The sequence below is a fragment of the Ktedonobacter sp. SOSP1-85 genome (assembly GCF_016587415.1).
In the GTDB taxonomy this organism is placed as follows: Bacteria; Chloroflexota; Ktedonobacteria; order Ktedonobacterales; family Ktedonobacteraceae; genus Ktedonobacter.
In genome coordinates this window covers 1665006-1722676 of record NZ_BNJI01000003.1, presented here as the reverse complement: position 1 = coordinate 1722676, position 57671 = coordinate 1665006, and the positions used below count along the sequence as shown (strand labels likewise).

Genomic DNA, 57671 nt, shown 5'->3' with positions numbered 1-57671 from the left:
ATGGAGACGCCAGGCAAAGCCAGTTGGCGCGCCTCCTCTAGGAGCAAGGCTAGCTGGCGCGTGCCATACCCTCGCCCTCGGTAAGCAGGATGAATATTGTAGCCGACATGCCCATTAAGCTTCTCGTAAGGCTCCTCCAGGTGCGGGCGGAAGCGGATCTCGCCGATGATCTGCACGCCATCCTTGAGCAGAAAATAGGTCTGTTGCCTGGGTAGGCCAGCGAGCAAGTCGATGCCCTGGGCCTCATCCTCCAGTTCACGTACAAAGGCGGCAAAGTCTTCGCGTGCCAGCCACATATTGTTATAGTTATACTCCTCGCCGCTGGCAAAATGAGCATCGATCATCGCCAGGTAGGCCTGCGCATACTTGACATCCGGCTTCACTAGCTCTAATTGCTCTTCGGGCTGAGCCACACAGGTTCCCTCCTTTATTACTCCCTCTCAAGCGCCTGGCGTAGCTCCTCGGGGAGAGGCTGGGCGCGCTCGCTCTTTGGATTCATACACACAATCGCGATCTCCCCCTCGGCCACAACATCGCCTACCTGTAGCTCCGAGGCGACCTCTTGCAGCACGCGCGCGGTAAAGGCCACTTTCCACGAGCTACGTCCCACGTGTGCCACTCGCGCCTCTACGCTCAGGAGGTCATCATAGCGCACCGCCCCACGAAAATCGCAGGCCACATGGACCCGAGGGAAGGCCACGCCCCATAGCGCAGTCGCATAGGGGAAACCAATTGCGCGCATCAACTCATGTTCAGCGACCTCAAAATAGCGCAGCATGGCCGTAAAATGGATGCGCCTCGAACTATCAACATCGGGAAAGGGCACGCGAACCTGGACGCTCACTCGTGGCATAATAACTCTCTCCTCTAGCCCCCAAACAGAGCAAATAAGCAACCATAGGCAAAGTATAAGCACATCATAGCATATTTGCGGTGGCCCGCTACTGGCGTACGCGGCTACTGTAAGACTATGTAAGTAGCCGCGTACACCAGGAGCGAGCCTCTAGATGCTACAATAGAGAGAAAAGCGCGGAGGAGACATATGAGCACAGACGGCATAGATATCCTGATTCGCGGGGCTAAGGTCGTTGATGGCACGGGGAATCCGTGGTTCTATGGTGATGTGGCAATCACTGGGGAGCGCATTCAAGAGATCGCGCCTCCCGGCCATATTTCGCCCGCGAGGGCGCGTGAGGTCGTCAACGCGGAGGGGCTGGTGGTCAGTCCTGGCTTTATCGATATCCTGAGCCACTCGCATGTGCCGCTTATGCGCGATCCACGCGACCTCTCCAAGATCACGCAAGGAGTCACGTTAGAGGTAATGGGCGAAGGCTGGTCCCCGGCGCCCGTGGGAGGCCAGATTACGGATAGCTTCGTCGATCTCTCGCCGCAGGAGCGTGAATTGGTACGCGAATGGATCGAACCGGCAAAGGGCTGGACGCGCTTTCGCCACTGGCTTGAGGCGATGGTTGAGCGCGGCGTCTCCCCCAATGTGGGATCATTCCTGGGCGGCGGCACGCTGCGCGAGTATGTCATGGGCCTGCGCATGGGCGATCCTACGCAGGATGAGCTGGAGCGTATGCGCCGCGTGATGGCTGAGGCTATGGAGGATGGGGCCTTTGGCGTCTCCTACGCCCTGATCTATCCCCCCGATACGTATACCTCGACCGAGGAGTTGATCGAGGTCGCAAAGGTCGCCGGGCTATACGGTGGGATCTATGTCACGCACCTGCGCTCCGAGGGCGAGCAACTACTAGAGGCCATCGAGGAGGCCATTACCATTGGGCGGGAGGCCAACGTGCCCGTCGAGATCTATCACCTCAAGGCCAGTGGCAGCCACAACTGGCAGAAGATGCAACTCGCCATTGAAAGTATCCAGCGCGCACGCGAGGCTGGCATCGATGTGACGGCGGATATGTATCCCTATCCCGGCTCGGGAACCGGTCTGAGTTCGGTGCTTCCACCCTGGCTGGCCGAGGGTGGCTCGATGTACCAGCGGCTCAGCGATCCCGCTGTACGCGAGCAGGTGCGCGCCGAGGTGCTTGCCCCCTCGGGCGAGTGGGAGGCCCTGGCACACGGCATAGGTCCCGAGGGCGTCATGCCCATCGGCTTCGAGCGGCCCGAGAACCAGCAATATGTGGGGAAACGCCTCTCAGAGATCGCCGAGATGCGCGGTCAGCACTGGATCGATGCCGTGATCGATCTCTTGATCTCAGAGCAGCAGCGTATCTTCACCATCTACTTTAGTATGGACGAGGCCAATGTGGCACTCGGCCTGCGCCAGCCCTGGGTGAAGATCTCCACGGACGCGGGCGGCGTCGATCCCGCCTGGGCGAGACCGCACGGTCCCACGCATCCACGCGCCTACGGTACCTATCCCCGCGTCCTGGCCAAATATGTGCGCGAGGAGCGGCACCTGACCCTGGAAGAAGCCATTCGCAAGATGAGCGGGTCCGTCGCCGCTCGCCTGGGCTTAAGAGATCGAGGACTGCTCCTCCCCGGCTACTACGCCGATGTGGTCCTCTTTGATTCCCAGACCATCGCCGACCGCGCTACCTTCGAGGATGCCCACCAGCTCTCCACCGGCGTGCGCGACGTCTGGGTCAACGGCACACGCGTCATCCGCGACAGCCAGCACACCGGAGCGACCCCCGGCCACTTCGTGAGAGGTAGCGGGGCCAAATAGGGGATGTGGAGTGTGCTGGCTGCCGCAGGCAGCCAGCACACTCCACATCCCCTATCTTATTGCAACTCCTTGAGCTGGGGACGGGTCTAATCCAGTTTAAAAGGGCAATATTGGTCCATCTGAGGCTGCAAACGCTGGTATACCTGCTGCAACGCTTGATCAACCGTCGACGTTCCTAACAGGATCGAAGACTGTGCCGCATCCATTGCATCCAAGTATTGAGCTCCTATCGGAAGCGGTGGGCGGCTCTCAGAAAGGAGATGGCTTGTTACTTTTGTGTAGATAGCTTGCCCCTCTGGACCCGTCATAAATTTCATGAACTTCCATCCGGCGCCTGTGTTATGCGCGCCCTGTGGCATCACCAGCGAGAAGCCTCCCGACCAGGTAAAGGGGGCGTCTCCTTTATGTAGCACCGGCAAGTAAGTGATGCCATAATTCAGCTTGGGAGCGTACTGCTGAATGCTTGATAGTGTCCAGTTGCCATCAATCGACATACCCAGGTGACCGGTAAACAGTGGCGTCTGGCTGGGGGGTGCATTGGGTGGCTGATAGGTAGCTAAAAACGTATCAACCTTGTTATAATCCAACTCTCTGGACCATTGCTGAAAATACTTGAACGCCGTTTCGAAACCTGGCTCGGTTGGTGTCACCTGGCAAGTCTTATCGTTGAAGAACTTGGCCGAGAAATCCAGGCCCCAGGTAGCGTGGAACCCCTGACCCGACCAGGGGATCAGGCCTAGTTCGGTATAGTTTCCCTTCGCGTCCGTTTTATTCATCTTCTTGCTGATGAACGAGTGGGCTGTGGTGCACCTGGTCGAGGCATCAAGGGGCGAGGGCGAGTTACACGCCACCGGGTCCTCCGCGGGGGCCTAAGCGGGCGCGAGGGCATCATGGGGTGAGGACCGTCCCGCCATTGCGCCAGTCACCGGACAACTATGGACGAAAAGCGCGACATGTATCGGGGACAATGGCCATCGGGGTTGCCCAGGCCAACGTCGAGTTGTGCTGGGCAACGACCTCGTGGGCAAGAGGCAAGACGTAGCTGAAGTCAAGACCACCGCCTTGGTCACCGCGCGGGCTACCGAAGGTGCAGCCCTCGGTGCGCTCGTTATGGCTGACGACGAGTTCGACCTTGACGACGATGAGGGGGGAACAGCTTGGCTCTGCAGCGCCAAATCCGCTTTGCACCTGGTGATGCCCTCTGCACTTTGGAGGAACTCTCCAAGGCTCTGCTGTTCCGGCAGGTTTTCGCACAGAGCGCCATAACCGGAACCGGCCCCGTGCATATGAGCCGACCGGAAAACAACGCTAAGGATTTTCAGTTCACAGTTTTAAGCTCGAAAAAGTCTTAACATTGTTTTTCGTTCCGCTAATACTCGATCCCCCAGTATGGCTAGAAGTGTATCAATGCAATGATCTCCGCTGTAGATCAGGAGGGAGTGACGAACCTTTGTCAACAAATGGCCCATTTTTGTACGAATCCTTGTACCATCCCACATAGACCCTCTTTCAACGAATAATTCCCAAATAAATCAAAAGGATAGTATATAATATTCGCATGTTTCTATCGAAAAATACACTTGAGGAGAGTATAATCATCATGGGCTTAAATATCCACCTGCACACCTTTCCGACCTTAGAAACAGAACGCCTGATCTTACGGCAACTTGCAGCAACGGATGCGCAGGATTCCTTCCTCTTTCTGTCCGATGAAGAGACTATGCGCTACTACGATCCAGCTCCGATGACACAGCTAGAACAAGCGGAAAAGAGTATTGAACGTCATCGAAGGCGCTTTGCTCAACATGAAGCACTACGCTGGGGCATCATATTGAAGGGAGAGAACAGGGTCATCGGCAACTGTGGATATTCATGGGATGCCGATAATCGAAATGCAGCCCTGAGCTATATTCTCTCAAAACACTACTGGAATAAAGGGATCATGACAGAGGCCTTGACCGCGATTATTCAGTTCGGCTTCGAACACATCCATTTGCATCGCATTGAAGCTCAGGTTGCGTATCCCAATCTCGCCTCCACACGCCTGCTCGAAAAGCTCGGCTTTCAGGAAGAGGGACGCCTCCGCGATCGTCAATATGCGAACAACCAGTTCGTTGACGAAAGAATATTTGGGCTCATCAATACCAACAACGTGGACGGATAAAATCCCCCTTGATAGCCTGGACAATGAACCAAAAGTATGAACCATACTGCTGGTAGTAATTATCATTTTCCCTCTTAGGGGCGACAAGACCTCTCTTATCACCGCGAATTTACAAAAACGGCGCACTGCAAATGGCTTCAGAGGCGCTTCCTCCTCCGATCAATGGTTGTACTGCTCAACCTTCGGGGCAAATGCCAACCCTTGAGGCCAAAACCTGCTCACTCTTCACATCATTTACCAATTGTCAGTAAGCCCAGGATACGTGTAAAGATCGCTCATAGTGAGTGATAGATTTATACATGTAGTAGCGATAGGTAGGGCCTCATGGCCTTTCCCCCGCTCCAAACGCAGCGTGCGACTTTCACCGCACTGCGCTTTCCAGTTGGGTCCAAGTACTCACGGAGAGCAGATTCATGGAAACCCATGGGGAGGTGCACCAAGAGGTCTAGCCTCTCGTCATCTGCATTCCTCCCTTCATCTGTTTATTCCGTTTTTCGAAGACTTACCCTGGCGGACCTTCACCTTATCCTTCCCATTACAGGAAGGCATTTGGCTACTACGCCGCCTCCGTCCGCTCTCCCGCCCGCTGGCATTCTCGCGGCTCTTACGAGCACTGGCGGTGTGAGCGTTCCCTGATGCGCCCATCGAGAAGTGATAGCAATCCGTAGCTGCCTGCTTTACGCCGGGCGGACTATGAAGTAGCACTCATCGGACTAGGAATCCGATGGGCCAGCCGCCATGCCATTTTGGCTAGGGGGTATCAGCCATTTCCCCCTGGCGGCGCGTAACGACACTTACGCAGGTTCCTTCACGGGGCAATGCCCCATTCGTCAGCATAGATCGCAGGGGTAGCCCGATGGCTCTTTTGGCTAGACCCATCCGGTACATTGTCAGCGGGCTTCCCACCCCCAACAGTGCCACTGCTGGACGCAGGCCGCTTACCCCTCGTACCACTACTCAAGTACGGCTCTTTAAGCAACTCCTCGATAAGCAAACAGGCGCACTCCTGGGCCTACCTCATATGGTTTCATCTTCTCCGGTTGGAGCCTACCCGCGAGCTACCCGTCTCTTGTACTTGCTCACTGCCAGGTCATACGCCTCGGCCAGAAGCTGCCGCACTTTCGTTTCAAACGTCTCCTCACTCGGGTTAAGCACGCACACCCATAACATTCGGCCATACACAGGGTGAGGCATTATTTGATCCAGGGCAGTGAAGTCGTAGTCGCTAGAGTTTTCGCCGCTGATCGCCGCGCTGTCTCTGCCGGAAGGATACGAGGGTTCGCCAAAGAGCGAGCGAAACGTCTGCTTGCTAATGCCGATATTCAAGCGAAAGACCGACGGGCGGTTGAGGTTAGAGAACTGGTCATTAATATCGCTGGTCACAAGTGTCACAAACGGAAACCTGTGATCCGGCGGTACGTTACTATCTGGGTTGTAGAAGAAGAAGCTGTCGCCCGAAGCGACCACCACATCTACGCCCTCAAATGTCCCAATGATATACTGGCTGATCTCAGATTCATTCATGAGTATTGGTCCTTTCCTGACTACGTTGCTTTGATCACATCTCTACTGTACAACACTCATGCCCAATTGGAGACTCAGACAACGCATAGCGTTTGCGATGGATACCGACAGTGACATATTCAAGCTCCAGCTGCTAGATCACATAGTAGAGAGCAGAAGGAAAATCTGAAGAAGCCTCTAAAGCAACTTGAAGGTTTTACATGACTGTTGGTGTCGCTCCTAAACAGCTACCATCGATTGTAGTCACCTGGAGTGATAAACAATTGCTTTGAAATTCACTCTCTTCATAAGTATCCTGATCCTTCCCTTCTAGAGAAAAAAGCGTGCTCCAGTGCTTGATGTCAAGAACTGACCCTCTTATACCATATAAAAACCACCTCTTTTAATCTATACTTCTATTTCTTAGCCCTGCTCTTTCTGTAGATAATGAAAGGAACTGGAATGTCACTTTCTCCTCCCCAGCGACTTCTGATTGGCTCTGCTTTTCTGGGATTATTTTTGTTTGGTTTCCAATCAGGAGCATGGGGAATCATCCTGCCTGATCTCATGGTCTTTTACCATTTAACTCCGGCAACCGTCGGACCATTTTTTGTAGCAAGCGCTCTGGGATATGTGTGCGCCGTGTTGAGTAGTGGTCAGATGATCGAAAAATGGAGTATCTACCATGTGATGATCCTCGGAGCGCTGATCTTGCTTCTGAATACCTTCATCCTGGGGATGATGCCTCCTTTACTAATAGCAATTGGAGCCTATGGGCTCATTGGCCTGGGAACTGGGCTTCTGGATACCAGTTTTACCACTATGATGGCTCAATTTCCCCGCAGTGCTACCTGGCTCAACCTGAGTCAGGCGGGTTTTGGGATTGGAGGGCTCATAGGTCCTCTGACTGCGGGTATCCTGCTGACCACTCACTGGAGATGGAACAGTATCTTTTTCCTTCTTGGTGGGTTGTGTTTGCCGCTTTTGCTGCTCTGCGGTTTGGCAAGACACCTCCCCAGGATAGCTGCCAATACCTCGCATGTAGTAAGTGATGCTCGAAGCATCCAGAAGCAAGGGCACATGTTGTGGTTGGCGACACTCGCGAGCCCACAGGTGTGGCTCATTGGAGTGTTTATCGCATCCCAGGCAGGCCTGCACGGTGTTTTGAGTAGTTGGTTATACAGTTTTGCACTTAACGAGCGACATCTCACCCCGTCTTTTGCAAGCATACTGATGAGTGGTTTCTGGATCAGCCTGCTCTTTGCACGCCTCTTCTTGCATGCCCTTGCCGAACGTTTCCATCTCAGCAGGACCAATCTGATCTTTGCTTGTCTTGGTGGTATTACCCTGGGATTAGTGTTGTTCTGGCTTCTTCCAGGAGGAACAGGCGTGGTGGTTTTCAGCCTGCTCGTTGGCTTGAGTGAGGGTCCCATCTATCCAACGGTAATTTCTCTGGTTCCTCATCTGGTGGAAAAGCCTCTTCTCGTAAGATCATTAAGCTTGATGATGACGATGAATATTGTTGGCGTCTCGCTTCTTCCTTTATCGGCAGGCGCACTAATTCAGCAGATTGGCTTCTGGACAGTTCCTCTGTATCTGCTTGGTCTCACAGGAATCATGCTCAGCATCTGGTGGAGGCTTGGTCGGCATGATGCGCGTGGGGAGGCAGTTAAGATATCATCGGCAGAGAATCGAGTGCACTAGAGAACAAACCCACCTCGATCTGACAGGGAGACAGTTCTTACAGGCTGATGACCGGAGAAAGAAGAGGGAAGGTAATGCGCAGAAACGACGTCAACCGGTTGGCACCATCAATGCGTGCCGCTTCATAGAGTGTCTGCGGAATACTACTATTCAGCCCGGCAAAGAAGATCAGGGCCGTATTTCCCGCTCCTAGTGGGCAGTCCAGATCGAAATTGGTAGGGAAGAGATACTAGGCGAGCAGCGGCAGGGAAGGCGCGTCCATCTCGCTTTTTGGGCGAAAAGAACACACAGAAAGTAGGAATGTATGAATAGAAGCATTGAGCCAATAAAACTGGATCTCAAAACAGATTTGAAACACCTCTATACCCCTCCTGTACAGGAGGTCGTGATCGTAGAGGTTCCTGCAATGCAGTTTCTGATGCTGGATGGGAAAGGTGATCCCAATACGGCACAGGAGTACAAAGATGCAATTGAGGCACTCTATACGGTTGCCTATACCACCAAGTTCTTGCTCAAGAAAGAAGCGGCCATTGACTATGCAGTGATGCCGCTTGAGGGACTCTGGTGGGCTGATGGTGGCAGGGATGCTCCACGTGAAGACTGGCAATGGACGATGATGATGATGCAGCCAGATTGTGTGACTGAGGAATGGTTTGCTGAAGCATGCAGACAGGCACAGCGAAAGAAGAATCTGCGCGCGCTGGAGAAGATACGTCTGGAGCACTTCTCCGAGGGAACAGCGGCCCAGATCATGCATATTGGTCCATTTGCAGATGAAGGGCCAACGATCGAGAAGCTTCACCGTTTTCTGGAGGAACAGGGATATACCTTTCGTGGGAAACATCACGAGATCTATCTAAACGATCTGCGGAGAGTTGCCCCAAACAAGATGCGCACGGTGATCCGCCAACCTTTTGGATAAGAACCATTCCAGAACGGTGATGGATATTCCAGACAAAGAATGGTCAATCTCGATGATTGGTGACGTGAGGATAAAGATGATGCAGTTTGAGACGCAAGAATAGCCACCAGAGCTGCTGGCGAGCCGCTGAAATTCGGGATTGAAAGCCTGCCTCCGACAAGGGAGCGCCTTGCCGAGCTCCTTCAGCCTTGTGGACTCTCACTTGTTGAGCAACACACTCTTGGGAAAAAGACGGGTAAGGAGCGCGCATGGGGAGGCTTCGCCATTGCAATCGTGAACTGAACAACGGGTGAGAACAGCAGATCCTGGCTCGATTTGTGAGTTAGCGCTATTGTGGAACGTATCTCTATAGAAGTTGGCGATTTCGCATGTTTTTAGAGAGAGGACGACTTTTAATGCAGCAAGCTGCTAGCTCACTGATCTATCGTAAACTCAATCTTCAGGATGATCTGATTGCCCTGGTCAAGCTGCTCCAGGAAGTTGAGCAGGCTGACCAGACTGGCGAGCAGGTAAGCGAGGACTTCTTGCGCGAACAGCTCACCTGGTCTGGTCAAGATCCAGCACTCAACAATTGGGTCGTCGCTCTTCCAGATAGTACCTCCCTGGTTGGATATGGATTGCTGCAAAAGACACCCAATGACCCTAATGCTGATCTCTCCATTTACGTTCATCCCTTATGGAGGCGACAAGGTATCGGAAGCCAACTTCTGGCGTATCTACTTGAACGGGCTAACGAACTTGATTCGCAGGCATTCCGTGCCTATGTTCCCGTTCAGAATGAAGGTGCCAACCTCTTTGTTCAAGCCCAGAAGTTTGAGCCTGTTTCAACCTATGTACGCCTGAGCCTGGCGGATATACAGCCCTTTGCAACTCCAGTACTCCCTCAGGGCTTTACCATACGCAGCTACGACCAGGTCAGACGCGTAGACCTCTATGTGGAAGCGCTCAATCGCAGTTATGAAGGCTATTGGGGCCATCTACAATGTACGCAAGAGGACGTGGCCCGGTTCCTCCCCCACCTCAATCCCGCCGGCATATTTCTGCTCTTCGCGCCTGATGGCTCCATCGCTGGCACCTGTCGTGCCACATTGAGCGAACAAGAAGGAGAAGTCCGAACCGCGCTTATTGACGCCCCTGGCATTGTTACGCAGTACCGTGAGGGCAACCTGGCGCTTCAGCTCCTCCTGACTGTCATAGGCTGGCTCTTACCCCAACAGTCAACAGTACTCGAACTCGAAGCCTGGGGAGAAGCTCCTGAGACGCTCGCGGACTATCGAAAGCTGGGATTTAGCACAGTAAAAGAAGAGATCTCCTATCGACGCAATCTGGCGTAGCTCCCTTCTTTTTGGTGTTACTCCTGACAAGAAAAAGTTTCTCTTTTCAACTGTAAAAGCGTCTGCGGTGGCTATGTTTCCATCTCTTATTTCTCGTTATGCTATATGTGAGATACGCATGGGGTGAACGAGAGGAATAGCGCGCAGCGTGGGAATGATACCAGCGATGATGGCCAGGTAAAGGCACTGCCTTTGAGCAAGTAGGCCTCCACAAGTGATGCCAGGTAGAATATCGATGAATATCAGCTAGATCGGAATTGGTCAGATCAATACTCAGCAGATTCTGGCGCTCCAGATTGAGGAGCTGTCTCGCTCCTGGCTCACGGCACAGGCGCTCAATATTTTCTCGCAGCCAGGGGTTGCTCTTTTTTCTGTCATACATAGATAAATCCCTTCTTCATGTAACAGATATGCCAGTCACTCCCCAACGTGCTTATCCTGCTCATCGTGCCAGAGGGCACGCATCTCGTCGGAGTGCACTAGCAAGTGGTCCAGGGTTCCCTGGGCTTCAAGCTGGCCGTCTTTGAGCACAAGGATGTGATCGGCGCGGCGCAGGACTGCCTGGCGATGGGTGACGACCAGGTAGGTCTGCTCGCGCCGGGCGAAGAGCCTCTGCCAGAGCAGGCTCTCGGTCTCCACGTCCAGGGCGCTGGAGAGATCGTCCAGGACGAGTAGTTCAGCCGGGCGCGCCAGCATACGCGCGGCGGCGGTGCGCTGGACCTGACCACCAGAGAGCTTCATACCGCGCGTGCCGATCTCCGTCTGCACGCCCTGGGAAAAATCCGCGACATCACGGTCTAACACGGCTTGAGAGAGCGCTGTCTGGATGTCTGCCTGTCCCTCGACCTGGCCAAGCAGGATGTTGGCCTGCAAGGTGTCGCTAAAGAGATGAGGGATCTGAGGCGTATAGGCCGAGCGTGGCGGGACAAAGAAGGCCGCCGCGTCGGCTACGGGCTTCCCGTTCCACTGGATCTCGCCTCGCTCTCTGGGCAACTGGCCCAGCAGCGTGCGTACCAGGGTCGTCTTGCCCGAGCCAACGCGCCCAACAATGGCGGTGAGCGTTCCACACCCCAGACTCAGGTCGATGCCCTCGATTCCCGCACCTCCTGGATAGTGATAGGTCAGATCGTTAGCTGTGATATGCTCCAACCTCTCCTGAAGAGAGCTTACGACCATCTCATTAATCGGCAATGGTTCTTTCTTGAGCGAGACGGGATGAGGTTCGACCAGTTTGCGCTCCTGCCCTTGAGCCTGCATCAAAGCCAGTAAGCGCCCAAAGGAGATCCTGACCTGCGCGAGGCTTCCCAGGCTCGCTCCAATCCCAGAGATGATGCCCGCGATATAGTCGATATAGAAGATAAAGAGGGCAATATCACCGATGCTCAGGTGTGCGACATGGGCATTGAGAGCGGCGAGAAAGAGAACCAGGCCCGTTCCCAGGCCGACCGCGTTGCCAAGTACGGCGTTGATGCTATCGTTTTGCAGGCGCTCACGCAGCATTTTCACCAGTCGTTGATCACTCAATTGGCGAAAGTGCTCGACGACGGGCTGCTCGGCGCCCGCGACCTGGATGGCCTGCGTAGCGCCCAGAATCTCACCGATCAAGCCCGTGACTTTGCCGGTGGCGCTACGGCTGGCCTCGCGATACTTCTCCATACTCTTCATCAAAGCCTGGGCGATGACGATGACAAGCGCGAGCGGCACAAGTACCAGCAGCGTGATTAACGCATTGATGCGCAGGAGAATAACGATGGCCACAATGGCGAAGAGCCAGCCTCCAAGCAGGCCCACACCCGGCGCATCGGCCACAATCTCCGTGTCATCGCGCAGAGTATTGAGCGCCTCCCCTGGCGTCACATTGACGGCCCGCGCACCGGGTAGTTGAAAAATCTGCGCGATGACGTTGCAGCACAGCAGGCCACGCACCGGGTAATGCACCTTCAAGGTATTATCAAAGCCGATAAATTGAATACCCATCTGAACCAGGATAAGCCCAAAGAGGGTCACCAGGAGCAGCCCCAGGGCAGCATCAAAGTGTGGCTTCTGATAGAGCGTATCGAAGAGCTGCTGGAGCAGCAAGCCAAACACCACCATTGTGCCATGATTGATAAAGGAGCCAATGACCATCCTGACTTTGTAAAAAAGGCGGTAACGAGTCAAAGCCCCGAGCAATTGATATGTCTTCATGCGTATATGGCTCCATCAACGTGTTGTAGCAAGCGTACAAAGTGTGAGTCTGGATTCCGCACCAGGTCGGCCCGTGACCCCATCTCTAGGACCTCACCATTCTCGATCACGAGGATATCATCGACGCGCTGAAGCATCTCCAGGCGGTGCGCAACAACAATACCCGTCCGGTTGGCAAAAAGCTTCGCCATGCCCTGCTCCATAAGCTTCTGCGTCAGAGGGTCCAGGCGCGAAGAGGCCTCGTCGAGCACTACCAGGTCTGGATTGGTTAAGAACACCCGCGCGAAGGCCAGCAATTGCGCCTCGCCAGCGGAGAGGCCAGCGCCACTCGCGCCTAGCATGGTCTCCAATCCCTGGGAAAGCGAGGCATACCAGGGCAGAAGACCGATCTCCTCCAAAACCGAGAGGATATGCTCATCCGTGATGTCGCGCCTGAAAAACGTCAGGTTGTCGCGAACCGTGGCGTTAAAGAGCTGCACATCCTGCGTAATCAGGCTGACACGCTGGCGCAGCTCGCCCAGGCGCATATCCCTGAGCGGCACATTGTTGAGTCGTATCATGCCGGACTGCGGATCATACATCCGAAAGAGCAGGCGCGTGACCGTCGTTTTTCCGCCGCCGGTGCGCCCCACAATGCCCAGGACATGCCCGGCTGGCAGGTGGAAGGTCATGTCCTTGAGCACTGGCTCATCCGGGCTATAACCAAAGGCGATATGCTCAAAGGTCACCGAGGGCGCTCCAGCGGCTGGCTTTGTGCCGGGTCCATCCTGGATAGCCTGGCGCGTCGCGAACAGCCCCTCGATACGGCGGATGCAGGATTCGGATTTGTTGAGATCCTGGAGCTGCCATTGCACCTGGTCCAGGGGCTGCATCAGCAGAGAGCTATAGACAAAAATCAGGTAGACTGTGCCGGGCGAGGCCAGTCCGATACTCCAGAGATAGGCGCCCAGGACCAGCCCCAAGACCCTTCCCAGAGCAAAGAGCGCCTGTGAGATAATCCAGGGCGAGGCTCCCGACCAGCCAGCATGGCAGGTCGTAGCATACCAGCGATAGAAACGGTTATAGAAGTTTCGCCATACATAGTTCATGCCACCATTGGCACGAATATCTTCCGTTGCCGCCAGAGACTCACCCAGGAAGCCAAAGAACTCCGCACTGGCCTGCCGGGCTACGACCCAGCGCTCGACCGATGGGCGGCGCATCCAGGTCAGCGCCACCACAACTAGCAGACAGTATCCTCCCATGCTAACGCCCAGGCGCCAATCAATTGAGATCAGCACGACCAGCAGCCCTAGCAGGAGCAGAAGGTGAAAGAACATATGCACCACAAACTTCGAGAAGAAGTTCGAGAGATCGTTGACATCTCCATCTATGCGCTCAAGCAACTCGCCCTGGGTATGCTGCTTATGAAAAGCCTGGTCGAGAGTTAAGACATGGAACAGCAGATCGGCGCGGAGCTGGTTGGTCGCCGTCCAGGCCACCTTTTCACACAGGTACTCCGAGACGACTGAGGCCCCCTGGTTAAGAAACGAGACAAGCAGGTACAGCAACGCGAGCCAGGCAAGCCCCTGCCCAAGCCCCTGCTGTAACGTCGCGTTGATAAAGTCGCCCAGCAGCTTTGGGTTATAAAGTTGTAAGCCAATACTGATGAGCAGTAGTACTGACATAAGCAAGGCTTTCCCCCACTGGGGCTTGAGATAGCGTGCGAACAGACTAAAATAGCGCTTGAAGGGTTGAAGGCTCACGAATGCTTCCTTTCAGGCTTATTGCGGACAAACCTCTCGTACTCGGCTGGCAGGGCAATGCCAAAGTGATCACATAGCAGCGAAACATCGTGATAGTCATCCTCATCCAGTTCGTAGCCGGAATGAAACTTCACCAGCCACTCAGGCGAGATACATTTCACGGGGTAGCCCTGGATGGACCCACTGCCAGTCAAGGAAGCCAACGGGTACTCCAGACCAAAGACATGTTTTCCGTGAGCATCAAACGTGTAGGAGTGAAAATCTACCTCGTGTCCCTCATCATCGCCCATCACAAAGTTGCAATCCCGCGTATCATCACGAGGGACATCTTTATAACCGCGTGCCTCAAGCAGCGCGCGAAGCTTCGGGACATCCTCGTGCTGGAGAGCTATATCTAAGTCCGCGTGTGGGCGCGTTTGTCTCCCCAGCAACGCATCGACACCCCAGCCACCATCAACAAAGATCTCAATACCATTCTGCTCACAAAGCCGCATCAGTTCAACAACGGCCTCTGCGCTCATTTGCGGCTGGGGGGCTTGTAACTGACCTGCAAGTGATGACATACGACTTCTCCTTTTCTGCACCTTTCAAATGAATATGTATAAATTACACATTAGAAGGCATACTGGTGAGCGGGCAGGCGCAGGCGTGGAAAGAACGCGCGGAGAAGCCTCTAGAGTCAAGTTGGTAACAAGGGTGGAGAGAAAAGGGTTGAAAAGGAGATAGACCTCGCACCGTTGTCTCACCAGGACTACACATGCACACAGACAAGTACCTTAACATACTGCGTCAAATCTCTATTAACTGCCCTTTTTCACAGAAAAGGACAGCGCTATTTGATGCAGAGAGTGGTTACCTGTTTTTTCACCAGCAGCGTGGATGAGTGTACATTAGTAGTGGTCAGGCATACGTGCTTTTGGCCTCCATGAGGAAATTTATGTATATTGAGCGTAACGTATGTTTGCTATTTTGTCAAGTTTTCACGTTTATTTTTTAAGGCATTTCAAAATTCATCCATTCTGGCTCACTGGCTCGCCAGTAGTAAGAGGGAGAGGTTGTGTGGCCCGGACCTTTTGCTTGGGCCACACAACCTCTCCCTCTTAACAAATTTAGTGCTCTGAACAGTCCTGTGAGAAGAACAGTTACCGCATCTGGGTGCTACCGGGAACGGTAGAGCTGATCGGGCCAACGCTACCGCCACCTCCATAACCACCAGTTCCAGTGCTACCTGTGCTGCCAGGCCAACCACCAGTTCCAGTGCTACCTGTGCTGCCAGGCCAACCACCAGTTCCGGTGCTACCTGTGCTGCCAGGCCAACCACCGGTTCCAGTGCTACCTGTGCTCGGGTAGCGGGGGTAGCTCGGGTAACGCGGATATACGACTACCTGGCTTGGATAGGTCGGGTAGCGCGGATAGATTACCACGTTGCTCGGGTAAGTTGGGTAGCGCGGATATACGACTACCTGGCTTGGATAGGTCGGATAGCGGGGGTAGATTACCACATTGCTTGGGTAAGTTGGATAACGCGGGTAGATTACCACGTTGCTCGGGTAAGTTGGATAGTGTGGATACACTACTACCTGGGTTGGATAGTGTGGATACATCACTACCTGGCTCGGGTAGGTTGGATAGCCTGGAGAGACGACAACGCTGCCAGGATTATAAGGGGGACGAGTACCAGTAATGACACCCCCCTGGCTGCTGATAACAGGTCCAGTCGCGTCAATAACAGATCCGGTATTCCCACTAGAAGGGACTCCGTAATGATCGCCCCAGGGCTGGGGTAGAATAGCCTTGCTTGACCTGACACTGGCTGCCGATGCTGGATGCGCTGTGCCAATCACCAGCAACAGCGCCAACAGGCTGCCGAATGCCGCGAGGCCAACGGCTTTCAAACAAACCGAGAATTTCATTGAGTTTCCCCCTATAGCTTAAATGCCCTAAGGATATTTGAAGTCATTTAAGCTAAGCAAAAACAAAGGATGAACTTCAAATGGTTAAACCCTGCAAGTTGTCCTGTCAAGGTATATTGTTTTTATAAAACAAGAGACAAACTCAAGAAATATGTATGCCTGTAGATCTTAATACTTCTGTATAGCACTTGAATCCGGTAGCAGGCCGGTGTATTGGGCTCGAGGGCGGATGAGCTGGCCGTCGGCGTATTGTTCCAGGGCATGGGCGATCCAGCCAACGCTGCGGCCCAGGGCAAAGAGCGCCAGCGCCGAATCAGGGGGCAGCTCTAGTGTTTGCGCCATGGTAACGAGGGCGAAATCAAGGGTTGGGAGCTTCCCTGTTAGCTGGCTCATGGTTTCTATGATAGCCAGGGAGCATTGCAAGCTCGACGCATCGGGGTACATCTGTTTTAACAGGTCGAGCAGGAAGATGGCACGTGGGTCGCCGGAGGGGTAGAGCTTATGTCCAAAGGCTGGGATTTGTTCCCCACGCTTCAAGCGGGCGGTTATGACTGTGTTCGCCTGTTGGGGTGCCTCGACCTCTTGCAGAAAGCGCTCAACCAGCCATGTTACTCCACCATGGCGAAAGCCCTGGAGTGTGGCGAGCCCGGCAATTACGACCTGGTAGAGGGAGGATTGAGCGGAAGCGACGACGTGCGCGACAAAGGATGAGGCGTTTAACTCGTGGTCCGCGCACAGAATCAGGGCCGCGTTGAAGAGGCGCGTGGTCCGCTCATCTTCAGGACACCAGCGGCGTTGCAGCATGGTAGCAAGCGCAAGGTTGTTTTGGGGAGCCTGCGTCAGGACAGAGGCCATGAGGTAGAGGATGCGCGCGCCAATCTGCGTACTCTGTTCGAGAGAGGGATCGAGATCATAGGCCGCTATATCGTCGGCGGACGCCAGGGTTAAAGCGATGGAGAGGCGTTGTAGCGCCTGCGTTGATTGCGCTAGCTGATGGAGTTGCTGGAGATAGGTCGCTACGGGTAGCGTATTTTCAAGCAGAAACCTCTCTCCTGGTCCGGACTCACCATGCCAGAGCAGGGATGCCACCCGCTCAATGCTCTCACTCAGCGCCAATTGCACAACATTTTCTCCACGATAATAGACGCCATTTTCGCTAATCAGCGTTAGCGCGGATTTCAATACAGGCATTCCCCAGTGCATCGCGCCCGTGGCGGCACTGCTAGGGTCCTGCCGATAGCTCTTCTTCTCCTGTAAGCGCTGCACATCCTCTACCCGGTAGAGCCGCGCACGCTGTTTCCCACTACCCGGCTCCGAGCGCAAAAGTCCCCGACTCACATAGGCATAAATAGTCTCTACACGCACCTGGAGCATCTCTGCCGCTTCCTGAGCAGTCACATAATATGGAGTCTGCGTCATATACTCCCTCCTTTATATATTGATTTTATTATCAATCTTGACGGCATTGATGTCAATCATATACAGTGGTGAATAGTCATTCATAAACGTAATCTACACCAAAAAATTTACAGCAAAGGAGCTGTTTCTGTATGCCAATAATTCCCGAGCCTCTTCAGCCTGAATACTTTGAGGAGAGCTTTCCACGCCATACATTCCCAGCTTACGCCTGGACCACGCGGCCCGCGACGCTTCCCGAGGCGGTCTGGACCACCGAAACCACGCATCGTGATGGGCAGCAGGGCGGCCTTCCGCTGACCACGGAGCAGAGCCTGCACATTTACGATATCTTCTGTCGCTTTAGCGGCGCCTCGGGCGCGATCCGCCAGGCCGAGTTCTTTGTCTACCGCGCCTCAGATCGTCAGGCATTGGAGGGAGCGCTAGAACGGTTCCAGGGAGGAGCGCCAGTTGAACCAACAACCTGGATTCGCGCCACCACCAAAGACGTGGCCTTAATCAGCAGCCTGGGCATTCGCGAGACCGGTATGCTTGCCTCTGCCTCCGACTACCACACCTTCCACAAGTTTAAACCTGGAGGGAGAAACCAGGCGGCCCAGACCTACCTGGAAGCGGTCAAGACTACATTAGACGCCGGTATACGCCCACGCCTGCACCTGGAGGATGCAACACGAGCCTCGATGGACTTTATCAAACCCTTTATCGAAGCAGTACTGGAGATCAGCCAGGCGTATGCCCCACATCTACGTCCCAAGTTTCGCCTCTGTGATACCATGGGCCTGGGCTTGCCCTATGAGGACGTCGCTCTGCCCCGCAGTATTCCCCGCCTCTTTCAGGAGATACGCACATTTGGACTCCAGCCCACCGACCTGGAGTTTCATCCCCATAACGATACCGGCCTGGTCGTGGCTAACTGCCTGGCGGCCATTCGCGCGGGCTGCGGCGTCATTAATGGCACCCTACTGGGGAAGGGCGAGCGCACTGGCAACGCGCCGCTTGAGATGCTTCTCCTCCACCTGAGCGGCATGGGATACTTTCAGGAACAAGCGCCCGACTTCAAGATACTCAATGAGCTGGTTGAGCTCTATGACCAGATGAACGAGCCAGTTCCACCTAAATATCCCCTCTATGGACGTGACGCGCATAGGACACGCGCTGGCGTCCATGCTGATGGCCTGAACAAGTTCTGGTGGATGTACGCCCCCTTCAATGTTCCCGAGTTGCTTGGGAGACCACTTGAGGTCTCACTTACCAAGGAGAGTGGGCTCGCGGGCCTGATCTTTATGCTGCGCCAGCACTTAGGGATAGATGTCGCCAAAGACGATGAGCGCCTACAACAGCTCCATGCCCTGCTAGCACAAGAATTCGACCAGGGGCGACAGACAAGCATAGAATGGGAAGAACTGGCCCCGCTGGCCACACGCTACTTCCGCTGATAAACAATAACGCTACTGGCACTTGTTCAGCAGTAGGCACGTACGCCAGTAGCGTTATTGTGCTACACTAAACACTGGCTATGCACTCCACGCAGTTAGAGGGTAAAGAGGAAGGAGCCCATCTCTATGCCAGCCAGGATATATACACAGCATCTTGGAAGTATCGCTAATAAGCAGTTACAGGAAGCTCTGACGCGCTTCCAGCTCGGTACCGTGCTCCAGGCCGAGCCTGTTCCCTTTGGAAACTTTGGCCAGAACATCTTTCTGACGACTACTCAGGGCGAGTTTGTCCTGCGTGGCAAGCCCTTGTGGCCGGAGCAATTCGTTCGGGAGCGCTGGTTTATGCAGCAACTGCACGAACACACCACTGTCCCCGTTCCCTGGCCCTACCGGCATGATCCTGACACAGATATTTTCGGCTGGAGCTATATCCTCATGCCGCGTATGCCAGGACTCGCCCTCATCGATCCAGTTGTCAGGCGTCAACTGAGCGATCAACAGCGCCAGCAGATCGCCGCCGCCCTTGGCGTAACCCTGGCCCAGATGTATGCCCTCACCTGGCCCACTCCAGGCGAACACGACGCCACGCACGATACCATCGTGCCTTTTCATCCCTCCTATGCGGGATATATCACAGGAGAGATCTATCGCCTACTTTCCCTATCCCGGCAAGCAACCACTCTCACTACAGAGGCCGATAGCTTCTGGGTAGAGACTCTGGTGGAACAGGGCAAACGCGCGCTTGCTGAGCCGTTTCAGGCACGCTTTGTTATGGGAGATTATAAAGAGGGGAATGTCGTCGTAGAAGAGCGGGACGCCGAATGGCACGTCAGTGGCGTCTTTGATGTGCATGGCCACTTTGGCGATGCGGAAGAGGATCTCGCACGCCCCATTGCCGACTACATGACGCAAGAGAGGGTGGACCTGGCGCATATCTTCCTGAGGACCTATCTCCAGCTCCAACCGCCGCGTCCTGGCTTTGAAGCTCGCTTCCCGCTCTACATGCTCAAAGAGCGCCTCGCTATCTGGGAGTGGGCACACCGCACAGACATGGTCTGGTGGCAGAGAGACCTTACGCTCCGCAAGTGGATCGAACCTTTTCTTTCTATAGCAGGAACATGAAGCCATGTGTGGCCCGACGCTGCTAAAGCACGCGTCTACATATCATGAACGGGACATCTCGTACCATGATATGTAGACGCGTGCTTTAGCAGCGTCGGGCTATCTGCGCCGCCATGGGCGCTTACTCTGCGGACCAGAGGCCGATGCGGTTGCTCTCGCTATCAGTGATCTGAGCCATGTAGCCGGGGCTCATCTCGCCGAGTGGCATCTTGGGGATGAGCACGCTACCGCCTGCTTCCTCTACCTTCGCCAGTGTGTCGTTTAAATCGCCATGGACCACAAGGTACACACATACACCCTGACCCTCGCCGGGTTTATAGTTCGGGTGCTGGACCAGCGCGCCGCTGACGTCGCCTGGCTCCATCGGCAAAAAGGCATAGGGCATGTCTCCGCCCAGATTCTCCTGTCGCAGCTCCTCTTTAATTCCCAGGATCGTACGGTAAAAAGTTTTCGCGCGTTCAATATCGCTTGTGGGGATTTCGAACCAGGTAACAAGATTGGCCATATGGTATTATCCTTTCTTCAATGCGCCTTATTTCACCTGAAAAAGTAGAAGCGACACATTTATAGAACGTATATACCATATGGCGCGTGCAAAAACTTCTCGAATCTTGCGCATTATTCTCGAATCTTGCGCATTATAGGTACGAACCTATAGGCCACATATTACCTGTCCGCTTGCTTAAGCACGACGATAATATGCCACGCTGCTCCAGATAACAACCAGCATTACAGCCGCGATAATCGTACTAATGATAGGCACGCCCTCAAAAGTGGGTTCACCTGTGATGTGGAAGTGGAAGAAGCCTACGATAAGGAAGATGGCGAAGAGACCAATCATGATCGCGCCAAGGATGCCCGCCGGGGCTCTGCGACCAGCAATGAACTCACCAAGGATACCAATGATGGCCGCAATGATAATCCAGATGATAAATTGGGTGAACGAGACCTCCATGATATACCTCCTGTTGCATAAAAAAACATACTCTTCAGGAGATACGCATGTCACCGCTCATCAGACTCACTTGCTTGTTATATAGGTCAGACATAAGAAAAAGTGCCCCAAAAAAGCTGAAAGCCAGGCTCTGTCTTTTATCTCAGAGCCGGCTTCTTCGCTCCAATTTACAGTAGCACTACCAGCCGCGATGATGATGGTGGTGGTGATGATGATGAAGGCGAGGGCCATAAAATCCGTCCATATAACGCCTGCGGAAGCCCCATGGGCGCCAGAAGAAGAGCTCACGGCGATAGAGACGAGGGCGCCCCGGATACAGCACGCGCCCAAAGAATAGGCCAACAATCGCCAGTATGACCCTCAGCAAGACTATAAAAATGACCAGGCCTAAAATCAAGATCAGTAACAGAAACATATGTCTTCCTCCCGTAACGGGAACCTGTTGGTATCGCTTATATCGTTACAGTGTATATAGTTCCGTCGCGACTAGCGAATCCTGACAGGAGCCAGGATTTTCTCGCGAGCGGGTTTGTGAGGGAATGACTTCCTCACCGGATGGACTACCGGCAGATGGACCCTGCACTCCCCATCCTCTACTCCCTTGCGCTCGAAAGCTCCAGGAGCTACTTTGCGGATAATATTCCCTGCGCCATTGACATCAGCATGGATGACTCGCCCATCGGCTGCTCGATACAGTCCCCGCTCAATGCGCTTGCCGCTAAACTGGTAGGCCACCTGCTCGCCTTTGCGATACACGGGCAGGGGGTCGAGATCAAGCAAGCTGGCTTTGCTCGTGTACGACTCTTCGGTGAGGATCACGCGAATGCCGACCAGTTCCGCTTTATACTGCAGCATCTCAATGAAGCGCGCATGCGGGATCTGCACAAAGTGCTGATTGGTGCGCTTCCCTAAGCGGATCTCTTGTTTTTGCAACGGATTCTTGCCGATGATCAACGTCCCGATCCCCTCAGCGACCAAAAGATCAATCAGGAAGCGGCTGGCCGTATGCAGGTCGTGCTCGATCCGCCGGTTGCGTCGAGTCGTCAACTGTTCCACGCGCCGACTTCGGCCAGGACGTCCGAGGGATTTCTGGAGCACTGCTCGTTGTTTGTTATAATACTGGTTACAGGACTTGATGCCGCGCCCGTTAACAATCACCGGTACAAAGCCTGGTTTGTTTGAAGTTAGCGTGGCCAGATTATCCATACCCGGATCGAGTCCGGCGAGCAGATCAGGATCAACCGCCGTGACGGTGGGTTCGTGGTCAGAGATGACTTCGACCACGACATAGCCCACTTTGGGAACCACGCGCACCTGCGCGATGGCTTTGGGGTCTTGCCGGGTTTTCACCTGGATGCCCAGTTGCGAGGGCTGGATGATCCCCCGATCCAGGGTCCGTTTGCCTCGGCTCACCGCTTGCATGGTATAGACGAGCAGGTTACGCCCCTTCGCCTTGGGCAAGTACGTTGGGAGGTGAGGACGCCCCACGAACGTTGCCGGGGTCTCTCGATACACCAGAAGCGCCGCCCAGAAACTCGACCAGGCGGTGCAGACCTGCTTGAGCACCTGTTGCGCGGCTTTGGCAGGCAACGCCCGGTATGCCTCGTGCTCTTGCATCCGCTTATCCAGCGCAGGATAGGAGAGGCTGGTGTTGGTCAAAAAGAAGGTTTGACGCAACTCATAGAGGGCGGCATTGTAGAGATTCTTGGAGGCAAAACAGGCTGCATCCACGCAGGCAAAGCGCGGATCGGTCTGCGCAATCACATGCTTTTCAACCAGGTGCATCTTGCGCCTCCAATTCCTGGACAATGCGCTCGGTCTTTCGTTTCGCTCGACGCTGCCCATAGAGTCTGGCACAGAAGCTATAAATGATGCTCGTCAGGTCGGTGAGCAGATCTTCGGTCCCATTTTCGGCCTGATTGACGACCTCGATTTCCCGCCCGCAAGCGGTGAGGAGCGTCTCAATATAGCGAAAGCCAAAGCGCGTCCCCCGGTCTTTGTGTTCAATGACAATCCGCCCGACGTTGGGATCAGCCAGGAGCGCCAGAAACTTGGGCCGATTGTCGTTGACCCCCGAACCAATTTCTTTGACCACCTTGCTCACCTGATAGCCACGAGCCGCACAGTACGCCACGAGCCGCTCCGCCTGACTGTCCAGGTTCGCCTTGTTCTCGGCTGAGGAGACGCGGGTGTACACCACCGTCGCAGCTTGCACCGGGCTGGCGGATCTTGCAGGTTCATCGATCAGGATCGTGTGCGCTCCCACGCGTCGACCCTGAATCTTGCCGTCTCGGAACCAGCGCCAGGCCGTCTCATAGCGGACCCCTTGTTGTTTTGCGTAATCACTGAGTTTCATAGGAAAAGTGTACCAGGATTCTCAGTGATTGTCAAGGATTCACTATAACTTCAATGATCGGTTTCAATACGCTTTCTCAAGCCGATAGTTAGATATACGCAAGCATCAGATAAAAATCAAACCGTCAAGCGGGTGAAGTCCAGGTTAGCCTGGGCCTACAATTCATCAGTTCGCTACGCGGGCTTTCAGGTAAGGGATGTGTGGAAAATGGCTATAGTCATTTTCCACCAGAAGCAAAAAGAAGCTGAACATCGGCATCCCTCTCTGCAGGTGTACTCTCGGCGATGGCACAGAGAAAAGGTTCGCGTTTCGTTGAAAGTCTAACACATGTTATCACAGGGCACGAGCTCGCTCGAATACATGTGTAGAAATTGCTCAGATCCCCCACTCTGAGCTGCAGTTGCTTGTTCTGCTGCAGTGTAGCTGCCAGCATTTTGACTCCTCATTCACGTGCGATGCCTCACGGCGCTTTTGCTGTGCTCTTTTCTATGGTTGAAGCTCTTCTATAATGGAAGTGTGAGCAGCATCTCAGGGGTGCAAATAGAGAAGGCTCACGCAACATGTAGACGTGTAAGTATTAAAGGAAAAGAGAAGGAGAGTTTATCAATGTTAAAGCACATGCGAAAAGTCAGCCTGTACATGGCTGTTCTCGCTCTCGTATTTGTAACCTGTCTGGTCTGTCAGCGACAAAGCGTTTCCCATGCCAGATCTCTTGCCGTCTTGGATGGATCACCTTCTCAGGAGAGCGTGGGTGGGTCATCCTCGCAGGAGGATACAACAGGCTCATCCTCGCAGGAGGATACAACAGGCTCATCCTCGCAGGAGGATACAACAGGCTCATCCTCGCAGCAGAGTACGGCTGGCTCATCTTCTCAGGAGAACACGACTGGCTCATCTTCCCAGGAGAACACGACTGGCTCATCTTCCCAGAAGAACACGGCTGGCTCATCTTCCCAGAAGAACACGGCTGGCTCATCTTCCCAGAAGAACACGGCTGGCTCATCTTCCCAGAAGAACACGGCTGGCTCATCTTCCCAGCAGAACACGGCTGGCTCATCCTTGCAGCAGATTGTGAATGAGTTATTCGGGCAGTAGAGCGTACCAACTCAACGCATACCTTAGCGCGTTGGTGAGCAAATCTTTGGCTCACCGTTAAAAGAAATTCTATGGCTCTCCTGCAATGTATGTGATACATTTTGCAATAACATGAGCATGCAAAAGTTGGTCTGGCTCCACAAGTACATTCTGAAAAGAGCATACTCTTGAGAAGCTCATATTCCACACAAATTGCGGGAGAGCCATAGAATTTTACTTCATAAGTAAGATTTACATAAAAAGCACCTGGATCTGAAGTGTTCCAGGTGCTTTTTATGTTACAATCAAGCATAAAAGCTCTACTTTAAAGAGGCATGAGAAGGTACAGTTTAGTTATCAAGCATACAAGCACGCATACTGCTTCCCAAGCATGAGAATTTTGTCTATCGCAACTCTTCGCCGCATGGGTTATTATAAATGGTAAGAACACAGACAGGACTCAATGACGTATGCGAATAGTCAGGGCTATTCATGAGATAGAATATGCGCGCTCGCAGTGGAGCGGCCCGGTTGGCCTCGTGCCTACGATGGGCTACCTCCACGAGGGACATCTCTCCCTCTTTCAAACGGCGCGCACCGAGAACGCGACCGTTGTCGCTAGCATCTTTGTCAATCCCACGCAGTTTGGTCCCAACGAGGACCTGGAGCGCTATCCTCGTAATCTGGAGCGAGACCTGCATATGCTTGAGGCGGCAGGCGTGGACGTGGTCTTTACGCCTACTGCGAGCGAGATGTATCCCCCGGGCTTCACAACCTATGTCGAGCCACAGGGTTCCCTGGTTGAACAGGGCGAGGGCGCCTCGCGTCCCAATCACTTTCGCGGTGTAGCCACGGTGGTGCTCAAATTATTTCAACTCATACAACCTCAGCGGGCCTACTTCGGTCAGAAGGACGCGCAACAGGTCGCGGTCATCACACGCATGGTACGCGACCTCAATCTGCCCGTCACGCTGCGCATCCGCCCGACCGTACGTGAAGCCGATGGACTGGCCATGAGTAGCCGTAACAGCTATCTCGATCCAGCCACCCGCGCCGCGGCCCCCATACTTTACCAGGCTTTACAGGCCGGTCGACAGGCCTTTGAGGCTCAGCCCACGAGCAACCCTGCTGCTGTGATGCAGGCCATGGCCGAGATTGTGGCGCAAGAACCCCAGGCGCGCCTGGACTACACTGAGGTACGCGACGCGGAGACCTTCCTACCACTCGAACGGCTGCAAGCCCCCGCGCTCCTCCTACTCGCCGTCCGCCTGGGATCAGTGCGCCTGATCGATAACTTCGCCCTGCACACCGATGGCACCTGGGACACGGGCATCTTGAGCTCTCAGCACACGTAGAAGAAGAATAAAAAGAGAGAACAATCTTGAGTGAAAAAATAACAGCACCTGCCATTCTCGCTCGCAAGAACGGACAGAAACTCACCATGGTGACTGCCTATGACGCAACCTCAGCCCAGATCGCGGATAGCGCGGCGGTCGATATGCTGCTCGTTGGCGACTCCCTGGGTATGGTCGTCCTGGGCTATGAGGACACCCTGGCCGTCACCGTCGATATCATCCTGCACCATGCCTCCGCCGTCACACGCACCAACCCAAACGCGTTGGTCGTCGTCGATATGCCATGGCTGAGCTACCACGTCTCCGTCGAGGAAAGCGTACGCAATGCTGGTCGCCTGGTACGCGAGGGCAAGGCTGGAGCGGTCAAGCTGGAGGGCGGACGCAAGCGCCTACCCGTGGTCAAGGCCATTCTAGACGCCGAGATACCCGTCATGGGGCACCTAGGCCTGACGCCCCAATCCGTACACACCATGGGCGGCTACAAGGTGCAGGGCAAAAGCATCCAGGCCGCGCGCGACCTGATCGCGGACGCCAAAGCCCTGGCGCAGACGGGAGTCTTTGCCATCGTCCTTGAAGGCATTCCCGATAGCCTGGCCCAGATCGTCACTCAGGAGGTGGCCGTACCTACGATTGGCATTGGCGCGGGTCCACACTGCGATGGCCAGGTCCTGGTCTTCCACGACCTGCTCGGGCTACACAAACAGCCTGTGGCCAAATTTGTACGCAAATACGCCAACCTGGCTGATAGCGCCATAGAGGCCATCCAGCGCTACAGCGCCGATGTGCGCGAGGGGAGCTTCCCCGCTGAAAAAGAGACCTACCACATGGAGAAAAGCGTCCTGGAGGCCCTCCTGAAGGAACGCGAACAGAATATAGAAGATTAAAAAAACGGGTAAGGGGTGTGGGGCCTGCTGGCACGAGAAGTCACGTAAAAAAAGGATAGAACAAAACATCATGGCACATATATCGTACGAGGGCGATGTCGACCCTACTGCACTACAAGGGAAGCGGATCGCCATCATTGGGTATGGCAGCCAGGGACATGCCCATGCCCTCAACCTGCGCGACAGCGGCTATAAAGTAGTAGTTGGCCTCCCCGAGGCGAGCAAGAGCCGCGCGCGGGCTATCGCTCATGGCTGGCAGCCTGTTCTGCCCGGCGAGGCCGCTCGACAAGCGGATATTATTATGCTGCTGGTCCCCGATCAGCACCAGCGCGCGGTCTATGAGCAGGATATTCAGCCCCACCTGGCCGATGGCAAGATGCTCATGGTGGCACACGGCTTTAGCCTGCATTACGGGCAGATCGTCCCGCCCGCCAATATCGATGTGGCCATGGTCGCACCCAACGGGCCGGGTCCTATGCTGCGCCGCATGTATAGCGAGGGCAAGGGTATCCCCGCGCTCTGGACGGTTCAGCAGGACGTGACCGGGCAGGCCCAGGCGCTCACACTGGCCTACGCGCATGGCCTGGGCTGTACCCGCGTCGGCGTCATCCAGACGAGCATCGGCGAGGAGACCGAGACCGACCTATTCGCAGAGCAGGTCGTTCTCTGTGGCGGCCTCACCTCACTCATCCGCACCGCCTTCGAGACCCTGATCGAGGCTGGCTACCAGCCGGAGATCGCCTATACCTGTTGCCTGCAAGAGGTCAAGCTTATCGCAGACCTGATCTACCAGGGCGGCATTAACCAGATGCATAAGGCCATCAGCGACACCGCCGAGTATGGCGACTACGTCACCGGCCCGCGCATCATCGATCAGCACACCCGCGAGCAGATGCGCGGCACCCTCAAAGACATCCAGGATGGTACCTTTGCCCGCGACTGGATTCTGGAGAACCAGGCCGGGCTTCCCAGCCTCTCGGCCATGCGGTGCAAGGACGCCGAGCACCCCATCGAGGAGGTCGGGCGCAGAATGCGCAAGATGCTCTAGGGCTCAAGCACCTCAAAGGTGACATCACGCAACCAGACCTGGCCTGGACCATGCAAGGCTAGACAGTTTGGCTAGCCTCCCCTCGCTCGTTTCCAGGCTTATCCCTAGTCTTTAACTTCTGGCATTCTCGCTCGTTTCAGGATCCTCCAGGCGGAAGACACCGCGATCTTCAACATAGGAGAATAACTCGGCGTAACGCCCCCAATTAATAATCGTTTCGAGCTGGGACCAGGCCTCATCGTCGCTGAAGTGTTCGCGAAGCTGGTCCATATATACCTCTTCCGAGACGGTATGATCGGGATCTTTTTGCAGGTCTCGCACGATGTGTCGCAGCATGGTGACACGCGCCAGGGCCTGCTCACGAAAGATATGCTTCTCCTCCAGCACACCAGCCTCGGCAAAACGCTGGCCCGTGGATGTGAGAATCAGATCGCCTTCGCGAGTATCAGCCAGGTCTAGCAGGTCAGCGGCCTCGACCATGGGGAGCAAGTCATCGACCTCCAGGTGCAGATCACGCCCCAGCTGATAGAGGTCCTCGCGTCCACCGCTGGCGTTGACAAGCTCGATTAAACCAGTGATATCGCCAATATCGACGTGAGGCAGCGTCTGATACGGGCGAGGCGGCTTAGGCGGTTGCAGAACGCCGGTCTGCGTCTTCTGTTGCTCAGGAGGCAGGAGAGACTCCACGGAGGTATGCGGGCTGGTCATGATGCGATAAATCAAATCAACCATCTGCGTGTAAGCCTCCTCTTTGCTCTCACGTTGCGCGATGGGCAACCCCTGCAATTCGGCACGAATATGCCCGGGGTCCGCCCCTAGCACCAGGATGCGGTCGGCCATGCTCACCGCATCCTCAATATTGTGCGTTACCATCACAATGGCCTTCGTTGGCATCTTCCGTGCTTGCCAGAGGTTCATCAGCTCTTTACGAAGATTGGCGGCGGTGAGCACATCCAACGCGCTGAAGGGTTCATCCATGAAGAGCAACTCTGGTTCCACCACCAGGGCGCGGGCAAAGCCAACACGCTGGCGCATACCACCCGAGAGTTCTTTGGGGTAGGCATCCTCAAAGCCATCCAGGCCAATCAGGTCAATGGCAGAGAGGGCGCGCTTGAGGCGCTGTGTGCGTGGCACCTCCTGCGCCTGCAAGCCCAGCTCTACATTCTGTAGAACCGTAAACCAGGGAAAGAGGGCAAAAGACTGGAATACAATTGCCAGGTGGGGATTAGGTCCATACTGTGGAGTGCCCTTGAACAAGACCTCGCCAGAGGTCGGCGCCAACAGTCCGGCTAGAATACGCAGGAGCGTCGACTTACCTGAGCCGGAGGGTCCCAGCAGGGCAATAAACTCGCCAGCACGGATTTGCAGGTCCACATCGTCCAGGACGACAGGAAGGCGGACGCCGCGCTGAGGCTTCTTCTCTTCATAAACTTTGCTCACATGCTGCACTTCCAGCAAAACTTCGCCTGTAGTAATAGTTGTGGACATGATATATACCTCCTCCTGCTTATCCAAGGGTATAGCGACGCTCAGCAAGCGCGTAGAGACGTTTCCAGAGTAGACGATTAATGACGACGACAAAGGCGGCCATGAGCAGTGTCGCCGCCAGAAGGAGGGCGAAATTATTGGCATTGGCCGCTGCTGCAATCTCCGCTCCTAGCCCGACCGTCTGGACAGTATGGGCATTAAACTGAACATATTCCGAGATGATGCTTGCGTTCCACGCGCCACCGCTGGCCGTCAGCAGACCCGTCACCAGGTAGGGGAAGATGCCAGGAAGAATCAGCACACGCCAGCGCCGCCAGCCTGTAACCTGGTAGGTGGTCGCGGCCTCCTTCAGGTCATTAGGAATAGCCATCGCGCCCGCGATGACGTTAAAGAGCACATACCACTGGGTACCCAGGAGCATCAGCACAATCGCCGCCAGCGAGAGGCCACCCGGAAGGCTGACTAGCAAGGGCAACAAAATTGGGAAGAAGGCCGTCGCTGGAATAGAGGCCACCACCTGCACCACCGGCTGAAGCCGCTTCGACCAGCGAGGAGAGAGGCCAATTGCCACCCCCAGGGGGAGCGTCCAGGCCACGCCAATCAACAGGGCGGCCAGGGTGCGCAGCCAGGTGGCTCCAGCAGCGATGAATAAGCGCCCCCAACCGGCGAATGAGATATGCGCGAGCAGGATAACCATATTCCAGAGTCCCCATCCCACAACACCCAGGAGACACAGAAGCCAGAAACCATTCAACAGGCGTCCAGCATCCAGGCCTCTCTTTCTTGTTAACATCCTCTCTTGCTGTACAGATGGAAGCGGTTGCAAGCGATTGAGCAGGCGTGCCAGGAGGTCGCCAAGAGGGCGAAAAACCCTGGCCTGTATGCCAGCTACCAGCGCTGAACGGCGCAGTAACGAAAGCACAGGTGACGTTGGTGGATCGGCCTCACCACCTAGTTCGAGCTTAAATTTATCGGCCCAGGCCACCAGGGGGCGCCAGAAGAAAAAATCAAGCAATATGATCAACACAATTAGCGTCCCAAGTCCGAGGAAGAGAGCTACAATATTGCCCTCTCTGGCCGCAGCCTGGAGATATGATCCCAGTCCAGGTAATTGAAAGGAATGATCGCCCAGGACGAACTGCTCGGATGCCATGAGAAAGAACCAGCCACCGGCCCAGGACATCATACTATTCCATATAAGGCCGATCATGGAGCTGGGAACCTCCAGCTTTAGGAAGCGCTGCCATGGACGTAGATTGGCTATCGCGGAAAACTCTTGCAGATCCTTGGGCAGTGTACGAGCAGAGTGATAAAAGCTAAAAGTCATATTCCAGGCCTGCCCGGTAAAGATAAGCAGTACGCTTGCCAGTTCCAGGCCGATATTGCTATGCGGGAAGGCAGCCACCAGCGCAAGCACGACGGCGGGCAGAAACGAGAGTACGGGAATACTCTGTAAGATATCCAGCAAGGGAACCATCACCAGGCCAGCACGCGGGCGCGTGGCCGCAAAATGACCATAGGCCAGGGTAAAGATAAGCGACAGGATGTACGCGAGCATCATACGCAGCACCGAGTAGCCGGCGTAGATTGGCAACATATTGGGAGCCAGTGAGATAGAGACTTTGGGTGTAAGCGGCGCCACCCAGCGCGACGCAGCCACCACTAGTAAGGCGATGAGCCCGAGCACCACACACACGATAAGTACATCTACACCGCCCAGGCGCCTGGGAGCCTCCTCTTCTTCACGTCGTGGCGTGGGCGGCAATCCTCCCATAGAGCTGCTGGTGCTACTTTGGATTTGCTCACGCACACGAGCATCGTCAGGAACATAGACTTGTGCCATGCAGAAGACCTCCGCTGTTCTATTATCTCTTCCCCTATTATCGGTGTATGGGCTGAGTACAAATCTTGATAAGCAAGCAATATGCACAAAAAAGCGCGCACACGTCCCTGACTGCCATCTATCAAGCAGTCAGCACAATTTCTGGCGCGCAAAGACGCCAGACCATACTATTTCTTCATGGTCGTGTCGCGAGCATGAACTTATCAGGAGTAGAAAGAAGTAGCACGTGCTACTCTAGTTGCGGAGAAGGTGAGGATCGCAAGAGGATAAATCACGCTTCTCGCCTCCGGTCATGTGAACGGAAAAGCGAGCCGTGAAATGAGGCCAGGGGAAGCAGGAATAATAAAAACTGCGCTCAGATCAATTCAACAGCACTTTTCCGGCCGAAAAAGGGTCGTACAACCTCCACAAGCTGGGAGGGCGACTACTACCCTCGTCCATTCGGTTCCTCCTTGGGGTGACAGATTTTTGTCTTTCTTGACAGATGGCAGGCTACCTGCCGCGTTGCATCTAAAGCGTAAACGACCTACCGTTCACAGTATAGTAATGGGGTAGTTGTAAAGTCAAGCATCCTGGATCAAAAAACGCTCAATAAAAGCTCTCTCAAGCGCAATCTTTCCTGAAGTACCACTACTACTTCTGTATTTCGACGTGTTCAGCAGGTACTACATCCCACATCGCTATGGCTGGAATGAGTAGATGTGGTATAGGTTGAGTTCTTGTAAACTCTGGCGTGTATAATGCTTCAGTTGCATAGCGAGCAGGCACATGATATACTAAGAAAAAAGTTTTAAAAGCATTTTTCATAAGGAGCACCGGGAAGTCTGGTCGGTAAGCGATACCTTAGTGCATCTTTTTTCATAGGATGTACGCAGGATAGCAAGCTGTAAGGCTGGACCCGGTGTTTTTGCTGTGCTCAGCAACAAAGTTATCTGCAAAAGGAGGACCTAGCATGAAAGCTCTTCGATTCTGGGTGCCACTGGTATGCATTCTCTTTGGACTCTATGCTCTCATTTGGAGTCTCTTAGCCTCCTCCACACTAACACCCATACGCATAAGCGCAGTATTCTTCGGAATCCTTTTTCTCCTGCTTGCCTTCATCTACCTGCGTATAATCCTGCCTACAGAGCAGAAGGATTCAAAGACACAGCGTACTGTAGAGTAATAGATTTATACGCCTATTGGTCACGCAAACTCAGGTTCTCACATATTACTAGCTCAGACAAGATGTCTGGGCTAGTATAATACTGAGCAAATGAATTGGAATTTAAAAGGATGGTTATTTTATGTTGAAACAGAGCCAGGTTGATCAACTTCAAGCCCAGACCGCTGAGATGCTTGCCCAACAGGGTATCCTTCTCACACCTGAAGAGCATAAGGCAATCGAAATTGCGGACTTTGGACTGGGCGAAATTGAACGCACAGGACTCGAACTCATCACCTACATCAACACTGATCGCTACTGCGCCAAAGAGCTTGTGCTCTTACCATACCAGACCTGCCCTGAGCACAAACATCCATTTATAAACGCAACCCCAGGAAAGATGGAGACCTTTCGCTGTCGCTGGGGTCGAGTCTGGCTCTATGTTGAAGGCGAGCCGACAGCCACAATTCAGGCACACATCCCCACAGGGAGCGAGGACTACTATACCGTTTTCCATGAGATCGAGCTTCATCCCGGCGAACAATACACAATTCCCCCCGACACCTTGCACTGGTTCCAGTCTGGCACCGAGGGAGCCATCGTCTCAGAGTTTTCGAGCACCAGCCGCGATGAATATGATATCTTCACCGATCCTCGCATCCGTCGCCAGCCCGAGATCGCAGAGGCCTAGCAGTGCTTCAATTATTCATTGAACATTCACTGTATAGGGCGTGGGCGCGAGGGACAGGAAGGCCTTCTAATTCTCTTCTGGCTCTTGTCTAAGCTCGCTGCGCGAGCCTTCAGGGGTAAAGGGTGTGCATGAAAAACGGCTTTACCGTTTTTCATGCACACCCTTTACCCCTAAGCGCCGCAGGCGCGAAGGGACAGGGTCTATCCTTGACGACAAAGAGAAAATATAGTACATTCATTTCAATGAAACACAACAGGAAAACCTGATGCTGCTAAAATAAGGCTTGATGCTGTCAGAAAGGGGCTACATCGGTGCCCAATTCAGTCACGGTAAAAGATATCGCACGCAAAGCAGAGGTCTCCGTAGGCACGGTGTCGCGCGTCTTTCATAATCACGCCAATGTGACGGAGGAGATGCGGCAACGCGTGCTACGCGCAGCCAGGGTCTTGGATACTCCAAACAGGTTATGCAGGATACCCGGCGCGAGGGCCATCAAGCCATCAAAGAAATTGGCTTTCTCTATTGCTCCAGCGTCGATACAGGCTCGGCAATCAGCAATCCCTTCTGGTCGCCCATCCTGCATGGAGTAGAGGCCGAGGCGCGCAAAACGAATAGCAAGGTAACCTATCGTGATGTAGGACACCTTGTGCCAACGCCCCAACTACTGCGCACCACCTTGCAAGAGATGCAGCTAGGAAGCGCTTTGCTCGTAGGTCCTGCCGAGGCCGAGACCATTCGACTCATCAAAGAGATGAACATCCCCCTTGTGCTGGTCGACAATTTTGTGCGCGGCCTCAAAATCGATACGGTCCTATGCGACAACTTCGAGGGCGCCAGGATGGCGGTGGAGCATCTTCTCCAGCAGGGGCATCGACAAATCGCATTCATTGGCGGGTCTGCCGCACCCGGGCCACGACCAATCCAGACAATTTATACCATCGAGCGGCGAGCCGCAGGCTATCGGACGGCCCTGCTAGACGCTGGCATCCCCGTTGATTACAGCCTGACCGCAGCGTGTACGCTCTCAACTGAGGGCGGTTATGAGGCATGTAAAGCCTTGCTCCAGGCAGGAACACCATTCACGGCCCTCTTTTGCGCAAACGACGAAACGGCTATCGGCGCGATGAAGGCCCTGCGTGAAGCAGGACGCTCTATTCCCGAAGATATCTCTATCATTGGCTTTGATAATATCGCTATGGTCGAGCACCTCACACCAGCCCTGACCACCGTTCACGTCGATAAGGAGGCGCTGGGAAGCATCGCAGTCAAACGCCTGCTCATGCAAGCGGCCGATCCCGATATGGTCAGCTCGGCCAGCATCATCAACGTAGAACTGGTCAAACGCGCCTCGGTCGCTCCCCGCCGCGCGTAATATAGCAACCTTACAATTGGCATTATTTTGTAATAGAAAGCTCCACTATGTTCCAACCACTCCCAACGAGTCAAAGTATGCTTGTATTTCATGACGCGACTTATCCAGGCGGCTGCTCGCCTGAAGAGCTGGCACGCCTGGTGCCAGGGGATTTCCAGGTGGCGAATGCCCAGGAGTTGCCCACAGCGCTGGCCCAGGAGTGCGCACTCCTGGTATCCTTTCATGGCGCTTATTTCCCTGAGCAGGCCTGGCCAGCCATTCTGCGCTTCCTCCAGCAGGGTGGCAACCTCGCCATTTTTGGCGGCATGCCCTTCACGCGACCCGTAGATAGCGAGGGGAGCGTCCTCCCCGAGCAACAGGCCTACATGGAGCAGCTCTACCTGGGGCCCTTCTACTCGCTACACCTGCCCACTACCAGCCTGCGCCTGGCCCCCTCGGAGGAGGCCGCCTTCCTGCGTGAGCAGCCCTGGCAACTCTCAGATGCGCAGGCCGGAAACTTCTGGTCCTTTTACCCCATGCTGACGCAGGCCAACGACCAGCCAGCCGACCTGGGATCGTCAGGCCCCATAGACACCCAGTTGACACCACTCCTCTTCCTGCGTAACGCCGACGAAGCGGAGGCCCAACCACTCGCCACACCGCTTATGATACTCGACCAACGCGCGGGGCATTTTAAGGGTGGGCGCTGGTTGATCTCTCCCTGGCAGCCTGCCACGAAAGAGGACTGGCTCGCCAATGCGGACGCACTCCAGAAAAGCCTGCTCCTGGCAGCCGAGGGCATGCATACGCTGGAGGCACGCCCACAATTCGCCTGCTATCAGCCTGGCGAGGCACCCACGGTCCTGGTCTCCACACGCTCACACCACACCTTGCAGGCTCGCGTTACCATTTCAACGTCTGGCGGCGAAATCCTGGAGACCCGAGAGCTAACGTTCCCTGGAGGGGTAGCGGGCGAGCAACGCATCCAGTTGCCAACCCTAAAAACACCTGGCCTCTACGAGATCGAGTTTTCGACATATGGCGCCCAGGTAACAGCCATCCGGCGCAAGAACGGCTTCTGGCTCTGGAATGAGGCCCTGGTCGAGAGCACACAAAATAAACGCTTAACGGCGGGCCGCGATTACCTCTATCAGCAGGGGGAGCGCTTCCACATCTTTGGCACCACCTATATGGATAGCCAGGTGCAGCGCAAATTCCTGACCTTGCCCAACCCGGCGCGCTGGGAGCGCGACTTCGCTGCCATGAAGCGTGCTGGAATTAACCTAATCCGCACCGGCATCTGGACAGCGTGGCGTGATTTCATGTTTGTAGCAGGCATCCCGAATGAGGCCGCGCTCCGGGCGCTGGACGCCTTCGTCATGACGGCTGCCAGGCACGATATCCAGGTCATTTTCAACTTCTTCGCCTTCTCACCCCCACTCTTCGAGGGCGAGAATCCCTGGCTCGATCCGCGCTCTATCGAGGGGCAGCAGGAGTTCGTCGCGGCCTTCGCGCGGCGCTACGCAGCGGTCCAGAGCGTCTCCTGGGACCTGATCAATGAACCCAGCTTTGGCGACCCCAAACGTATCTTCAGCGAGCGCCCCATCCCCAACTATGACCGCTTTGAAGTAGCCGCGTTCCAGCAGTGGCTCGCGCAGCGCTACAGCCTGGCCGAGCTACGCGCGCGCTGGCGTGAGACGACGGCGAACCTGGAGCGCTGGGAGCAGGTAAGCCTGCCACAGGCCAGGGATTACGAAACCACTCCGCGCTACACCGCGAACCGGCATATGCTCAAAGTCATGGACTATACCCTCTTCTCCCAGGAGATATTTACGCGTTGGGTCGAGCACATGAATACCGCGATCCGCGACGCGGGCAGCCAGACCCTGATAGGTGTCGGCCAGGATGAGGCCGGAGCGCGTATCTCTCCGCAGTTTTACGCCCCCGTCGTCGATTACACGACCACACATCCCTGGTGGAACATCGACGACATGCTCTGCGATATGCTACTGGACAAGACAGTGGGAAAACCCAATCTCCAGCAGGAGGTTGGCGTCATGTTCGTGCGCGATGTGGACGGGCGTCCCTGGCGCAGCGAGCAGGAGCAGGCCAACTTGCTGGAGCGCAAATTTATCATGACCTTGATCGCGCGCAGTGCAGGCCTGATCCAGTGGCTCTGGCACATTAACGCCTATATGGCGAATGAGAACGAGAACAGCATCGGCCTGGTACGCGCCGATGGAAGCGCCAAACCCGAACTGGGCGTCATGTTAGAATTTGGGCGCCTGATGCAGAGCATTCAGCCGCACCTGGTGAAAGAGGGTCCCCTGCCAGAAGTGTGGGTTGTTATCCCCTACTCGCAATGGTTCGTACGGCCCGATCTGGCCATAGAAGCCATCCGACAGAGCATTCGCGTCCTGGGCTATGACTTCGGCATCGTGCCGCAGATGGTCGGGGAACACCAGCTCGTAGAGCTGGCACAGACAGAACAGCGACCCCACGTTATCTTCGCGCCAGGCATTCAGGCATTTGACACCGACGCCTGGCAGGCGCTCCAGAGCTTTGTAGAGCAAGGAAGCACCCTCTTTGTGAGTGGCGTCGTGACGCGCGATATGCATAACCGGCAGTATGTACCGGCCATGTTCACTGAAGAGGTTCAGGGAAGTGATCCCAGGCCAGTCAGTCACTATGAATACCTGGAGGGCGAAGGCCTGGAGCGCTGCCAGCTTAGCTTTGAGCGCGAGAAGCTGTCCTATATTCGCAAGGCCCACAACCGGCTCAAGGTCTCTCACCTGGGCAAGGGCAGGATCACCTGGTCAGGCGTACCGCTGGAGCATTCAGCCAGTCGCGACGTGCTACGCCAGGTCTACCAGCTCGTGCTTGATATGGAGAGCAAGAGCATCCAGCAGGATAGCCCGGTGCTGGCCATCAAGCAGTCGCTGGCCCAGGGTGAACTCGCCCTCTGTGTCTCCGAAAGCGCCCAGCCTGAGCGCCTGGAGGTCCAGCCAGGGCTCTGGATAGAGGTTCTCCCCAACCGGGCCGGAGCCGTTCTCATCCAGGGCCAGGAAGTGACCTGCTTCGGCGGCGTCCAGCGCTACACAAAAACAAATTGATGTGAGAAACAAAGTAGCCGCCTAGGCAGGGAGCGGGTCCGCTCCCTGCCTAGGCGGCTACTTTGTTTCTCACATTAACCTTTGACACTACCGCCGGTGAGGCCGGTGATGAGGTAGCGTTGCGCCCAGAGGAAGACAATGAGCACAGGAATGGTCACCAGGACGGCCGCAGCGGTCAGCAGGTGCCAGTCCGCGCCGAAGCTGTGGACGTAGTCCTTGATGCCCACGGGCAGGGTGACGTTATGGGCATCGTTCAGGAAGGTGAAGGCCAGCACGAACTCATTCCAGGCAGCCATAAAGTTGAAGAAACCAACTACGGCCACGCCAGGAATAGTCAGGGGCAGGACGATGCGCCAGAAGGTCTGGAACGAGCTCAAGCCGTCGACATAGGCCGCCTCGTCCAGCTCTTTGGGTACGGTATCAAAGAAGTTCTTCAGCATCCAGACGCTGAACGGGAGGGCCGTGGTCGCATAGGCGATTACCAGGCCGTAGTGGTTATCGATCAGGTTAAACTGCACATACAAGTTATAGAGAGGCACGAGCAGGAGCACGCCCGGGAACATCTGTGTAATCAAGAAGGAGACCAGGATGGTCTGCTTGCCCAGGAAGTTCCAGCGTGAGACGGCATAGGCCGCCGGGGCCGCGAAAAGGACGCCCACAATTGTCGTCAGAATGGCGATCTTGAAGCTGTTAAAGGTCCAGGTAAAAAAGATGCCACTATTATCAGTCAAAACATGTACGTAGTTGTCCAGCGTGGGGTGAGACGGGAAGAGCTGGAAACTGGCTGTAAAGATGTCCTGCGGCTGCTTGAGCGAGGTCGCTATGATCACAATCAGGGGGAAGACGCAGAGAATGACCACAATAATCATGATCAGGTGCGCCCCCAGTGATTCAAGCGTGCGACCGATGCGCTTTCCACTGCGTCTCTTCTGCGCAACCTTCTGACTACTCAGAGAAGGTTGACTCACTCTATCAGTAATTTCTGCCATGGGTCTTTCCTTTTGCCTGCCTAGTAGACAGTCTCATTAGCACGCAACAGTCGCGAATAGAAGAAAGTGAAGATGAGCAGGATCACTAGGATGATGACACCATAGGCACCACCAACGCCAAAGAGCTGCTTCCCCTGAATAGCCTGGACCCAGGCGTATGTTACCAGTGTCTGCGTGCGATTGAAAGGGCCACCCTGTGTAATCAGATAGATAATGCTAAAGGCATTAAACGTCCAGATGACATCTAGCAACGTCACCAGGAAGGCGATTGGACGCAGCATAGGAAGCGTAATAAAGCGCAGCGCCTGCCAACGAGTGGCTCCATCAATGGCGGATGCCTCGTACATCTCAGTTGGAATACTCTGAAGTCCGCCTAGAAGCGTAACGGTCGTGAAGGGGATGCCAAGCCAGACGTTGACGATAATGACCGAGACAAGCGCCCAGTTGGGATCTGAGGCCCAGGGAATGATGGGCAGATGCATGCTTTGCAGGGCCACATCGATAAAACCATACTGCTGGTTAAAGAGGAAGAGCCAGCCAAAGGCGGATACATACTGTGGCATGGCCCAGGGTACCATCAACAGGACGCGATAGATGGCGCGGAAGCGCATTTTGCGATTCAGAATGAGAGCCAAACCCAGGCTGATAACAAAGTGCAACACGATATTGGCGACAATCCAGATCACGGTTTGTAAGAGGATATGCGCTCCATCGCTGCCAGGCATAAACCAGCTCTGGATGATATCGATATAGTTTTGAAAGCCAACAAATTTGTATGTCGCCGGGAGGGTGGTGCTACCCAGGTGGAGTGCGATGTTATCCTGATTAGCATTGGTAAAGCTTAGCACAACACCATAAATCAGGGGGTAGTAGACGATAGCTGCCATACTGATGAGTATGGGCAGAAGCCAGAGATAGGCGCGACCAGCAATCTTGAACTGCTGCTTCCTCTCGCGTTTGACCTGCTGGGCAGATAAATTTGAACCAGATGGTTCGGTAATTACTGCCATGATACACGTGTCTCCTCTCAACCATCGCGTGGAGAAAAATTTTCTGTGATGGGTATACCGTGGCGGCCGTAGGCCGCCACGGTATACCCATCACAGAAAAACCATCAGCTTAGTTTGAAGCCAGAAGCTTCTGCCAGCTAGCTGCCACGCCATTGAGGGCATCGGCAGGAGCCTTCGCGCCAGCCAGGATGGCCTGAACGGCAGGATCGAAGTCTTTGAATAGCTGTCCACCCTGAGGAATCACAGGGCGGCTGACTGCTACCTGGCGAACAGCGTAGTAGCCAGAGATGACTGGATCAGACTTGACCGCGCTGTCAGCGTAGGCCGACTGGCGTGTGGGCAGCGTATGGTTGGCTTTGGCAATCGCGATCTGGCTGCTGGTTGAGCTCATGAAAGAGATAAACTTGTAGGATTCTTCAGGATGCTTGGTGCCAGCGTAGATCACATAGGTGTGGCCACCCGTTGGAGAGCCAGTCACACCCGTGGGGCCCGCGGGGATCGCGGCGATACCCAGGTTGCTGTGGTTGGAGGTAAAGGCGGAACCAGTAAGGATGTTCGAAACCTCCCAGGGACCCTGGAAGATCATGGCTGTCTGACCATCTTTGAAATCGGTGGTCATGTTGTTGTAGCCATTGTTGAAGTCGACCTTGGCTGGCATGACTTTGTCCTGGTTCTGCAATTTGGTCAGGAAGTTCATACCGTCAATCGAACCCTGGCCGTTAACCTGGATCTTGCTGTTGTTGTCGATCATGCCGCCACCGAATGACCAGAAGAAGGGCAGGGCGAAGTAGGAGGCACCGGAGGTCTCAAAGCCATACTTGGCGGCCTTCGACTGCTGGATCTTCAGGGCGTCGGCCTCGAAGTCCTTCATCGTGGTAGGGGGGGTGGTAATCCCGGCTTTGGCAAGGACATCTTTATTGTAGAGCATGGCCAGGAAGTCGGTCACCTGGGGCAGGCCATAGAGCTTGCCATTATATTTGTCGTAGTTGAGTGCCGAAGGCAGATAGTCGGCCAGATCGCTCTGCGAGACCATCGAATCGATCGGGAGCAGGTAGCGTGAGGAGGCAAACTGGGTCGCCCAACCCACATCGGAACGCAGGACGTCGGGAGCAGTACCCGCCTGAGCCGCCGTCGCGAACTTGGCCTGAGCATCGGCGAATGGAACGAGCTGAGCGTTGATCTTGATATTGGGGTTCTGGCTCTCGAACTGTTTGATCAGGTCAAGAATCACAGGGGCTTCAGCCGTTCCCTCGGTGTACCAGTAATTCAGAGTGACAGGCCCCGTCGATGGGGAAGAAGAAGAATCTGCACCGCCACAAGCCGACAGGAGCATCGCGCACAGGATCGTGAGCGGGAGCAAGAGTGATAGGACACGCTTCAATGACATGACCTCGAACCTCCATAAAATAGAGAGATTATGCTATTTTAATATTGGGATTTAGATAAAATTCGTATGGAGCCAGGCCAGAAGCGGCTTGGCCTATTTTATGACAAGGTGGTATAAAACGGCTCTACAAGCCAATTCTTACCGATTTTATCTAAACTCCAATTAATAATTAACCAGGGAATAGGTGAACATCCTCATTCTCGGATTTCATATTAAAAGGGCATTAATTGCTCATATTAAAAGGGCATTAATTGCTCATATAGACTATGAGCCACTGCTCCTGAGTAGCAAACATAGAGCATATGCGTTATAAAAAAAATAAACATAGATCTATGCATGGCATACCACATGAGCGAGGACGAATAGAAAACGAATAGAATAGGCATAGGTGCCAGAAATTTTCCACGCAACACTGCGTGATGAATAGTGTGGATATCGGTACTGCTGGCGTAGAGCCTGCCTGGTGCGCTTTTCAGGTGTATCAGGGCAGAGATGAAGCTTTGATCTGCTCCAGGTAGAGCTCGATATTCTCGCTGAATGCACGCAGGCAATCACGCACATGAGTTAGCTGCTCAAGATCGACAATGTTCAATTGTTTGCAGATATGAGCTTCATGCAGCCCATGTAACTGATCTCGCAGTTGACGGCCTTGTGCTGTCAGTGTGATCAGGATTACACGCCGATCGCCAGGATCAGTCTTGCGCTCAACAAGCTGCTGACTCTCTAGCCGATCAACAATGCCGGTCACGTTACTTTTATCCGTAAACAAAACGCGACTTAGCTCTACCATCGAACAACCCCGCTGCTCATCCAGGTGTTGCAATGCCCAGTACTGACGTGTGTTCACCCCATATGAAGCGAAGAATTGACGATCGCTGTCATCCAGGAGAACAGATGTCTTCATGAGTAGACGATATACATGTTGCTCAACAGCAACATGCTTGCTCTCCATACTGATTGTGGCAAAGAGCCCTCATCCCTTACAAGAAATGAGAGGACTTGCCGCCCTCCTTTGCTTCTCTGGCAAGCCAAAAATGCCTCGCCCGGAACCTCCATACGCGCATTTCGCCTGCCTGCTCGAATTAGTATACTTTTAAACAGTTCACTTGTCAACTGTCTTGTAGGCAATTTTCAGCGCCTCTCAAAAGTAAAAGGGAAAGGACATATGGCGTGGGCGTTCGCCCACGCCATACGTCCTTTCCCTTTTACTTTCTTATATAAGTCTTTGTTTGAGAGACAGTACTTAGAGAAGATGGGGTAAGACATAGAGCATTTTCAATGCATGAAAGCGCTTCAAAAGGGCATTGAGTGCAGAAGACGTGGCTGAAGTGGTACGAAAGCATGATGAGGTAATATTCTCCTAGTCCATCCTTTTGCCTGCTGGCAGGGTGGAGGCAGACTACCCGTTTCACCTTGAGAAGGGGCACAAACTGTATTCCCTTCTGTGTACTGTGACCAGGTGGCGACTATCTTTCACCATCCTGGTAGAGTAGGGGAGCCAGGGCCGCTAGCGCGCGCCAGAGCTTCTAGAGCGAGGTTCAGCCTTGAAGAACACATTTCTTCGACTATCGCCCCGGCGTTGGGCGATCCTCGTCCTGGCTACGATTACGATGATCGTGCCAGCGTTTCTCTTACATTCTACTGCCGTTCAGGCGGCGCCGCCCAGTGGACGCTCAGTCATATCTGGGCACCTGGTTCCCGCCTTACAACACCACTCGCCTCTACACACCTCGTCTGCAAACCGGCAACTCCAGCTCTCTATCGCGCTCAATCTGCGCAATAAAAGCGCGCTGGAGGCCCTGGTACGCGCTCAGAGCGATCCGCATTCCTCACTGTACCACCAGTATCTGACGCCCCAGCAATTCACCGCGCAGTTTAGCCCCACTGAAGCTAGTGTCAGGTCAGTCGTTAGCTACCTGCACAGCCAAGGCTTACAGGTCAGTTCGGTTGCTTCAAATCGTCTCTTAATCGATGCATCTGGATCTCTCTCTGCTGTTGAACGCGCCTTCAACATCACAATCGCCGATTACGCACTCAATGGGAGCACCGTCTACGCTCCTACCAGCGAACCGTCTGTCCCGGCCAATCTCTCTGGCCTGGTGCTCAACATCAGCGGCCTGGACAATGTGGCGCATTATCATCCCGCAAAGCACATGGCACCTGCCGCAGGCCCTGGCGGCGGCTATACGCCGACCGATCTGCGTACTGCCTACGACATGAACTCGCTGATCAGCAGCGCCAATGGCAGCGGGCAGACCGTCGCTATCTTTGAGCTGGATGGGTATAACGCCTCGGACGTCAACACCTATCTCAGCCAGTACAGCCTGGGATCGGCGAAGTACTCCAATGTCCTGGTGGATGGGGCCACCAATACAGCGGGTGCTGGCGCCATCGAGGTTGAACTGGATATGGAGGTTGTCTCGGCCATCGCGCCAGGAGCGACACAGAAAATTTACATCGGACCCAACTCGACAACCGGTGTCAACGATACCTATAACAAGATCGTTACCGATAATGTCGCCAAGGTCACCAGCACCAGTTGGGGTCTCTGTGAGGCCTCTTCGGGCACCTCTGAGTTGAGCGCCCTGGATAATATTTTCCTTCAGGGTTCTTCGCAGGGGCAATCCTTCTTCGCGGCCTCGGGCGACTCGGGCGCCTACGACTGCAACAATACCAGCCTGGCGGTAGACTCACCTGCCGATGATCCTCACGTGGTCGGCGTTGGTGGTACCAACCTGCAACTGGGAAGTGGCAGCAGCTACGGTAGTGAGTCTGCCTGGTCCAATCCCAATGATACCCAGCGCAGCCCCAAAGGCTCGGGCGGTGGCGGCGGCTATAGCACCTACTTCTCCAAACCCTCGTATCAGAGCGGCACAGGTGTGGATAGCAATAGTATGCGCCACGTCCCCGATGTATCGGCCGATGCCGATCCTGCGTCCGGCTACTCCGTCTACTGTACCGTGAGCGCATCCGGCTGCTCCTCCGGCTCGGCAGGCTGGATCGCAGTTGGCGGCACCAGCGCGGCGGCTCCCCTATGGGCTGGCGTGGCCGCGGACGTTAACTCCTACCTGGCAGGTCAGGGCAAGAGCACGCTTGGCAACGTTAACGCTGAGCTCTATACCCTCTTCAATACCAGCCAGACCTATACGGCCTATCACGATGTGACCAGCGGCAACAACCTCTTCTACAATGCAGGCACGGGCTATGACCTGGCAACCGGCATTGGCACCCCAGATGTCTGGAACTTCGCGCGCGACGCGGCTGGTACCACTGGCGGCACCAATGACTTCTCTATCAGTGCCAGCCCCACCAGTCTCTCAATCGCCCAGGGTGGCAATGGTACCTCTACGATTAGTACAGCAGTCACAACTGGATCGGCGGGCACAGTGAGCCTCTCCGCGAGCGTCTCGCCTGCTGGCCCAACTGCGTCGCTGAGCCCCACCTCGGTCACCGCGGGCGGTTCCTCGACCTTAACAGTCAGCGTAGGCTCGTCGGTTGCGGCGGGTACGTATACCGTTACGGTCACGGGTACCGAGGGAAGTGCTACGCATACTGCCTCCGTTACGGTCACGGTCACGACCTCGGGCGGTGGCGGTAGCATCACCAACGGCGGCTTTGAGAGCGGGTCACTCTCGGGTTGGACTACGGCAGGCACTACCTCGACCAGCACTACCGCTCACGCAGGCAGCTACTCTGGTGAGGCAGGTAGCACTTCGCCAACCAATGGCGATAGCAGCATCAGCCAGACCTTCACTGTTCCCAGTGGCAGCGGCACGCTCTCCTTCTGGTACCGCGTCACCTGCCCTGATACCGTGACCTATGACTGGGCCACAGCCACCCTCAAGGACAACACGAGTAACACCACCAGCACTATTCTGGCCAAAACCTGCACTAACAACTCCACCTGGGTCCAGGTCTCGGCTGGAGTAACCGCTAGTCACTCGTACACATTGACTCTGACCAGCCATGATGACAACTACGCTGGCGATGCCACATATACCCTCTTTGATGATGTGGCGCTCTCCGCGGCAGCCACCAATCCGGTGACGAATCCTGGTTTTGAGACCGGGTCCTTCTCGGGCTGGACCACTGCGGGTACGGCCTCGATCAGCACTACCGCTCACGCAGGCAGCTACTCTGGTGAGGCGGGCAGCTCTTCAGCTACCAACGGCGATAGCAGCATCAGCCAGACCTTTACTGTTCCCAGTGGCAGCGGCACGCTCTCCTTCTGGTACCGCGTCACCTGCCCTGATACCGTGACCTATGACTGGGCCACGGCCACCCTTAAGGACAACACGAGTAACACCACCAGCACCATTCTGGCCAAAACCTGCACTAACAACGCCACCTGGGTCCAGGTCTCAGCCACGGTCACGGCGGGTCACTCGTATACCCTTACCCTAACCAGCCATGATGACAACTACGCTGGCGATGCCACTTACACCCTCTTCGATGATGTAAACGTTCACTAGTAGCCGCGTACACCAGTAGCGGTCCCAACCCGAAGGGATGGTCTCAAAGATGAGGCCATCCCTTCTTGTTTGTGCTTCAGAGGCATACCCACGCCCATACAGGGGAGACAAGGTGGTACTGCACAAGCCTGTTGGGATACAATACAGAGAGAACCAATTGAACAGACGTAGGAGAAAAGAGGAAAATGTTTATGCCCACGACGGATGTGCTCATCATTGGAGCCGGTATCGCCGGCCTGGGAGCCGCGCTCAAATTACAACGCCAGGGCTACCAGGTGACGATTCTGGAGGCACGCAACCACGCCGGGGGCCGTATTGCCACCGTGGAGCATCAGCAGCCTTCCTCTCATATAAACGGCGCAAGATCGAGCGCCTGGAGCGAACTGGGGGCCGAGTTCGTGCATGGCATGGAGCCACATCTACTCTCCCTCTTCAATGAGGCTGGACTCCTCCTCAATGAGGAGAGCGGCACCCTCTCTTTTATCCACTCGGGGCAGATATTCGACACGCACGAGGATGTGAAGGGAAGCGCGACCATCCTCGCGGCCCTATACGCCTACGTAGGGCCAGATTGCTCGGCGCAGGATTTTCTGCAACGGCATTTTGCCTCCAAGCACTGGCAACAAGCCCGTGCCCAGGTTGTCTCCTATATTGAAGGCTTTAACGCCGCCCGCCTGGAGGATGTCAGCGTCCACTGGCTCCAGCAGTGTCAGCACGCGGCCGACTCTATCAACGAAGAGCGCCAGTTTCGCCCCCTCTTCGGCTATAGTCGCCTGGTAGACTGGCTGGTACAACAGCTTGGAAGCGAGAATATCGTCTATGAACAGGAGGTGCAGCGGCTTAGCTGGTCTCCTGGCACCGTCGCGGTGCAGACGCGTAATGCTCAAGGCGAGAGAGAGAACTGGCAGGGGCACGCCACGATAGTCACGGTACCACTGGGAGTCTGGCAGGCTCCGGCAGGCGCACGCGGAGCTATCGCCTATGATCCGGACCTACCAGGCAAGTGGAAGGTGGCACAGGACCTGCGTATGGGGACCGCAATGCGCGTCGTCTTCCATTTCGATGATTTCTTCTGGGAACAGGAGGGAGAGCAACAGCAGACAGCGCTACCCGGCCTGGGCTTTCTGCGTAGCGATGACCCAAACTTTCCCGTATGGTGGACTCAGGCACCCCTGCGCGCGCCGACGCTGACGGCCTGGGTTGGTGGCACCCAGGCCCTGCCCCTGGTGGAGGCCGACGAAGCCTCGCTCGTTGAGCAGGCGCTTCAGGCCCTCTCACGCACAATTGGCCGTTCCGTCGAGACATTACAGTCTCACATTCTCTCTACCGCGACCCACAACTGGAGCCGCGATCCCTACTCACGTGGAGCTTACAGTTATGTCCCCGTCGGCGCCGTAGATGCTCCCGCCCGCCTGGCTGAGCCGCTTGAAAATACGCTCTTCTTCGCCGGCGAGGCCACCGATACGCTTGGCTTTACCGGAACAGTCCATAGCGCCCTCCTCACAGGCTACCGCGCCGCCAGCGAAGTCACTGCTGCCCTTCGGCCATCCTCCTCCCATTAATCCGCTCAGCACCTGCGGTGCTTCGTGCAGGGTAAAGGGGTGTGGTGGCGGATGGGCAAAGTCCATCCGCCACCACACCCCTTTACCAAGATAATCTCATCATTTTGCTTCCCACCTTTATGAGTTATCTTAAATCCTTCACAATACTCTCGTACTCAAGAGCGATGCGCGCGGCTTCGTCCAGATCACCACGGGCACGGGCATCCCAGTAGGTGACTTTAAACGAGAGGTAGCGTTGACGTATTTGCAGCCGCGCAATCTGCTTCCCCAATTCTTCGGCGTGTGCCTGAAACAGTTCTCGCTTTTCGACTGCCGTCTCGTCGCCCTGCTCGCGAAGTGTCAGATAGGTACGCATCTCTTCTATGCTCATGCCAACGGCACGCAAATTTGCCAGTGACTCTATAATCTGCACAGTGTCAGCACTATAGCGTCGATGACCACTGCTTGTATCACGCCCGACATCAGGCACAAGCCCTATCTCTTCGTAGTATCTGAGGGTTGGAATGCTCAACCCACTTCTTTGAGCCACTTCATGAATGGTGTATGTTTCTTGATGCCGAATAGATGATGTCTTATTCATATCCGTAGTATAAAAACCTCAAGTGCTTTAGGTCAAGAGCTTTCAGTGTTTCTCTTGAACGTTGTGAACCCCACGGGAGAGCCGCGTTCCTGCCCGACGCTGTTATAGCCCACTCAGCACCTGCGGCGCTTCATAATGGCCCATCACATCCAGCAAGCTCTGGAAGGCTTGAGATCGCCACTTCCGCTCCAGGTAGATCACCTGGGTATACAGATGGCTGGTGTACGCGAACGGAAGCGCCCGCAATTTTCCCTGCGCCACCTCCTCCTGCACCGTCACATATGGTAGGAACGCGATTCCCAGGCCACCCAGAACGCATTGCTTGATCGCTTCCAAACTATTGAACTCACAGGCGATCTGGTGCGTGATACTCGACTGCTTGAGTGCCTGGAGCAGTAAAGCGCGATAGGTGCATCCCTCTTCAGTGAGAATCAAACGCGCGTGCGCGAGATCCTGGACCTTCACTTCCGCCAACTGGCTGTATGGGGAGTCCGGTCGCGTAATGATGGCAAACTCCTCCTTACGCAACGGAACACACACCAGTTCCGGGTTCTCAGTAACACGATCCAGAATCAGGCCGAGGTCACATGCGCCATCTTTTACGGCTTGCACTATCGATGCCTCATTGCCAGATTGCAGCCCAATGATGATATCAGGATGCGTCTCGCGAAAGGTTTGGAGAACGGGCGGGAGATAGAAGGCGGCCAGTGTCTCAATGGTCCCAATCAAGAGCGTTCCCGTCTGTTGCTCAGCAATCCTGGCCCTGGCCTCAGCCTGCAAAGCCAGGATCTGGTGGGCATAGGGCAACAGCACTTCACCGGCCTGCGTCGGACGCATCCTTCTTCCATAGCGCTCAAAGAGCACGGCTCCATACTGCTCCTCTAACTTCTGAATCTGAGTGGTCACGCTGGGCTGCGAGTAGCCTAAGGCTTCGGCGGCGCGCGTAAAATTACCCCACTTCGCGACCTCACAAAAGGTTTGCAGGTAAATAAAATCCATCTATGGCCATCCATCAATATTCTTAATACTTTTCATCAAAGATTATAGCTAACGCTAATGCTTGCGTCTATGGTAAAGTACTCCTACACCAACCTGAACCATAAGTACGATTACAAAAGGAGTCAGAACCATGAGCACCACAAAGTCCCGTTTTTCTTTAGTGCTAGAAACACCAGTCGCCAGCCCGGAGGAGGCACAGCGCCACTTTCTCGCTAAACTCTCCGTAGAAACTGATGCCTCCGATGTACGCCTGGATCTGCAACGCGGTCAGGACAGCTTTCTACTGATTGATGCACGTGGTGCGCAGGATTTCGAGGAATGCCATATTCCAGGCTCGATCAGCCTTCCCTATCGCAAGATTACCGCTGAATCGACAGCCCATCTCTCCAAAGAAAAACCGCTGGTCGTCTATTGCTGGTCGCCTGGATGTAATGCCGCGACCAAAGCGACGGCAAGGCTGAGTGCCCTGGGCTTCGGCGTGAAAGAAATGATTGGAGGGATCGAATACTGGCGGCGCGAAGGCGGTGAGGTGGAGGGAACACTTGGCGACCAGGCGCCCCTCATTCGCTAGGAGAATGCCTGCTCGTTCGCGCTTTATCGTTCCGTGATCACCTTGGGCGAAAACCTGGCAGGTTTTCGCCGCAACCTGGCTTGAAATGAGCCGGTAGTAGTCTATAGATGGGAAACCAATGTCTTATCAGCAGCCCTGCCTCATTCGGGAAGCCGTACCCGACGATATCGAAGCGCTCATACAACTATGCGCGGAACATGCGGCCTATGAAGGTGCCAGATATAATCCCCAGGGCAAAGGGGAACAATTATCCTCCGCGCTCTTCTCGACGCCTCCGCGCCTGTATGCCTGGGTCATTGAACAGGATGGAAAACTACTTGGATACGCCACAGCCACACAGGAGTTCTCAACCTGGGATGCCGCTTCATTCTTGCATATGGACTGCCTGTATCTTCGAGAGAATACACGCGGTAGAGGGCTTGGGCCTCTGCTGGTCAAGGAGATCGCACACCTGGCACTCAAGTTAGGCTGCGTGAATGTACAATGGCAAACGCCTATATGGAATGAGCGAGCGATCAGCTTTTATCAGCGCCTGGGCGCGGAAGGCAGGCCGAAGATGCGCTTCAGTTTGCCTGGGCATACGTGAGCGTATGCATCCCCAGGCAACACACTTTTTTGTGGTGAGATGAGGGTGAACATTGACACGTCGGGGTTGTATCTCGACCCAGGAGATAAATCGACGCGCCCTAAACGTGGTGTCTATGGTATTATTCACCTGGAACATCTATAGATCGAAAATATTAGTGTGTTGCTGGTGTATTTCCCGATAAGGCGAAAGGGTGCCCTATGTTACTCTGGCTTGGTGACAAGCTGTACCGGACGCGGTGGTGGGTGGTTTTGTTGGCAGTTGTACTCACCGTTTTTATGGCTCTGTATGGTTTCCAGGTCTTTGATGCTCTGCGTGGCATTAATATCGAGGACCCACATAGCGAATCGGTTCAGGCACGCGATCTACTCAAAAACACCTTTGCCTCCAAAGGCAAGAATACTGATACAGTGCTGGTCCTGCTCAGCGATCCGCGCTTAGTGGCGACCGACCCGCAGTTTGCGCAGGCCGCGCAGCAATTAAGCGCAACCTTGAAGGCCCGCCCGGAGGTCTCGGCCTTCTCCTCCTATTACACGACTCACAGTTCTTCTTTTCTCTCGCACGACAAGCACCAGGCCTTGCTCTATATGGAGGTCAATACCAGCGCGGGCGGGACAAAGGTCTATGACGCCCTGACTCCACTGCTCAAGGCGCCTCCGCTACATGTCGACATAGGTGGCTCGCTGGCAACCGATATCCAATTTAACCAGCAATTGGAGCATGACCTGGCCTTTTCTGAGACCATCGCCCTGCCCCTGGTAGCCTTGCTACTGGTGCTCATTTTTAATGGGCTGGTCGCAGCGCTGCTCCCTTTGCTGATTGGTGGCTTCGCCATTGTTGGCTCGTTCGCGATCCTGCGCGTGATTACAACCTTTACCAGCGTCTCAAGCTTCGCCACGAATGTGATTACCATTATCGGGCTGGGCCTGGCGATTGACTACGCACTCTTTATCATTACCCGCTTCCGCGAGGAGCTGGCGAGCAATCCTGACCAGGTGAGCAGGGCCATTCAGCGTACGATGGCGACCGCCGGGCGCACCGTGCTCTTCTCCGGGCTGACGGTCTGCACCAGCCTGATAAGCCTGCTGATCTTTCCCCAGGATGTTCTGCGCTCGATAGGTATGGCCATGATCGCCTCGGCGCTGGTCGCGATGCTGGGGTCAATCACGCTTCTGCCCGCCATCCTGGCCCTGCTAGGGCATCGTGTGAACGCGCTCTCCATACAACGTCTCTTGCGTCGCCGCCAGCGTTCCGCCAGCGATACACGCCAGGGCGCCTGGTACCGCCTCTCCTACTTTGTGATGCGCTGGAGCATTCCCATTACGATTGTGGCTATTGCCTTTCTGCTACTACTGGGTACGCCCTTCCTGCATGCTTCATTCTCGCAGACCGATGAGCACTCGCTGCCCTTGAATGCCTCCTCGCGCATCGTAGTTGAACAGCTCAAGCAGAACTTCCCTGACCAGGACAACTCTCAGCTCACGATTGCCGTGCGCACGCCGGGGGATGCTCTGAGCACAGAGAACCTGGTAAAGCTCAATACCTATGTCAGCAAGCTCAAACAATTGAAGCATGTCACGAATGTGCAGAGCGTGGTCAGCCTGGTTCCCGGCCTGACGCTGGCGCAATATCAGCAGATCTACGCGCATCCAGCCTCAAATCCGCAAATCACAGAGGCTGCAAAACAACTGGCGAAGCAGAACGTAACCGAGATCATCTTGACGGCGAACCTGGATGCCAGCTCTGATGATGCCAGAAGCCTGGTTAAAGATGTGCGTGCTATCTCGCCACCCACAGGCTTGAGCCGGATGGTGGGTGGCACGCCAGCGGAAGAGGTGGACCAGTTCGCCAGCCTGCTGACGACGTTCCCCTACGCTCTGCTCCTGATGGGCGTGGCGATCTTTGTCCTGCTCTTCCTCATGACTGGCTCGCTGATTATGCCACTCAAGGCCATTCTCCTGAATACGCTCTCCCTGACCGCCACCTTTGGCGCGCTGGTCTGGATCTTTCAGGATGGGCACCTGCAAAACCTGTTACAGTTCAGAGCCTTTGGTAGCCTGGACAGCACTCAGCCCATCCTCATCTTTGCCATCGCCTTCGGCCTCTCGATGGACTACGAGGTCTTCCTGCTCAGTCGTATCAAGGAGCAATTTGATCGTAGCGGGGACAACCGCGAGAGCGTGGCGACCGGCCTGCAACGCACTGGCTGGCTGATTACCAGCGCTGCGCTTCTGCTGGCAATCGTCGTGGCAGCCTTCGCCTCCTCGCGCATCCTGGTCATTCAGGAGATTGGCGTCGGCATCTCGCTGGCTATCCTGATGGACGCGACCCTGGTGCGTGGCCTGCTGGTACCCGCGATGATGAACCTACTTGGAGCCTGGAACTGGTGGGCGCCTCGCCCCCTCCAAGTACTCTGGCAGCGCTTCGGCCTGCGCGAGTCCCTGGAGGATCAGCCCACAGGCACACTGTATACTCCAGAAGAAGAGGCCGCGCCCGTTTGAGGCCGCACCAAATATAAGAAATGGATACAAGCAGGGTGCCTTCCTACATGGGAAGGCACCCTGCTTGTATCCATCGTCTTACCAGCCAGCCGCGATGCCTTCGGCGCGGGGATCTGAGCCACCCTGCATAACGCCGGTGGCGAGATCGAAAATGATACCCTGGGCATAGCCCATGGTCGTGAGCCATGGCTTGCCCTCCTGTACCTCGTGTCCCAGGCTGCGCAGCGTATCGACCGTCTCGCTCGGGAAGCGGTTCTCCAGCAGCAGCATCTCGCCGCCGGTGCCATGGATGGCACCATGGACCCAGCGCGGCATTTCAATGGCCTGCTGCATATTCAGTCCATAGCGGGCAAGGGCCGTGTAGACCTGGAGGTGCGTCTGAGCCTGACCATCGCCGCCCATGCTACCAAAGACGATAGCGGGTCGCCCCTCGCGCAGGGCCATGGAGGGAATGAGCGTATGCAATGTACGCTTCCCAGGCGCCAGGGCATTGGCGGCAGACGGGTCCAGCGAGAAATACGCGCCCCGATTTTGCAGCACAATTCCCGTATCATCCACGACCACGCCGCTGCCAAAGCCCATATAGTTGCTCTGGATAAGCGAGACCACGTTGCCCTCGCGATCCGCCGCGCAGAGATAGACGGTATCACCCGTAAAACCGCCGGGAGCAACAGAAGCCTGCGCGCGCTGGGGATCGATCAGCGCACGCCTGCTTGCCAGATAATTGGCTTCAATAAGAGAGGCAGGATCGACGCGCATGTGCCCAAGATCAGTCAGGTAGGCCTGGCGATCAGCGAAGGCCAGCTTCTTGGCCTCAACCGCCAGGTGAACCGTTTCGGCGGAGAGAGGAGAGGCCCCGAGGGGAAGTTGATCCAGCATGCCCAGCATTTGCAGAGCCGTCACCCCCTGGGTATTGGGGGGAAGCTCATAGATATCCAGGCCCGCGAAAGGCACGCTCAAGGGCGTCACCCAATCGCTGCGATGGGCTGCCAGGTCCTCACGCGTAATCAAGCCACCCTCGCGGGCGAAGAAGCTGGCGATCTGCTCGGCAATGGCCCCCTGGTAGAAGGCCTCCGGCCCCTCTTTAGCGATGGTACGTAGCGTCCGCGCCAGCGTGGGGAAACGCATGATCGACCCATGGGCGGGTACGCTACCGTCAGGGAGAAAATGGGTATGCCAGGAACGGTGAACGTCGGGTCTGGCGCTGGCATTGGTCAGGGCCGTGTGCAGGTCGGGTCCAATGGCAAAGCCTTCTTCCGCGTAGGAGATCGCGGGTGACAGGGACGCACCTAATCCCAGGCGGCCAAAGCGTTGCGCAGCCTCGCCCCAGCCACTGGCACAGCCAGGTACAGTGACGGAGTGAATACCAAACACTGGCATGCGCTCATACCCCAGCTCATGATAGCGCTCAATGGTCGCGGTCCCAGCCGAGCGACCACTCCCATTTAAGCCGTAGAGCTTTCCACTAGCACCTTCATAGATAAGCATAAATACATCGCCGCCCAGACCACATACAAAGGGATAGACGACCTGGAGCATGGCACTCGCCGCGATGGCGGCATCAATCGCGTTGCCACCTGCCTTGAGGATATCTAACCCGGCTTCCGCTGCCAGATAGTGCGGGGCCGCAACCATACCCCGCCGGGCCAGGGTAGCCGGACGATGTTGAGGAAATGTCTGTGCTCCTGCTGTGAGGGCCAAGAGAAACCTCCTTTTACCACAAGCAATGCAAGACGCATTGAGATTACAAATATGCTGCTACTTAAGCAGGAATTTACCGAAGTATATCACATTCTTGTAGCAAGCAACTATTCTTTATTACTTTACAACTATTCTTTATTACTTTATATATAGGATATCTAGGAAAAGCTCTGCATTAAGCCTTGACAAAAGAAGCTTGACAAAGGTCGATTTTATATTATATTGTTAAAAACAAGCAAGTTGCATTTGCCTTTCTATCTTATTCCCCAGGCAAAAATTGTCAAATAAAGTCTGGCTCACTTGCTTTCTTCATGTTATCTTCTATTACAGAAACTGACAACTTTTTTTTGAGGTAACAACGTGGTTCCTCTTGTTATCATGTATTCTCAGCGTCTGCGACGCTTCGCATACTGGTGAGTGTGGTCGCTGGCTGGCGGAGCCAGCCAGCGACCACACTCACCAGTATGCATAGGTGAGCCATTAGTGCATCCGGCAAATGACACGGAGACCTGTAGGGTCCATGCTTGCATGGACCCTACGACTTGCCGGATGCATCGCCACGCAGTGGTGAGAAATTTTGAGAAGATAGCGTATCTTTATTTGGTGGTCAGAAAGGAATTTTTTATTAGAGACCTCATAGGCATGTCGTACTGTCTCGAAGTAGGGAGCCTCTCTGGCGGGGCAGGATCAGTTTCAAAGGAAGGAACCGAGCCGTGATACATTCTTTTTGGCGAAGAGGAGGCATGGGTCAGCCGAAGCTGCTCCTAACACTTTCTCTGCTCTTGAGCGCCCTGGCGCTGCTACTAGCAGCCTGCGGCGGCGACACCACGTCTAGCACCCAGAGCAAGACTGGTGGTAACCTAGCCGTCGGCTTAAACACAGATGTTGTAACGCTTGATCCAGTCAAATCGACGGCCCTTGTTGATCGGCAGGTAATGCTAAATATTTATGACACCCTGGTTCACGTCAATGAGCAGAATGCGCTCGTCCCTGACCTGGCGACCTCCTGGTCGTATTCCTCGCCCACGCAACTGGTGTTTACCCTGCGCACCGATGTAAAGTTCCAGGATGGCACACCTTTCAACGCGGATGCGGTTGTATTTAACATCAATCGTATCCTATCCAACCAATCATCGCCCCGTTATAGCGAGCTTTCAAGCGTCCAGTCGGTGCAGGCCCAGGATGCTTCACACGTAGTCTTCAATCTCAAGAAAGCCTTTTCGCCCTTGCTCGCAACCCTGAGCGACCGCGCTGGCATGATCTTATCACCAACGGCGGTTCAAAAACTGGGCGCGAACCTGGCAAATGCTCCTACCAATGCTGGCAGCGGGCCATTTATGTTTGGCGAATGGGCCAAAGGGGACCACCTCACGATCAAGAAGAACTCCTCTTACTGGCAAAAGGATGGTCAGGGGAAGGCGCTGCCCTACCTGGATACTGTGCGTTATCGTCCCATCACCAATGGCAGCCTGCGCTTCTCCAACCTGCAAACCGGGGCCATTAATCTTGCGGACGGGCTTGACCCGAACGATATCTCGTCGGCAAAATCCAACCCCGACCTGACCTATAAACAGGCACCAGCCTTGAGCTTCTTCGGCTTTATGCTCAACACAAAGGTCGCGCCCCTGGATAATCTCGATGTGCGCCAGGCTATCGAGTGGGGCGTTAACCGCCAGGAGATTCTGGATACCGTGCTCAAGGGCAATGGTGTTCTGTCAAGTGGCCCCATTTCACCGACTAGCTGGGCCTATGACAAAAACTTCAAGCCCTACACCTACGATATTAGCAAAGCGAAAGCCGCTCTGGCCAAAGCGGGAAAGACCAGCATCACCTTTACCCTGCTCGTCCCCAGTGGCTCGCCGCTCAATACACAGGAGGCACAGTTTATTCAATCCGAGCTGCAGCCAGCCGGGATTACCGTCAACATCAAACAGGAGACCTTTGCCACCATTCTGAGCGACACCAGCGCCCATAACTTCCAGGCAGCGCTGATTGGCTGGAGTGGGCGTCCCGATCCAGATGGCAACCTGTACTCGTGGTTCCATACAGGCGGCGGCAATAATAATATGCAGTACTCCAATCCCCAGACAGACCTCCTGCTGGAGAAGGCACGCGCCTCCAGCGATCAGCAAGAGCGCGCGACAGACTACCAGCAGGCGCAACAACTGATCTTGCAGGATGCCTCGTACATCTTTATCAACCACGGAGTCTCAGTCCAGGCAACGACCACCAGCGTCAAGAACTTCACGATCCAGCCAACAGGCATTTACAACTTTGCGACAGTAACCCTGGCCTCATAGGAACCTATTGAGTATGGCTGCCTGCTGGCTTCGCCGGCCAGGCAGCCATACTCAATATATATAACCTCAAAACTAGTGAAGGAGTACAGTGTGGCCCGCTATATCGCACAACGCTTACTTTTTATGCTTCCTGTAGCGTTGCTGGTCAGCTTTATGACTTTTATGACTATTCACCTTGTTCCGGGCGACCCGGCGCGTGTGCTACTCGGTGAGGACGCTACGCCCCCGGCCATCGCCGCCCTGCACCAGCAATTAGGGTTAGATAAACCGCTGCCCGAACAGTTTGGCACCTGGCTCTGGCAGGCTTTTCATGGCAACCTGGGGCAATCGATCCAGCTCCAGCAGCCGGTACTACAGTCGATCTGGCAACGGCTTCCCGCCAGCGCGGAACTGGGCCTTAGCGCGCTGCTCTTCTCCCTGCTGCTGGCCTTTCCCCTGGGCGTCTATGCCGCCACGCACCGCAATACCTGGATCGATTGGCTCGTCAATATCGTCAGCTTGCTTGGCACGGCTACCCCTGCCTTCGTCCTGGGCTTGTTTCTCTTGCTCTTATTTGCCGTAAACCTGCGCATCTTTCCTCCAGGTGGCTATATCTCCTTTCAAGAGGACCCGGCAGGCAACCTACGCTACCTTATTTTACCTATGATAACGCTGGGCGCTGGATCTATCGCAGTCAATATGCGCCAGATCAGGGCCAGCATGATCGAGGTATTGAGCCAGGACTATGTGCGTACCGCGCGCGCGAAGGGCTTGAGAGAGCGCACAATACTCTATACTCATGCCTTGCGCAACGCCATCATCCCCGTGCTCACGATTATAGGCTTACAGGTAGGCGCGATTCTGGCGGGTACCTTCGCCATAGAGACCATTTTTCTCTGGCCTGGTATTGGTCAACTGGCTGTGACCAGCATCCTCTCCAAGGACTACCCAGTCGTTCAAGGAGTTGTGCTGCTCTCTGCCCTTTCGTATATGGCAGCCAATTTGCTCGTCGATGTCGGCTATGCAGTCCTTGACCCGCGCATAGGCTTCGAGGCGAAGTGACGGTTGTATGCAAGGAGAGAAATATATGAGTGTACCAACAAGCCTGGAGAGCGAGACGCAGGCTGACCCACCCGGCAAGAGAGAGAAAGCCGGTTCGGGTGCTAAGCAATTGCTGGACGCCCTGCGGCAAGATCCCCGCTGGTGGTGTGGCCTAATCCTGCTCCTCTTCATCCTGATAGCCATCTTCGCACCCATCCTTAGTCCTTATTCTCCAATAATCTATAATCCCACGCACACAGCCCAGGGACCCAGCGGTGCGCATCTGCTTGGCACAGATGAGCTTGGCCGGGATCAGCTCAGCCGTATCTTCTATGGCACGCGTATCTCACTCTCGGTCGCGGCGATTACGATTCTGCTGGGAGGCGTCTGTGGCACCATTCTTGGCGTCCTCGCCGCCTATAATAAGGGCTGGGTCGACCAGGTCATTACCATGCTGGTAGATGCCTTACTCGCCTTTCCATCGCTGGTCCTGGCCCTGGCTCTGGTTACCGCGCTAGGGCCCAGCCTGATCAACCTGGTCATCGCGCTAGCCGTGGTA

Annotated in this window: 47 protein-coding genes and 2 pseudogenes (2 of these 49 cut by a window edge); 23 read left to right on the top strand and 26 right to left on the bottom strand. The window is 55.0% G+C overall.

What is annotated here, in order from left to right:
* Both KTE_RS45470 and KTE_RS45465 read right to left on the bottom strand, forming a co-directional pair.
* A protein-coding gene (locus KTE_RS45470; RefSeq protein WP_201393956.1) for a GNAT family N-acetyltransferase crosses the window boundary here: on the bottom strand, positions 1 to 413 show its 5' portion. The gene continues 118 nt to the left of window position 1, outside the view; the window shows 413 of its 531 coding nt (coding positions 1-413); the start codon lies at positions 411 to 413; its stop codon lies beyond the left edge, outside the window.
* Between the two features lie 17 nt (positions 414 to 430).
* Positions 431 to 853, bottom strand: coding sequence for a thioesterase family protein (locus tag KTE_RS45465; protein ID WP_201393954.1), 423 nt, complete (start codon positions 851 to 853; stop codon positions 431 to 433).
* Between the two features lie 189 nt (positions 854 to 1042).
* Here KTE_RS45465 and KTE_RS45460 point away from each other — a divergent pair, with 189 nt between their 5' ends.
* The gene (locus tag KTE_RS45460) at positions 1043 to 2686 is read left to right on the top strand and encodes an amidohydrolase family protein (protein WP_201393952.1); all 1644 of its coding nucleotides are present in this window, start codon (positions 1043 to 1045) and stop codon (positions 2684 to 2686) included.
* Between the two features lie 86 nt (positions 2687 to 2772).
* Here the strand turns inward: KTE_RS45460 and KTE_RS45455 are convergent, their stop codons facing one another.
* Positions 2773 to 3462, bottom strand: coding sequence for an extracellular solute-binding protein (locus KTE_RS45455; protein WP_236601022.1), 690 nt, complete (start codon positions 3460 to 3462; stop codon positions 2773 to 2775).
* A gap of 157 nt (positions 3463 to 3619) precedes the next feature.
* Complete coding sequence (locus KTE_RS45450; RefSeq protein WP_201393949.1) at positions 3620 to 3874, bottom strand: hypothetical protein; 255 nt, start codon at positions 3872 to 3874, stop codon at positions 3620 to 3622.
* A gap of 412 nt (positions 3875 to 4286) precedes the next feature.
* Between KTE_RS45450 and KTE_RS45445 the strand changes: the two genes are divergently transcribed.
* Positions 4287 to 4850, top strand: coding sequence for a GNAT family N-acetyltransferase (locus tag KTE_RS45445; protein ID WP_201393947.1), 564 nt, complete (start codon positions 4287 to 4289; stop codon positions 4848 to 4850).
* Positions 4851 to 5600: 750 nt separating this feature from the next.
* Here the strand turns inward: KTE_RS45445 and KTE_RS45440 are convergent.
* Positions 5601 to 5804 carry a hypothetical protein gene (locus KTE_RS45440; RefSeq protein WP_201393945.1) on the bottom strand — a complete coding sequence of 68 codons (204 nt, stop codon included), beginning with the start codon at positions 5802 to 5804 and terminating at the stop codon, positions 5601 to 5603.
* 93 nt (positions 5805 to 5897) lie between these two features.
* Positions 5898 to 6374, bottom strand: coding sequence for a DUF6194 family protein (locus KTE_RS45435; protein ID WP_201393943.1), 477 nt, complete (start codon positions 6372 to 6374; stop codon positions 5898 to 5900).
* 441 nt (positions 6375 to 6815) lie between these two features.
* On the opposite strand from KTE_RS45435, the gene KTE_RS45430 reads away from it, so the two are divergent.
* On the top strand, positions 6816 to 8057 hold the full coding sequence (locus tag KTE_RS45430) for a sugar MFS transporter (RefSeq protein WP_201393936.1): 1242 nt from the start codon (positions 6816 to 6818) through the stop codon (positions 8055 to 8057).
* Positions 8058 to 8103: 46 nt separating this feature from the next.
* Here the strand turns inward: KTE_RS45430 and KTE_RS49195 are convergent.
* Positions 8104 to 8250: pseudogene (locus KTE_RS49195) on the bottom strand (ABC transporter permease subunit); the annotation flags it as partial.
* Positions 8251 to 8361: 111 nt separating this feature from the next.
* Between KTE_RS49195 and KTE_RS45420 the strand changes: the two are divergent.
* Both KTE_RS45420 and KTE_RS45415 read left to right on the top strand, forming a co-directional pair.
* Positions 8362 to 8979, top strand: coding sequence for a GyrI-like domain-containing protein (locus KTE_RS45420; RefSeq protein WP_201393934.1), 618 nt, complete (start codon positions 8362 to 8364; stop codon positions 8977 to 8979).
* Between the two features lie 395 nt (positions 8980 to 9374).
* The gene (locus KTE_RS45415; protein ID WP_201393932.1) at positions 9375 to 10313 is read left to right on the top strand and encodes a GNAT family N-acetyltransferase; all 939 of its coding nucleotides are present in this window, start codon (positions 9375 to 9377) and stop codon (positions 10311 to 10313) included.
* Positions 10314 to 10730: 417 nt separating this feature from the next.
* On the opposite strand, the gene KTE_RS45410 is transcribed toward KTE_RS45415, so the two are convergent.
* From KTE_RS45410 to KTE_RS45390, 5 genes are all read right to left on the bottom strand, one after another.
* On the bottom strand, positions 10731 to 12500 hold the full coding sequence (locus KTE_RS45410; protein ID WP_201393931.1) for an ABC transporter ATP-binding protein: 1770 nt from the start codon (positions 12498 to 12500) through the stop codon (positions 10731 to 10733).
* Positions 12497 to 14245, bottom strand: coding sequence for an ABC transporter ATP-binding protein (locus KTE_RS45405; RefSeq protein WP_236601021.1), 1749 nt, complete (start codon positions 14243 to 14245; stop codon positions 12497 to 12499). Before KTE_RS45405 ends, KTE_RS45410 begins: the two co-directional genes overlap by 4 nt.
* Entirely contained in the window at positions 14242 to 14766 is a 525-nt protein-coding gene (locus tag KTE_RS45400; RefSeq protein ID WP_374226889.1) for a nucleotidyltransferase domain-containing protein, read from the bottom strand. The genes KTE_RS45405 and KTE_RS45400 overlap by 4 nt, the downstream gene beginning before the upstream one ends.
* A 621-nt stretch (positions 14767 to 15387) precedes the next feature.
* Positions 15388 to 16158, bottom strand: a complete 771-nt coding sequence (locus KTE_RS45395) for a hypothetical protein (protein ID WP_201393929.1) — start codon at positions 16156 to 16158, stop codon at positions 15388 to 15390.
* A 168-nt stretch (positions 16159 to 16326) separates the two neighbouring features.
* Positions 16327 to 17577 (bottom strand): citrate synthase family protein, encoded by a 1251-nt coding sequence (locus KTE_RS45390; RefSeq protein ID WP_201393928.1) that lies wholly within the window; start codon positions 17575 to 17577, stop codon positions 16327 to 16329.
* Between the two features lie 131 nt (positions 17578 to 17708).
* Between KTE_RS45390 and KTE_RS45385 the strand changes: the two genes are divergently transcribed.
* Together KTE_RS45385 and KTE_RS45380 are read left to right on the top strand one after the other, a co-directional pair.
* The gene (locus KTE_RS45385) at positions 17709 to 19010 is read left to right on the top strand and encodes a hypothetical protein (RefSeq protein WP_201393927.1); all 1302 of its coding nucleotides are present in this window, start codon (positions 17709 to 17711) and stop codon (positions 19008 to 19010) included.
* A 126-nt stretch (positions 19011 to 19136) separates the two neighbouring features.
* A complete protein-coding gene (locus KTE_RS45380; protein WP_201393926.1) occupies positions 19137 to 20132 on the top strand; it encodes a phosphotransferase family protein in 996 nt (331 codons plus the stop codon).
* A 121-nt stretch (positions 20133 to 20253) separates the two neighbouring features.
* Here the strand turns inward: KTE_RS45380 and KTE_RS45375 are convergent, their stop codons facing one another.
* The 5 genes from KTE_RS45375 to KTE_RS45355 all read right to left on the bottom strand — a co-directional run bounded on the left by KTE_RS45375 (position 20254) and on the right by KTE_RS45355 (position 23443).
* Positions 20254 to 20637, bottom strand: a complete 384-nt coding sequence (locus tag KTE_RS45375) for a VOC family protein (protein WP_201391423.1) — start codon at positions 20635 to 20637, stop codon at positions 20254 to 20256.
* 177 nt (positions 20638 to 20814) lie between these two features.
* The gene (locus KTE_RS45370; protein WP_201391421.1) at positions 20815 to 21087 is read right to left on the bottom strand and encodes a transglycosylase; all 273 of its coding nucleotides are present in this window, start codon (positions 21085 to 21087) and stop codon (positions 20815 to 20817) included.
* Positions 21088 to 21265: 178 nt separating this feature from the next.
* Complete coding sequence (locus tag KTE_RS45365) at positions 21266 to 21502, bottom strand: hypothetical protein (protein WP_201393923.1); 237 nt, start codon at positions 21500 to 21502, stop codon at positions 21266 to 21268.
* 71 nt (positions 21503 to 21573) lie between these two features.
* On the bottom strand, positions 21574 to 22872 hold the full coding sequence (locus tag KTE_RS45360; RefSeq protein ID WP_201393921.1) for an RNA-guided endonuclease TnpB family protein: 1299 nt from the start codon (positions 22870 to 22872) through the stop codon (positions 21574 to 21576).
* Positions 22859 to 23443 carry an IS607 family transposase gene (locus KTE_RS45355; RefSeq protein ID WP_201393919.1) on the bottom strand — a complete coding sequence of 195 codons (585 nt, stop codon included), beginning with the start codon at positions 23441 to 23443 and terminating at the stop codon, positions 22859 to 22861. Before KTE_RS45355 ends, KTE_RS45360 begins: the two co-directional genes overlap by 14 nt.
* 606 nt (positions 23444 to 24049) lie before the next feature.
* Here KTE_RS45355 and KTE_RS45350 point away from each other — a divergent pair.
* From KTE_RS45350 to ilvC, 4 genes are all read left to right on the top strand, one after another.
* Entirely contained in the window at positions 24050 to 24538 is a 489-nt protein-coding gene (locus KTE_RS45350; RefSeq protein WP_236601020.1) for a hypothetical protein, read from the top strand.
* A 449-nt stretch (positions 24539 to 24987) separates the two neighbouring features.
* Positions 24988 to 25872, top strand: coding sequence for a pantoate--beta-alanine ligase (panC, locus tag KTE_RS45345; protein WP_201393917.1), 885 nt, complete (start codon positions 24988 to 24990; stop codon positions 25870 to 25872).
* Positions 25873 to 25898: 26 nt separating this feature from the next.
* Complete coding sequence (gene panB, locus KTE_RS45340; RefSeq protein ID WP_255553076.1) at positions 25899 to 26756, top strand: 3-methyl-2-oxobutanoate hydroxymethyltransferase; 858 nt, start codon at positions 25899 to 25901, stop codon at positions 26754 to 26756.
* A 70-nt stretch (positions 26757 to 26826) separates the two neighbouring features.
* Positions 26827 to 27804, top strand: coding sequence for a ketol-acid reductoisomerase (gene ilvC, locus KTE_RS45335; protein ID WP_201393915.1), 978 nt, complete (start codon positions 26827 to 26829; stop codon positions 27802 to 27804).
* 111 nt (positions 27805 to 27915) lie between these two features.
* Here ilvC and KTE_RS45330 read toward each other — a convergent pair whose 3' ends face one another.
* Both KTE_RS45330 and KTE_RS45325 read right to left on the bottom strand, forming a co-directional pair.
* Positions 27916 to 29292, bottom strand: coding sequence for a nitrate/sulfonate/bicarbonate ABC transporter ATP-binding protein (locus KTE_RS45330; protein WP_201393914.1), 1377 nt, complete (start codon positions 29290 to 29292; stop codon positions 27916 to 27918).
* A 19-nt stretch (positions 29293 to 29311) separates the two neighbouring features.
* Entirely contained in the window at positions 29312 to 31135 is a 1824-nt protein-coding gene (locus tag KTE_RS45325; protein ID WP_201393913.1) for an ABC transporter permease subunit, read from the bottom strand.
* Between the two features lie 1286 nt (positions 31136 to 32421).
* On the opposite strand from KTE_RS45325, the gene KTE_RS45320 reads away from it, so the two are divergent.
* The 4 genes and pseudogenes from KTE_RS45320 (at position 32422) to KTE_RS45310 (ending at position 37434) form a co-directional block, all read left to right on the top strand.
* Entirely contained in the window at positions 32422 to 32970 is a 549-nt protein-coding gene (locus tag KTE_RS45320) for a D-lyxose/D-mannose family sugar isomerase (RefSeq protein WP_201393912.1), read from the top strand.
* Between the two features lie 311 nt (positions 32971 to 33281).
* Positions 33282 to 33362, top strand: a pseudogene (locus KTE_RS50365) (LacI family DNA-binding transcriptional regulator); the annotation flags it as partial.
* Between the two features lie 74 nt (positions 33363 to 33436).
* Positions 33437 to 34342 carry a substrate-binding domain-containing protein gene (locus KTE_RS45315; RefSeq protein ID WP_236601019.1) on the top strand — a complete coding sequence of 302 codons (906 nt, stop codon included), beginning with the start codon at positions 33437 to 33439 and terminating at the stop codon, positions 34340 to 34342.
* A gap of 77 nt (positions 34343 to 34419) precedes the next feature.
* Positions 34420 to 37434, top strand: a complete 3015-nt coding sequence (locus KTE_RS45310) for a beta-galactosidase (protein ID WP_201393911.1) — start codon at positions 34420 to 34422, stop codon at positions 37432 to 37434.
* A gap of 74 nt (positions 37435 to 37508) precedes the next feature.
* Here KTE_RS45310 and KTE_RS45305 read toward each other — a convergent pair whose 3' ends face one another.
* The 4 genes from KTE_RS45305 to KTE_RS45290 form a co-directional block, all read right to left on the bottom strand.
* Positions 37509 to 38423, bottom strand: coding sequence for a sugar ABC transporter permease (locus KTE_RS45305; protein ID WP_201393910.1), 915 nt, complete (start codon positions 38421 to 38423; stop codon positions 37509 to 37511).
* 20 nt (positions 38424 to 38443) lie between these two features.
* Positions 38444 to 39433, bottom strand: a complete 990-nt coding sequence (locus tag KTE_RS45300) for a carbohydrate ABC transporter permease (protein WP_201393909.1) — start codon at positions 39431 to 39433, stop codon at positions 38444 to 38446.
* Between the two features lie 109 nt (positions 39434 to 39542).
* A complete protein-coding gene (locus tag KTE_RS45295; RefSeq protein ID WP_201393907.1) occupies positions 39543 to 40820 on the bottom strand; it encodes an extracellular solute-binding protein in 1278 nt (425 codons plus the stop codon).
* Between the two features lie 481 nt (positions 40821 to 41301).
* Positions 41302 to 41724 (bottom strand): MarR family winged helix-turn-helix transcriptional regulator, encoded by a 423-nt coding sequence (locus KTE_RS45290; protein ID WP_201393899.1) that lies wholly within the window; start codon positions 41722 to 41724, stop codon positions 41302 to 41304.
* Positions 41725 to 42364: 640 nt separating this feature from the next.
* Here KTE_RS45290 and KTE_RS45285 point away from each other — a divergent pair.
* Positions 42365 to 45292, top strand: coding sequence for a protease pro-enzyme activation domain-containing protein (locus tag KTE_RS45285; RefSeq protein WP_236601018.1), 2928 nt, complete (start codon positions 42365 to 42367; stop codon positions 45290 to 45292).
* A 191-nt stretch (positions 45293 to 45483) separates the two neighbouring features.
* On the top strand, positions 45484 to 46854 hold the full coding sequence (locus tag KTE_RS45280; protein WP_201393897.1) for an NAD(P)/FAD-dependent oxidoreductase: 1371 nt from the start codon (positions 45484 to 45486) through the stop codon (positions 46852 to 46854).
* 124 nt (positions 46855 to 46978) lie between these two features.
* On the opposite strand, the gene KTE_RS45275 is transcribed toward KTE_RS45280, so the two are convergent.
* Entirely contained in the window at positions 46979 to 47434 is a 456-nt protein-coding gene (locus KTE_RS45275) for a MerR family transcriptional regulator (protein ID WP_201393894.1), read from the bottom strand.
* 102 nt (positions 47435 to 47536) lie between these two features.
* Entirely contained in the window at positions 47537 to 48433 is an 897-nt protein-coding gene (locus KTE_RS45270) for a LysR family transcriptional regulator (protein WP_201393892.1), read from the bottom strand.
* Between the two features lie 130 nt (positions 48434 to 48563).
* Between KTE_RS45270 and KTE_RS45265 the strand changes: the two genes are divergently transcribed.
* The 3 genes from KTE_RS45265 (at position 48564) to KTE_RS45255 (ending at position 52091) form a co-directional block, all read left to right on the top strand.
* Positions 48564 to 49004, top strand: a complete 441-nt coding sequence (locus KTE_RS45265) for a rhodanese-like domain-containing protein (RefSeq protein WP_201393890.1) — start codon at positions 48564 to 48566, stop codon at positions 49002 to 49004.
* Between the two features lie 118 nt (positions 49005 to 49122).
* Positions 49123 to 49590 (top strand): GNAT family N-acetyltransferase, encoded by a 468-nt coding sequence (locus KTE_RS45260; protein ID WP_201393888.1) that lies wholly within the window; start codon positions 49123 to 49125, stop codon positions 49588 to 49590.
* 200 nt (positions 49591 to 49790) lie between these two features.
* The gene (locus KTE_RS45255; RefSeq protein WP_201393887.1) at positions 49791 to 52091 is read left to right on the top strand and encodes an MMPL family transporter; all 2301 of its coding nucleotides are present in this window, start codon (positions 49791 to 49793) and stop codon (positions 52089 to 52091) included.
* Between the two features lie 78 nt (positions 52092 to 52169).
* Here KTE_RS45255 and ggt read toward each other — a convergent pair whose 3' ends face one another.
* The gene (gene ggt / locus KTE_RS45250) at positions 52170 to 53792 is read right to left on the bottom strand and encodes a gamma-glutamyltransferase (protein ID WP_201393886.1); all 1623 of its coding nucleotides are present in this window, start codon (positions 53790 to 53792) and stop codon (positions 52170 to 52172) included.
* A gap of 743 nt (positions 53793 to 54535) precedes the next feature.
* On the opposite strand from ggt, the gene KTE_RS45245 reads away from it, so the two are divergent.
* The 3 genes from KTE_RS45245 to KTE_RS45235 form a co-directional block, all read left to right on the top strand.
* The gene (locus KTE_RS45245; protein WP_236601017.1) at positions 54536 to 56092 is read left to right on the top strand and encodes an ABC transporter substrate-binding protein; all 1557 of its coding nucleotides are present in this window, start codon (positions 54536 to 54538) and stop codon (positions 56090 to 56092) included.
* 90 nt (positions 56093 to 56182) lie between these two features.
* Entirely contained in the window at positions 56183 to 57133 is a 951-nt protein-coding gene (locus KTE_RS45240; RefSeq protein WP_201393884.1) for an ABC transporter permease, read from the top strand.
* A 25-nt stretch (positions 57134 to 57158) separates the two neighbouring features.
* A protein-coding gene (locus tag KTE_RS45235) for an ABC transporter permease (RefSeq protein ID WP_201393883.1) crosses the window boundary here: on the top strand, positions 57159 to 57671 show its 5' portion. Its footprint extends 408 nt past the window's final position; the window shows 513 of its 921 coding nt (coding positions 1-513); its start codon is at positions 57159 to 57161; the stop codon falls past the right edge of the window.

Excerpts from the sequence above, each read along its gene's own strand:
- KTE_RS45465 (WP_201393954.1), bottom strand. The coding sequence starts at position 853 with ATGCCACGAGTGAGCGTCCAGGTTCGCGTGCCCTTTCCCGATGTTGAT.
- KTE_RS45460 (WP_201393952.1), top strand. The coding sequence starts at position 1,043 with ATGAGCACAGACGGCATAGATATCCTGATTCGCGGGGCTAAGGTCGTT.
- KTE_RS45455 (WP_236601022.1), bottom strand. The coding sequence starts at position 3,462 with ATGAATAAAACGGACGCGAAGGGAAACTATACCGAACTAGGCCTGATC.
- KTE_RS45445 (WP_201393947.1), top strand. The coding sequence starts at position 4,287 with ATGGGCTTAAATATCCACCTGCACACCTTTCCGACCTTAGAAACAGAA.
- KTE_RS45435 (WP_201393943.1), bottom strand. The coding sequence starts at position 6,374 with ATGAATGAATCTGAGATCAGCCAGTATATCATTGGGACATTTGAGGGC.
- KTE_RS45430 (WP_201393936.1), top strand. The coding sequence starts at position 6,816 with ATGTCACTTTCTCCTCCCCAGCGACTTCTGATTGGCTCTGCTTTTCTG.
- KTE_RS45420 (WP_201393934.1), top strand. The coding sequence starts at position 8,362 with ATGAATAGAAGCATTGAGCCAATAAAACTGGATCTCAAAACAGATTTG.
- KTE_RS45415 (WP_201393932.1), top strand. The coding sequence starts at position 9,375 with ATGCAGCAAGCTGCTAGCTCACTGATCTATCGTAAACTCAATCTTCAG.
- KTE_RS45410 (WP_201393931.1), bottom strand. The coding sequence starts at position 12,500 with ATGAAGACATATCAATTGCTCGGGGCTTTGACTCGTTACCGCCTTTTT.
- KTE_RS45400 (WP_374226889.1), bottom strand. The coding sequence starts at position 14,766 with ATGAGCGCAGAGGCCGTTGTTGAACTGATGCGGCTTTGTGAGCAGAAT.
- KTE_RS45395 (WP_201393929.1), bottom strand. The coding sequence starts at position 16,158 with ATGAAATTCTCGGTTTGTTTGAAAGCCGTTGGCCTCGCGGCATTCGGC.
- KTE_RS45390 (WP_201393928.1), bottom strand. The coding sequence starts at position 17,577 with ATGACGCAGACTCCATATTATGTGACTGCTCAGGAAGCGGCAGAGATG.
- KTE_RS45385 (WP_201393927.1), top strand. The coding sequence starts at position 17,709 with ATGCCAATAATTCCCGAGCCTCTTCAGCCTGAATACTTTGAGGAGAGC.
- KTE_RS45380 (WP_201393926.1), top strand. The coding sequence starts at position 19,137 with ATGCCAGCCAGGATATATACACAGCATCTTGGAAGTATCGCTAATAAG.
- KTE_RS45375 (WP_201391423.1), bottom strand. The coding sequence starts at position 20,637 with ATGGCCAATCTTGTTACCTGGTTCGAAATCCCCACAAGCGATATTGAA.
- KTE_RS45370 (WP_201391421.1), bottom strand. The coding sequence starts at position 21,087 with ATGGAGGTCTCGTTCACCCAATTTATCATCTGGATTATCATTGCGGCC.
- KTE_RS45365 (WP_201393923.1), bottom strand. The coding sequence starts at position 21,502 with ATGTTTCTGTTACTGATCTTGATTTTAGGCCTGGTCATTTTTATAGTC.
- KTE_RS45360 (WP_201393921.1), bottom strand. The coding sequence starts at position 22,872 with ATGCACCTGGTTGAAAAGCATGTGATTGCGCAGACCGATCCGCGCTTT.
- KTE_RS45355 (WP_201393919.1), bottom strand. The coding sequence starts at position 23,443 with ATGAAACTCAGTGATTACGCAAAACAACAAGGGGTCCGCTATGAGACG.
- KTE_RS45350 (WP_236601020.1), top strand. The coding sequence starts at position 24,050 with ATGTTAAAGCACATGCGAAAAGTCAGCCTGTACATGGCTGTTCTCGCT.
- panC (WP_201393917.1), top strand. The coding sequence starts at position 24,988 with ATGCGAATAGTCAGGGCTATTCATGAGATAGAATATGCGCGCTCGCAG.
- ilvC (WP_201393915.1), top strand. The coding sequence starts at position 26,827 with ATGGCACATATATCGTACGAGGGCGATGTCGACCCTACTGCACTACAA.
- KTE_RS45330 (WP_201393914.1), bottom strand. The coding sequence starts at position 29,292 with ATGTCCACAACTATTACTACAGGCGAAGTTTTGCTGGAAGTGCAGCAT.
- KTE_RS45325 (WP_201393913.1), bottom strand. The coding sequence starts at position 31,135 with ATGGCACAAGTCTATGTTCCTGACGATGCTCGTGTGCGTGAGCAAATC.
- KTE_RS45320 (WP_201393912.1), top strand. The coding sequence starts at position 32,422 with ATGTTGAAACAGAGCCAGGTTGATCAACTTCAAGCCCAGACCGCTGAG.
- KTE_RS45315 (WP_236601019.1), top strand. The coding sequence starts at position 33,437 with ATGCAGGATACCCGGCGCGAGGGCCATCAAGCCATCAAAGAAATTGGC.
- KTE_RS45310 (WP_201393911.1), top strand. The coding sequence starts at position 34,420 with ATGCTTGTATTTCATGACGCGACTTATCCAGGCGGCTGCTCGCCTGAA.
- KTE_RS45305 (WP_201393910.1), bottom strand. The coding sequence starts at position 38,423 with ATGGCAGAAATTACTGATAGAGTGAGTCAACCTTCTCTGAGTAGTCAG.
- KTE_RS45300 (WP_201393909.1), bottom strand. The coding sequence starts at position 39,433 with ATGGCAGTAATTACCGAACCATCTGGTTCAAATTTATCTGCCCAGCAG.
- KTE_RS45295 (WP_201393907.1), bottom strand. The coding sequence starts at position 40,820 with ATGTCATTGAAGCGTGTCCTATCACTCTTGCTCCCGCTCACGATCCTG.
- KTE_RS45290 (WP_201393899.1), bottom strand. The coding sequence starts at position 41,724 with ATGAAGACATCTGTTCTCCTGGATGACAGCGATCGTCAATTCTTCGCT.
- KTE_RS45280 (WP_201393897.1), top strand. The coding sequence starts at position 45,484 with ATGCCCACGACGGATGTGCTCATCATTGGAGCCGGTATCGCCGGCCTG.
- KTE_RS45275 (WP_201393894.1), bottom strand. The coding sequence starts at position 47,434 with ATGAATAAGACATCATCTATTCGGCATCAAGAAACATACACCATTCAT.
- KTE_RS45270 (WP_201393892.1), bottom strand. The coding sequence starts at position 48,433 with ATGGATTTTATTTACCTGCAAACCTTTTGTGAGGTCGCGAAGTGGGGT.
- KTE_RS45265 (WP_201393890.1), top strand. The coding sequence starts at position 48,564 with ATGAGCACCACAAAGTCCCGTTTTTCTTTAGTGCTAGAAACACCAGTC.
- KTE_RS45260 (WP_201393888.1), top strand. The coding sequence starts at position 49,123 with ATGTCTTATCAGCAGCCCTGCCTCATTCGGGAAGCCGTACCCGACGAT.
- KTE_RS45255 (WP_201393887.1), top strand. The coding sequence starts at position 49,791 with ATGTTACTCTGGCTTGGTGACAAGCTGTACCGGACGCGGTGGTGGGTG.
- KTE_RS45245 (WP_236601017.1), top strand. The coding sequence starts at position 54,536 with ATGGGTCAGCCGAAGCTGCTCCTAACACTTTCTCTGCTCTTGAGCGCC.